This is a genomic window from Arthrobacter sp. NPDC058127 (assembly GCF_042884555.1).
Lineage (GTDB): Bacteria > Actinomycetota > Actinomycetes > Actinomycetales > Micrococcaceae > Arthrobacter.
In genome coordinates this window covers 166,709-224,379 of record NZ_JBHVTT010000001.1, presented here as the reverse complement: position 1 = coordinate 224,379, position 57,671 = coordinate 166,709, and the positions used below count along the sequence as shown (strand labels likewise).

The window sequence follows — 57,671 nt, the reverse complement described above, 5'->3', positions numbered from 1 at the left end:
CCCGGGATCGTCAGGGTGCCCGCCGGTGCGCGGGTATTCGATGCGATCGCTGCAGCTGGTGGTGCGGATCCAACAGCCGAGTTGGACAGCCTCAACCTTGCCGCCGTCGTCGAGGACTCGGCGAAGATTCATGTTCCGAGGATAGGGGAGGCGGCTCCGTCGCAGCTTGCGGGACCAGTCGGCGGTGCCCCAACGGCCGGTGGCACCGGGGCCGGGACTTCTGCCGGTGGCAAAGTCAATCTCAACACCGCGACCGCTGAGGAACTGGATACCTTGCCGAAGGTCGGCCCCGTCCTGGCAAAACGGATCGTCGAATGGCGGCAGCAACACGGTCCGTTCGCTTCCGTGGAGGACCTCGATGCAGTGGATGGTGTTGGTCCCAAGATGATGGAATCCCTTCTGCCCTTGGTGACGGTCTAGGGTGAGCGGAACCAAGGCGGGCCCGGGGCGCGTGGACCTTCGACTGGCCCCCTCTGCCATTCTCACGTGGGCTGTTTCCCTTGCCTCCGCCTATCTACCTCCGCTGTGGACGGGAGTTGTGTGCGTGGCTTTGGCCGTCGCCGCGTGTCTTCTTCTCAGCGCTCGGGCCGTGGCCCCTCAAAGCCTGAGGACCTTTCCTGCCACGTTGGCTGTTGCGTGCTTGTTTGCCGCAGCCGTGGCCGCCCACGCCGCGACGCAGGCCGGACCGCGCCAGGACGGTCCGGTTGCCGACGCTGCGGCGGCGCGCGACTCGGTTGTCATTCATGTGTTAATCGTGGGTGATCCCCGCGAATTTGGCACGGACTCACGTGGATCGGGACGGTGGGCCGTACCCGCCGAAGTGATTGATATGGCGGCCGACGGCATGTTGATCCGCACCCGCACAAGAATTCTGCTGACCGGAGGCGAAGGTTGGGACCAGGTCGTCAAGGGACAGGAGGTACGAACCGCCGGCAAGCTGAAGCCGGCAAAGCCAGGACAGGTCGAGGCCGGTGTCCTTGCCGCCGCCACCCCACCCATGCGGCCGGACTCGCGGCGCAAGACGGAAGCAAGGCACCAGACGGGGGGATCTGCCAACATTCCCCAAGGTCCAGCGCAATTGAAAAAGCAATTCAGTTCCGCCGCCGAGTGGTTGCAGGGCGACGCCGCCGGACTCCTACCAGGAATGGTCACGGGCGACACCACCGGCCTGGACGAAGGCCTGGAGGCCGCGATGAAAACCACCAGCACCACCCACCTCACCGCCGTGAGTGGTGCAAACTGCAGCCTCATTCTTGGCGGCCTGGTGCTCCTCGCGAGGAGCTTTCGGCTTGCCAGGGGAGTCGCGGCAATCGTGGCCCTTGCTTGCTTGGCGGCCTTTGTCATGATGGTCGGACCGGACGCGAGCGTCCTGAGGGCGGCAGTCATGGGTGCTATCGGCCTCACCGCGCTGAGTAGTGGCCGGCGGGGCCGGAGCCTGGGCTTTCTCTGCCTCGCGGTCACTGGCCTGCTCATCCTGGACCCCTCACTTGGTACGAGTGTGGGGTTTCTCTTGTCTGTCCTCGCTACCCTGGGAATTGTCCTGTTGGCACGGCCCATCGCCTCCTGGGCTCCGACGTGGGTGCCTTCCTGGCTAGCCTCCGCCGTCGCGGTCCCCTTGGCCGCACAACTTCTGTGCAGCCCGGTCATCGTGGCCTTGCAACCCCAATTCTCCGGCTACTCATTGCTGACCAATATCGCAGTCGCCCCGTTTGTCGCACCCGTGACGATCCTGGGAACCATTGCGGTTCCCCTCGTTCCGCTGATTCCCTGGCTTTCGGTCATTCCCATGGCCATCGCCGGGGCCAGCGCGGAAATCGTGGCGGCAATCGCCAGGTTCTTCGCAGGACTTCCGGGAGCGGCCCTGCCGTGGCCTGAAGGTCCAACGGGAATCGCCACCATGCTTCTCTGGTCTGTTGTGACCATCCTGATTGTGTGGCTGGTCCTGCATCCGACGTTGGCGGGCTCAGCTGTACTGTCGTTGCACCGCCGCTTGGTGTTGCTCATGGCCGCGGGGGAGTCGGTCGTCCGGCGTCGACGGGCCAAGGCCCATTCCGGGTCTCGCCGCCGCCCCGTAGGCGGGCCGCGCGTATGAGGATCACCGCCCTGGACGCTGAACGTGGGAGACTGGGATTCTGCAAAAACCCTTCTGGAAGGAAGCAACGTTGGCTGCTGCCCAGGTCTCCAAGGCTAAAACTTCCGCGGCAAACACCGCCAGCTGGCGGGACGTTACCCCGTCCGCGGTAGTGCTTATCACCGGCCCTGAGGAATACCTCGGAATCCGTGCCATGGATCGGATCCGCTCTCAGGTGCGGGCCGCAGCACCGGAAGTGGAAATCAGCAAGCTCAATGCCGGAAGCTACGAGTCCGGTTCCCTCGCAATGGCGGTCACGCCGTCGCTGTTCGACGAGGCCAAACTTATCGAGATCGAGGGCCTCGAGTCGATGACCGATGCCTTCCTTGCCGATGCCTTGAAATACGTAGCCCAACCGGAGAGCGACGTCGTGTTGGTCCTTCGCCACGGTGGCGGAGTGCGCGGAAAGAAACTCCTGGACGCCATCAAGTCCTCTGGATGGCCGGTGGTGGACTGCCAACCCTTGAAAAAGGACGCCGAGAAAACAGCATTCGTCGTCTCGGAATTCAAGGCAGGCGGCCGCCGCATCGAGGCGGAAGCCGTCCAGGCCCTCGTCAATGCGGTCGGCGCCAGCCTCTCCGAGCTCGCTGCCGCATGCAACCAGCTCATCGCGGACGCTACCACCGCGGTCGACGCAGCCACAGTGGAGCGCTACTACGGCGGCCGCGTGGAAGCCACGGCATTCAAGGTTGCGGACGCCGCCATGGCCGGCAACGGGCCGCAGGCCCTGTCCAGCCTCCGGCATGCCCTTGCCACTGGGGTTGACCCGGTGCCGCTGGTGGCCGCCCTTGCCGCGAAGCTCCGCACCTTGGCCAAGGTTGCAGGAGCCCAGGGGTCGTCGGCACAGATCGCCAAGCAGCTTGGCATGCAGCCATGGCTGGTGGAACAAGCCCAGCGGGACGTCCGGCGTTGGACCCCTGAAGGCCTGATCCGTTCCATCCAAGTCACGGCAGAAGCGGATGCCCAAGTAAAGGGCCTCTCCCGGGATCCCGTGTACGCGGTAGAGCACGCCGTCACGGTCATTTCGAACGCGGCCCGAGGCCGCTAAGCCCACGCGTGACACCCATATTGTTGGGCGACACGCACATTTCCTGGCGACGCCCGAATCCCCTGCGTCGCTAGTCCATTTGCGCGTCGTGAGTCGAACCCCGAAGTCCTAAATACCCTGATGCCGGAACCCGGCGCGTCGCACGCATAACACTCACAGGCGGCACACTCATAGGCGGCCTGGCTACCCACTCAATTCCGCGGCAATCACTACTCAATTTCGGGCAATGACCACTCAAATTCAGGCAAACGGCTACCTCGGCGGTCTTTTTGACCGTAGATTTCGCCGTGGGGAAGTCCTTCCTCCGGATGACGAGCCCGCTGTGTCAGCCCTCTGAGATGCCGGACGGGTGACTACGAAAATCACTGTATGAAAGGAACATTCATGTCAACTCCCGTTGAGAGCCGGAGCCGCACCAACGGCTCACTCACATGGAAGATGGCGAAAATTTGGTCTGGCCAAGAAGTGGGCGCTGAAGCAGTTCGTTGCATGGTAAACCGCTAACACTTACGTACCAGCCCATGAGAAGGCCACAATGAACTCGCCTGACGTCACCCAAAGGCGTACTCGTGTATACGCTGTGGTCCTCTCCGGGTGCAAGGCCACCTTCACAAACGATTTTCGGCGCAGGTCCCATCGGTTCCAGGACCTTCTGTCGAGTTTAGGCTTTCCAGCTCACGCTACGACCATCAACAACGCACTGATCTTTGGGCATTTGTTGACATTACTCATCATCGGCGTGGGTATGGTGTGGACGCCCCAGCCAGCTGGGTTAGCCACATTGGGAATTCCGCTAAGCACTCCTGACCTGGTGAGCATCGCGGCGGTGCTGTTGGCAGTAGCGCTCATACAAGCGAGGCGTCGCTACAGCCAATCCCACCGTTGCTGGAACACCGTGTCAGCACCCCTGGGGGTTGGGATGCGCGCGGGTTTGGTCCTTACGGATCTGGGTCTTGCTGGCATGCTCATCCTTCAGAACCTGCGGTGGCACGAGGTTAGTAATCTATTAGCCGTCGGGGCGCTCGTTATCTCATCATTTCTTGTCGTGGCACCCCTGAAGAGAACGGCGAACCGGGTGCTCGTTATTTTGATTGTTGCCTTATCTGCGAGCAGCCTGATTCTTCTGTTTGCGAATGCATGGTGGTTGGAGGTCGATGACACCCTAGGCTCTGGATTGGGTTACAAATTGTTGTTGATCATGGCAGGCACTGTTCTTACGGCAGCTTCCACGCCTGTTCTATACTGGGTCGCAGCCCATCCCCGTGCGCTGCGTGGCTGTGAGTTGCTGACTGATTTATCAATTAAAGCAGCATGCATTTTTCTCTTGTCAAGCTTGGCCTTGTCGGTCATGGAAATGACACCGTGGCCGTGGACGGCGCCGTTTATTGCTCTCGTTGTCTTCTTCTCGGGGGTAGTTCTGTATCGATCGTCTTTCGTAAGGATCTCGTCACCCGAAACCTTGGGCTTTGCCCTATTCCTAGTAAGGCTTAAACCGTCCTGGGTAAAGCCCCTCATCATCCGCAGCCTGGTAACTGCGATCGTAGTAACCGCACCCTTGACCTTTATGTTGTGTGTATTCCTCCTTTTGGGAAAGTACACCCAGGCGGCGGTCTTGCTCGCTGCCCTTGTCGCTCTCGAGATAAGCATCGACGCCTTGATCGTCCAGCGTCGGACGGCCGTTATGCCGGCCTCGCACGTCGCGAAGTTGGCGCAGAAATCCAAGGCCGGCTTAGGCGCAGCACTTTGCGCTGGCCTCGCAGTTGTGTTCTCAGGCATTCTGAGCACCGCTGCACCGCAAGCAACAAACGGTCCTTGGCTTGGCATCGCGTCTGGCGGACTGACTCTCGTGGCTGTGCTCTTGGCCGCCCTTGTTCTCAACGACGCGCCTGCATGGCTGCGTGAACTATCTGCCACCGAAACGGAGGACACCTGAAATCTCTCGCGCGTGTCGATCATGCCTTTGGATCCCACGTCATTTTTGACGGAGCTGCCGTAGATCTTCCGGACCGCGGCGTTGTTGCGCTTCGAGGGCCGAATGGATGCGGCAAAACGACGCTACTCAAGCTCCTCGGCGGTATGATCTCGACGTCGTGCACTGAAATCGAGCGGTGGAGAAAGGACTTCACGGCGGTCTATCTAGACACGGACTTTCTTACCCTCGACTACCTCACGGTAGAAGAACACTTGGATATGGTCAGGCCGCTGATTGGCACGTCGGAGATGCCGGAAGATGAAGGGCATCATCTTCTGACGGAACAGATGATGCCAGCCAAGGTCGCAGACCTATCCCTCGGACAGCGCCAGCGACTGGTTCTGACAGTAGCTTTGGCACTCAGGAACGTCGATGTCCTACTTCTCGACGAGACCCTTAACGGATTGGACCAGCAAGCCTCTTTAGTCGCACGCCAGTCAATCCTCGCCGTAGGAAGAGGCCGACTGGTCCTCGTGGCTACACACGAGGATGACCACTGGACCGACTACGATCTCGCGATCCGCCAAAAGGATACAGTCGAACTGCGCCCAACAGGAGCGCGAAAATGAGCAGTCGTCTCACCAATAGCGTTCGCGCTCCTTTCAAGGCCGTGCGTTCCCACTTCCCATATCTGGGCACCGATTCCTTGAAAATTCTGATCGCCATGGCCTGCGGGATAGGTTTTGCTTCTCTCTTCACGTGGGGCAGCAGCAGTGACGTGACTTCGATTAGCGTGCCAGGAATACTTCTGCACAACGCTTCCTTGGCTGTTCTCGCTCTTTTCCTGACCCACTACGGTGCGATCGTCATGATGATCCTCAACGGCTTTTGGCTCGGGATGGGCCTGGTTGCCAGTACCGCGGCTGTTGGCCTTCACCAGACCGTTGCGCTCACCGCGATCCACGTTCCCCTCGAGATCGTAGCGTGGACGCTCACAATCCACGGGGCACGCCTATTTTGGCCAACACTTCTCGGAACGGTCAGAGGAGAACACGGTTGGCGTCACGTGGCTCACAAGATGTGCGAAGTCCTCATCGCCGCAGCTACCTTCTACTTCCTGGCTGCCCTGGCCGAGTGGGCCGAACACGCACTGCTCGAAAGGTAAGTCATGACCTCCACGAGCCCAAAGACGTCCGATCAGCCCACACCGCAGAGCCCGAAGAAGATCAACCCGGTCTGGATCATCTGCCTCCTGCTCGCATACACTGCTGCTGCCCAATTCGCTGTGGGGCCGAGCATTGGACGGCTGGCCACGGAAAATGCCGAACACAACCAGTTTTCGAGCCAAGAAGTGCTCCTCACCTTCCTCCGCGTAGGCGTCATTGCCTGGAGTATCCTGGCATCGTTTCTGCAAGCCCTCATATTGAGGCTTATATACAAGGGCATCGTCAAAGGACATGGCCCCACCTTTGGAGCCAGCTGGTTTTGGGTTCTTCTAGGTCAAATCCCGTTCATGGCCACTGTCCTCGTCATGGGTCTGTTTTTGCAGCCCGAAGCGCTCGGTCTCCTCGGTCAAGCCTGGGTGCGTATTCTGTTCGGCACCATCGCGGGGGCCATCTACATTGCGGCTGCAAAGAAGGTGTTTGTTGCCCCGAACGGGCGCCTTGCGATGCTCTTCGTCATCGTCGCCATCGTGAACTCCGTCCTGCTCGTCTCAGGTAGCTCAGCCTTAAATACCTGAGGCCGGCACCCAATGGGTGCCGGCCTCACGCGTTCAGCTCAGTCGAACTGGAAAAACCTTAGAGTGCGTTGACCTTTTTGGAGATCGCCGACTTGCGGTTTGCAGCGTTGTTCTTGTGAATAACGCCCTTGCTGACAGCCTTATCCAGCTTACGGCTGGCAGCAACAAGAGCCTTTGCAGCGGCATCCTTGTCCGTGGACTCAACGGCGGTGGCAACGGCGCGGATGGCCGTCTTCAGCTCAGACTTGACAGCGTTGTTACGCAGGCGAGCCTTCTCGTTGGTGAGGATGCGCTTCTTCTGGGACTTGATATTAGCCACGTGTGTGAACTCTCTTTTTAATGCGGAAATGGTCTAGAGGGTTTTCAGGTTGGCCATCGACTGAGCGGCGTGGGGATGCCTATGGCAGCCAACCATGAGTGGCCGTCGACCTGCACGGACACACAGCCATAAATATTATCAGACTCGGCGCTTTTCCGGGGATTTCGGGTCTATGCCGGATCGTGTCGCCCGTTGAGCCGACGCGCCACTAGTTGGAAAGTGCGTTTGTCGAGGACGGCACCCTCGCGCCGGACGTCCGCCGGACTGACGCGAACTACCCGGTCTACCTTGACCTCACTGGGCCGGCCTTGGGGGTCCCAGGCGCCGGTCCCGATGTCGATGTAGTCGTCTGAATGGAGCCCGTTGTCGTGGTCTTTGCTGGTCAGCATCAGCCCCAGCAGCCACCCGCCGTCGTGCCCAATCAACAGGACCGGCCGGTCCTTACCTTGGGAATAATCCTCTTCGTAAGGGACCCAGGACCACACGATTTCTCCGGGGTCCGGTTTGCCGTCGGGGTTGGGGGCGTACCGCGGAGACACGGCGCCCCTGAAGTCGCCCGGATAGGGGCGTGAAAGCTGCCCGACGCCGGTGCTTGCGCTTCGTGTCCGGCTCGCTGTCGCCGCGGCCCCGGCTTTCGGGGATGGGCGAGCGGGTGCGCCAGCCGGGGCTCCGATGATCCGTCGAAGGTAGCCCAAGGAGCCTTTGAGGAGTCTGCCAAGCAAATGTGTGTCCGATGCCATGGCTCCACCGTACTTTCCATTGCCATGCCGCGTCGCGCATCAAGTTGCTCACCATGCGTCTCCCACATTGCGACGGCGCCCGATCACAGTGCACAAGCGGCGTCGTGTTCATGGGAGACTATTAGTTCAGATATGCGGCATCGGCCGGAATGGTCCAGGCCAGTCCGGAGTCCGGCCGTGTGAGTATCGACAGTAAGGACCCTGCGTGTCTCCCATGGCCCGCACCGCACCGGTGCCCGCCGCGACAGATCCGGCCATCATCCGGAACTTCTGCATCATCGCCCACATCGACCACGGTAAATCCACCTTGGCCGACCGCATGTTGCAGTACACCGGCGTCGTTAAGTCCCGCGACATGAAGGCCCAGTATCTGGACCGCATGGATATCGAACGCGAACGTGGCATCACCATCAAGTCCCAGGCTGTCCGCATGCCTTGGGAACTTGACGGCACCAGCTACGCCCTGAACATGATCGATACCCCTGGCCACGTTGACTTCACCTATGAGGTTTCCCGTTCCCTCGCGGCCTGTGAAGGTGCGGTCCTGTTGGTGGACGCGGCGCAAGGCATCGAGGCCCAGACCCTCGCCAACCTCTACCTGGCGATGGAAAACAACCTGACAATCATTCCGGTGCTCAACAAGATCGACCTCCCGGCCGCCCAGCCCGAAAAGTATGCGGCGGAACTCGCCAACCTGATCGGCGGCGATCCCGAGGACGTGCTGCGCGTGTCCGGCAAGACCGGCGTCGGCGTGGAGGCCCTCCTGGACAAGATCGTCCGCGATCTTCCAGCCCCTGTCGGCGACCCGGACGCTCCGGCCCGCGCCATGATCTTCGACTCCGTGTATGACACCTACCGCGGCGTGGTCACCTATGTCCGTGTCGTGGACGGCATGCTGCACCCACGCGAGCGGATCCAGATGATGTCCACCCGCGCCACCCACGAGCTCCTGGAAATCGGTGTCAGCTCTCCGGAACCCACTCCCTCCAAGGGGCTCGGCGTCGGCGAGGTAGGCTACCTGATCACCGGCGTGAAGGACGTCCGCCAGTCGAAGGTCGGCGACACTGTTACCAACCTGGCCAAGCCCGCGGCGGAGTCCCTCGCCGGTTACGCCGATGCCAAGCCCATGGTCTTCTCCGGCCTGTATCCCTTGGATGGCACCGACTATCCCGTGCTCCGCGATGCCCTCGAGAAGCTGATGCTCAACGACGCAGCGCTCGTCTACGAACCCGAGACGTCTGCCGCCCTGGGCTTCGGTTTCCGTGTGGGCTTCCTCGGCCTGTTGCACCTGGAAATCACCCGTGAGCGCCTCGAACGCGAGTACAACCTCGACCTCATTTCCACCGCTCCCAACGTTGAGTACGAGGTCACGCTGGAGGACAAGCGGGTTATCCACGTCACCAACCCCAGCGAGTACCCCACGGGCAAGATCGCCGAGGTCCGCGAGCCGATGGTGTCGGCCACCATCCTGGCGCCCAATGAGTTTGTGGGTGCCATCATGGAGCTCTGCCAGAGCCGCCGCGGCGTCATGGGCGGCATGGACTACCTCTCCGAAGACCGGGTGGAAATCCGCTACCGCTTGCCGCTGGCCGAAATCGTCTTCGACTTCTTCGACATCCTCAAGTCCAAGACCCGAGGCTACGGTTCGCTGGACTGGAAGGCCGACGGCGAGCAGGTCGCCGACCTGGTCAAGGTGGACATCATGCTCCAGGGTGAGCAGGTTGACGCTTTCAGCGCCATCACCCACCGTGACAAGGCCTACGCCTACGGGGTCATGATGACTGGCAAGCTGCGCGAGCTCATTCCCCGCCAGCAGTTCGAGGTGCCCATCCAGGCCGCTATCGGCTCGCGGATCATTGCCCGCGAGAGCATCCGCGCCATCCGCAAGGACGTCCTTGCCAAGTGCTACGGCGGTGACATCACCCGTAAGCGCAAACTTCTGGAAAAGCAGAAGGAAGGCAAGAAGCGCATGAAGATGGTGGGCCGCGTGGAAGTTCCACAGGAAGCGTTCATCGCCGCCCTGACCACCGACGAATCCAAGGACAAGGCCAAGAAGTAATGCGGCTTTTCGCCCGGAACGCTGCGGGACAGGCTCACCCTGGAGCGACGCGCACAGGACGGGCCCGGAGGGAATTCCGTGCCTAGCGTTCTTCCCCTCGGGGATCCGGCACCTGCGGACGGCCTCTTGCCTCCGCAGGTGCTCGACGGCGTCGATTCACGCAAGTTCGGACTGTACGTCCACATACCCTTCTGCGCCGTGCGTTGCGGATACTGCGATTTCAACACCTACACTGCCACCGAGCTTGGTGGCGGCGCCTCCCAGGACGCCTACGCGTCCACTGCCATTTCGGAAGTGGAGTTCGCCGTCCGGGCCATGGAAGCCTCAGGGCTGCCTCAGCGGCCCCTGAGCACAGTGTTCTTCGGCGGCGGCACACCGACCCTGCTGCCTGCTGAAGATCTCGCACGCATCCTGACGGCCGCCGTCGGGCACTGGGGACTGGAAGCGGGAGCCGAAGTCACCACTGAAGCGAATCCGGACTCCGTGACGCCGGAATCCCTCCAACTGCTCGCCGACGCCGGCTTCACCCGGATTTCCTTCGGCATGCAGTCGGCGGTCCCGCACGTGCTCAAAGTCCTGGACCGTACGCACACACCCAGCCGGGTTCCCTTGGTTGTCCAGTGGGCGCGCGACGCCGGCCTTGCCGTGAGCCTCGACCTCATCTACGGCACTCCGGGCGAGTCCATGGCTGATTGGCAAACGTCCTTGGAGACTGCTTTGTCCTACGGTCCGGACCACATCAGTGCCTACGCGCTGATCGTGGAAGAAGGCACCAAGCTCGCGGCACAGATCCGGCGCGGAGAAGTGCCCGGGATCGACGACGACGACCACGCCGCCAAGTACGAACTCGCCGATCAGCTGATCAGCGCCGCCGGGCTGGACTGGTATGAAGTCAGCAATTGGTCCCGCACACCGGAACAGGCGTGCAAACACAACCTTGCCTACTGGCGGGGGGACGATTGGTGGGGGATCGGACCCGGCGCGCATTCCCACATGGGCGGCGTCCGCTGGTGGAACGTCAAACACCCCACCGCCTATGCCAACAGGCTCGGTAGCGGGGTCTCGCCGGCCGCTGGACGCGAAACGCTCGACGCCGGAACCCGGGAAGTGGAACGCATCATGCTGGAGGCGCGCCTCGGCACCGGGCTGCAGGTCGATGCCCTCGACAAGGTGGGTCGCCACGCCGTCGCGGGCCTCATCGCGGACGGCCTGGTTGAGCCTGGAGCAGCCTTCCAAGGACGGCTGGTCCTGACACTCAAGGGCCGGCTACTCGCGGATGCCGTGGTCCGCCGGATCCTTCCGGACTAACGTCCGGCGCGGGAACCGGCACAGGGATCGCGAAGACCCGCTACTTGATCCAGCGCAGGTTGAAGCGGTAGCGGTGCGGCTGTCCGTGGTTCACGCGGATTCCGGCCGACACCGAGAAGCAGGTCACTGCGACCCAGATTCCCGTGGCAAGGACAGCGAACAGGTTTCCCACCACCGGGAGCAAGACCAGGATGTTGGCGAGCACTGCGGCAATCGTCGGGGGCAACGTGAAGTTCAGCGCCTCCTTGGATTCCTGGGCCGTGAACGGGCCACGTTCGCGGAAGATCAAGTAGATCAGGAGCGACGGCACGCAGCCGAGGATCCCTCCGAAGTGCGCCAGGGTTGCCCACTGCCGGTCTTCCGAGGCGGTCAAGGGCAGCGCGTTGGCAGGAACGCCGTGGTACTGGGACTGGCCCGAGGCGCCGTCCCGATCGTCAGGAGCGTTGTCTGCCACAGTTTCTTCCTTCGAGTATCTATCGGTGCAGTGTTGCTGTCCCAGAATACTTGCTCGGCACGCGATCAGCCGACCAACCACCGTGCCCGAGGCAGGTAATCATCAGGGAACGGTCAGGAAATCGATGACTTCCTCCACGCGACCCAGCAAAGAGGCTTCCAAATCGGCGTAGCTGTGGACGGCGCCCAGAAGCTTTTGCCACCCCAGTCCGATGTCTTCGGCCGTCTCATGCGGCCAGCCGAACGACTTCAGGATGCCGGTCTTCCAATCAGTGCCCCGCGCGACGGTCGGCCATTGCTCGATCCCCAATACTTTGGGCCGGATTGCCTGCCAGACGTCCACATAGGGGTGACCGACGATCAGGACGTTTCCCGTGGCGCCCGGCAGCGTCATGGCGTCGGCAGCAATCCGCGACTCCTTCGAATCCGGGACCAAGTGGTCCACGAGGATCCCGAGCCGTCGGCCCGGCCCGGGGGAGAACGCGGCAATGGCCGCCTTGAGATCGTCCACGCCGTGCAAGGGCTCGACGACGATGCCCTCCACCCGGAGATCGTCTCCCCACACCTTTTCCACGAGTTCGGCGTCGTGCTTGCCTTCCACCCAGATCCGGCTTGCCTTGGCGACCTGGGCCCGCTGCCCGGCGACGCGGACGGAACCTGATGCCGTCCTACCTGCTTGCGGCGCGCCCTTGGCGGCCGGGCGTGGCGCTGGCGGCAGGAGTTTCACTGCTTGGCCCTCCAGCAGGAATCCGAAGCCGAGCCGGAACGATTTGGTCTTACCCCGACGGTCCTCAAGCACCACAATGTGCATGCCTCCGGACTTCTCCACCCTGGTCACGGCCCCGACCCAACCGGACTGAACGTCCTCGAGAACCATCCCGCGTTCAACGGGCACTTCAGGCAGTTGCCGTTTGGCCGGCGAGGAGAGGTCTTGCGGGCCCCAATTGTCGTAAGACACGGTCTTCACACCACTTTGCGCTAGGGGATCGGTCACGGTCCGTGGCATGCCGCAGGACCGCGCGGGAATCATGTTCGCCGCGAGCGGTACCAATGCTAACAACGAGGTGGCTCATACTAGACTTGTTAGCACTTGGGCATGTTGAGTGCTAACTGTTGAAATGTTGATCGGAGGTGGGCAGTGAGCGAACCACGCAAGCTTGAAGTGTTGCGCGCCATCGTGGAGGACTACGTTCACTCCCGCGAGCCCGTCGGCTCCAAAGCCTTGGTCGAACGGCACCATTTGGGAGTGTCGAGCGCCACCATCCGCAATGACATGGCCCTCCTGGAAGAAGAAGGCCTCATTGCGGCGCCCCACACGAGTGCGGGCCGCATCCCTACGGACAAGGGTTACCGCTTGTTCGTCGACCGTATTTCCGAGGTCAAGCCGCTTTCGGCTGCCGAGCGCCGGGCCATCCACTCGTTGCTTGAGGGACCCGACGACGTCGAGGACATCCTTGAGCGCACCGTCCGGCTCCTCTCCCAACTGACCAACCAGGTCGCCGTCGTACAGTATCCGCACCTGAGCCGCGCGCGCGTCCGGCACATCGAGTTTGTCCTTTTGGCGCCGCGCCAGATCCTGGTGGTGTTGATCGCCGATTCGGGCAAAGTGGAACAGGGCGTTGTGCACGCAGCGGCGGACGCCACCGACGAAGAGCTCATGGCCCTGCGCGGGCGATTCCTTGGGAGTATTTCCGGCTCCCAGCTCGACCTCATGCCGCAGGTCCTGCCCTCGGTGGTTGCCTTGTGCCCGCCGGCGCTCCGGAACCTTGCCGGCGCCCTTGCCCTCGGCCTGGAAAGGCTTGCCGAGCGGAGCCGCGACGAACGCATGGTCATGGCAGGCACGGCAAACCTGGCCCGCTCCAATGTGGACTTCCCGCTGAGCATCGGTCCGGTCCTCGAAGCGCTCGAGGAGCAGGTGGTCATGTTGCGGCTGTTGTCGGACATGGCGGAGGACCCCCGGGGCGTCACGGTGAGCATCGGGCGCGAAAACCCCTATGACGGGCTCTCCGAAGCTTCCGTCGTTGCCACGGGCTACGGTCCGGGCAGCAGCGCCAAGATCGGGATTCTTGGACCCACCCGCATGGACTATCCGAACACCATGGCGGCCGTCCGTGCCGTCGCACGCTACCTTTCCCGCATTCTGGGCGGCTGACGGCTTCGGCTGGAAACCGCCGCACAAGAAACGCAGTGTAACCGTAAAACAAGGAAGAGATACCGACTTTGAGCAGCCACTATGACGTTCTGGGCGTCTCGCCGGAAGCAACCGGCGAGGAGATCAAGAAGGCCTACCGCAAGCTCGCACGAAAGCTGCACCCCGATGTGAACCCAGGTGCCGGCGCTGCCGAGGAATTCAAGGCCGTAACTCATGCTTACGAGGTCCTCTCCGACCCCCAGAAGCGCCGCGTCTACGACGCCACCGGCAACGAGAACGGGACCGACAACGGTTTCGGCGGAGGCTACGCGGGCCAGGGATTCGCCTTCCAGGACATCTTCGACACCTTCTTCGGTGGCGGAGGTGGCGGAATGCAAGGCCCCGCATCACGCATGCGCCGGGGGCAGGACGCCCTGATCAGTGTCCGCATCGACCTGCGCGAGGCCGTCTTCGGTGTCAACAAGAAGCTTGAGGTGGACACCGCTGTCATCTGTCCCACGTGCGAGGGCTCATGCTGCCGTCCGGGCACCCACCCCGAGCGCTGCGACATCTGTGGCGGCTCGGGCCAGGTCCAGCGCGCTGTGCGCTCGATTCTCGGCCAGGTCATGACGGCCGCACCGTGTGGATCGTGCGAAGGTTTCGGTTCGATCATCAAGGATCCTTGTAATGAGTGCAGCGGCCAAGGCCGTATCCGCAGCCGCCGTTCACTGACCGTCAAGGTGCCAGGCGGCGTTGCTACCGGAACCCGCATCCAGCTATCGTCGCAAGGCGAAGCAGGTCCCGCCGGCGGACCTCCCGGTGACCTCTACGTGGAGATCCGGGTCAACAGCGATTCCACCTACATACGGGAAGGCGACGACCTTCACGCAACGCTGAGCGTTCCCATGACCGCCGCGGCATTGGGTACCGAGCTTCAGCTTGATACTTTCGATGGCCCCCAGGAGATCGACGTCAAGTCCGGCACGCAATCCGGCGAAGTCATCACCCTGCGCGGGCTCGGCGTCACCCACCTCCGCGGCTACGGCAGGGGAGACCTCAAGGTGCACCTGCACGTCGAGACGCCCGGCAAGCTCGACGCCGCACAGGAAGACTTGCTACGCCAACTGGCGAAGTTGCGCGGAGAGCAGTTCACCGAAGGCAAGCTTGTGGCCAGTGGCGGTATGTTCGCGAAGCTGCGGGATAAGCTCGGTAACCTGTAGCGGTGAGCAACCCCGTATTCTTCACAGCAGCCGGAACGCTTGACGGGCTCGGCCCTGGTGACGCTTTCGTGCTCGACGGCGCCGAAGCAAGGCACGCTGTCACCGTCAAGCGCCTTGAAATCGGCGAATCGGTCGATATCGCCGACGGTGCCGGTAAACGGCTCACGGGCACCGTGACGGAATCCGGGCAGGGAACCTTGACAGTCCTTGCCTCCACCGTCCAGGAGGAGCACCAGCCGACAGTGCGGCTCGTGTTGGTCCAGGCCCTCGCGAAAGGCGACCGGGACGAGCTTGCCGTCGAAACGGCAACGGAACTCGGGATCGACGCCGTCGTGCCCTGGCAAGCGGAACGTTCCATCGTCCGTTGGAAGGGTGACCGGGCTGCCAAAGCCCACGCCAAATGGCAATCCGTCGCCACAGCAGCCGCCAAGCAGGCGCGGCGCGCGTGGATTCCCGAGGTGCGTGCCGCCGTCGACGGCTCGGGCTTGGCCGCGGCCGTTGCCGCGGCCGATCTGGCGATCATCCTGCACGAGGACGCGAAACGCCCGTTGCGTGAGGTTCTGGAGAAGTGGCAGGGCGAGGCTTCTAACGCGGATGCCGGAGATGGACTGGAAGTCCTGCTCATCGTCGGCCCCGAGGGTGGCATTTCACCGCGCGAAGTGACCAAGCTCAGCGACGTCGGTGCCGTCACCGCACTCTTGGGCCACCACGTGCTTCGCTCGTCGACGGCGGGCCCCGCCGCCGTCGTGCTGGCCAGCGACATTCTGGGGCGCTGGTAGGAAGCCTGCCGGATCAGCGAACGTTGAACGAACGGGTATCCGTCGCGACGTCGGCGCCATCGGGGCCAACCAAGGAAACCCGCAATTCATAGCGGCCCGCTCCGAGCCCCACGGTGAGGCTGAATACCCCGCCTTGTCCCGGGACGGTCGACGCGGTTGTCTGCCCGGCAAGGTAGGACGACTTGTCGCCATTTGAGTTCTCGCGGAGGATCTGCCAATGCAGTTTCTTCGAGGGGTCCGTGCTTCGCCCGTTGAACTTGACCGGACCGGCAGGCAAGGTCAAATCCTCCTGCGGGTCAATGATCCACACAGGTGCCACCATGGTTGCGTCGCGGACCATGGGATCGCCCAGTTTGACTTGTCCGAATGCCATGTAGTCCGTGTGCCCGTCCACCAAGATGGTCACTTTGATCTGCTGTCCGGCATCGATCAGGCCGGAGCTCGCGGCCGCAGCGGTCGCGGTGTAGACGAGTTGCTGGACGGCCCGCTGAGCCATCCCGGCATCGAGATTGGAATTGAACGCGTCGCGGGATACGTCCACCGTGACCACGTTCTTACCGGAAATCGAGGTCGCCAGGCTGCCCGGATTCTGCCACGGCGTGAAGAAATCGTGATCCAACGGCTTCTGGGACATCATGATCCGCAAGGCCGTGGTGATGGGGTTCTCGTTGCCCGGGTTGTCACGGAATTCGCGGTACAGGAAGGTGTCAGTGTCGCTTCGACCGATCCAATACACGGGGATCTTGTTTGAGGCCTGGGTTGTTTCGAGCGGAGCATTGCTGTCCGGGGCCACCTGCAGGGCGGCTGTCGGGGTGGGAACCGGCGTCGTGGATCCCTGTCCCGTGCGATCGGCAATGCAACCCGACAGGAACAAGGCAGCCGTCAAGGCGGTCGCAAGCATGGCGGAACTTTTCCGGATGCGTGTGCCGTGTGAAATGCCGGCTGGCCTGGTGATGGTGGATTCCTGCTCGTGTTCGGCCGCTGTGGTGCGGGTGGAGTCGTGCGCCCGGGTGGCCGGGTACAAGGGCATTTTTGCCCATGAATCAGCTTGTCATAGTCCCGCGGGCGTCGGCTGGCGTTTCGATACTCAGGCGGCGAACTGCAATGCGATTGATACGAGGTCGATGCCGAGTTGATACCAAAGCGTTCGAATCGGCCGTCTGCAGCCCCGCCAGGCACAGGCCTGGAACGACTGCGGAGACTGGCTGGCGTAGGATTGAAAGCAATCCGAGGCCCGCGATCCTGCGCCCATCCAGCAAACGGACATCGGAGGAAATCGATGGACATCACCAAGCCGGAGGAGCACAGGCCGCGAGGCCAGCACTATGACAGAATCATTGAACGGGCGGCCCAAGGCCGGCAGCGTTGAGACAGGTCCGGCCGAGTTCCCACACTCTGTCCCGGGCGCCCGGACGGAAGTTGTCATCTTCGACAACTCGGATCAGATGGTTCAGACCCTTGGTAGCCATGACGAGGCGCTGCGCTACATCGAAGCCCAGTTCCCCGGCGTCGACTTTCATGTGCGCGGCAACGAGCTCTCCTTCAGCGGACCGTCAAGCGATGTCCCGCGGATCATGCGGCTTCTGGAGGAAGTCCGCGGCCTGGTCGGCAAGGGGACGGTCATCACCCCGGACGTGCTCCAGCAGCTAGTTTCCTTGTTGCGCAGCCAATCGCTCCAAAACCCCGTGGAAGTCCTGACTCACAACATTCTTTCCAGCCGCGGGCGCACCATACGCCCCAAGACGCTGAACCAGAAAAACTATGTCGACGCCATTGACGACAACACTGTGATCTTCGGGATCGGCCCTGCGGGCACGGGCAAAACTTATCTGGCCGTCGCCAAGGCTGTTCAGGCCCTGCAGCTCAAGGAAGTCAGCCGTATCATCCTCACGAGGCCGGCCGTCGAAGCCGGAGAGCGCCTCGGCTTCCTGCCGGGGACGCTGAGCGACAAGATCGATCCGTATCTGCGCCCTTTGTACGACGCATTGCACGACATGATGGACCCGGAATCGATCCCGCGGCTCATGGCCGCCGGGACCATTGAGGTAGCACCGCTCGCTTACATGCGCGGCCGCACGCTCAACGACGCGTTCATCATTCTTGACGAGGCGCAGAACACCACCGCGGAACAGATGAAGATGTTCCTGACGCGGCTCGGCTTCGGTTCCAAGATGGTTGTCACGGGGGATATCACCCAAGTGGATCTGCCCTTCGGTGCCACCTCCGGGCTGCGTATCGTCCAGGAAATCCTCAGCGGGATCGACGACGTGAACTTTACGATGCTGGACGCGTCCGACGTCGTCAGGCACCGGTTGGTCGCCGACATCGTGATCGCGTACAGCAAATGGGATGAAAAGCACCGGGCGCGTGTCCAGCACACGCCCATCCATGACAAACGGGGAGAACACCGATGAGCATAGAGGTCAACAACGAGTCCGGCGTCCAGGTGGACGAGGCACAATTGGTGACGCTCTCACGCTTCATCTTCGAGCGGCTCTACATTCACCCCCAAGCCGAACTTTCCATCCTCCTGGTGGATGAAGCTGCGATGGAAAAGCTCCACATCGAGCTCATGGACGAACCCGGCGCCACCGATGTCCTGTCTGTTCCTATGGATGAGTTGACGCCGGGAACGCCGGGGAAGCCGACTCCGCAGGGCATGCTGGGCGACATCGCCATCTGCCCGCAAGTGGCCGAGGTGCAAGCGCGCAACGCCGGTCATTCGACACAGGATGAAATGCTCCTGCTCTGCACGCACGGAATCCTTCACCTGCTCGGTTTCGACCATGCCGAGCCGGAGGAAAAAGAAGAAATGTTCGGCCTGCAGCGTGAGCTGCTGTCCGCGTTCCTTGGCAAGGACGCCCCCATGGAGACAATGCTGTGACCTCGCTCATCCTGGTCGGGATGGCGTTGGTGTTCCTCAGTTTCGTCGCCCTGCTGACCGCGGCTGAGGCTGCCTTCACCTTCCTGCCGCGGCACGACGCGGAGCAAGCCATCGTCAGGAGCCGGGGGAATTCGCTTCGCAGTATCCTCGCCCAGCCTGTTGCGCACATTCGCGCGCTGCGGTTCTGGCGGGTCTGGTTCGAGATGGCGGCAGCAGTTGCAGTCGCAGTCGTCATGCATAGTCTCCTCGAGAACGTCTGGCTTGCCGGTTTGGCGGCGACCGGCATCATGGCCGTCATTGGTTTCGTCTTGGTGGGTGTCTCGCCCCGCCAACTCGGACGCGCCCACTCAGGCGGGGTGGTTCGCTACTCGGCCCCGCTCATCAGGTTCCTGTGCTGGATCCTCGGTCCTATTCCCGGCTGGCTCGTGGCGATCGGCAGCACGGTGGCTCCCGGTGCGCCCAGCGGCGACGAAGCGTTCTTCAGTGAGGAAGAATTCCGTGAACTCGTCGACAGGGCTACGGAATCAGACATGATCGAGGACAGCGAGGCCGAACTTATCCAGTCTGTCTTTGACTTCGGCGACACCCTGGTCCGCTCGGTGATGGTCCCTCGAACGGACATTGTGAGCATCGAGTCCGGATCCAGCCTGGAGCAGGCCATGGCCCTGTTCCTGCGCTCCGGGTACTCAAGGATCCCCGTCATCGGCGAGAACGCCGACCAGATCCGCGGCATTCTCTATTTGAAGGACGTTGCTGCAGCACTGCACCGCCCGGAACAGCCATCGGCGCGCCAGGACGTCGATGCCATAGCCCGCGAGGCACGATTCGTTCCCGAATCGAAGCCTGTCAGCGACCTCCTGAGTGAGCTCCAGCAAGAGTCCACTCACGTGGCCATCGTCATTGACGAATACGGCGGCACGGCAGGACTCGTGACGCTGGAGGACCTCATTGAGGAAATCGTGGGGGAGATCGTGGATGAGTACGACTCCAATGATGCCGAGGTCACTGACCTGGGTGACGGCACGTACCGCGTCAGTTCACGGATGAGCATCGACGACCTCGGCGAGCTTTTCGACATTGACCTCGACGACGACGAAGTGGACACCGTGGGCGGCCTCCTGGCCAAGACCCTGGGCAAGGTGCCGATCGTAGGCAGCGCGGTGCAGGTGGATGGGATCTCCTTGAAAGCCGATAGGCTGGAAGGCCGGCGAAACCGGGTCAGCCATATCATTGCGGCAGCCATTCCAAAAGAAGACACTGACCTTGAAGACCTTCTCGACGAGGCCGACACAACGCAACAGGGAGTTCCACGTGAGCAAGCACAATAAGAAGTTCGACGCCGATCAGGACTTCGGCGGCTTCCACGCGGGATTCTCGGTTCTTGTGGGCCGTCCCAACGCCGGCAAGTCCACCCTCACCAACGCTTTGGTCGGCCAGAAGGTGGCCATTACCTCGGCAAAGCCGCAGACCACGAGGCACACGATCCGCGGCATTGTCCATCGGGAGGACGCCCAGCTGATCCTCGTGGACACCCCCGGCCTGCACCGCCCCCGCACCCTCCTTGGTAAGAGGCTCAACGATCTCGTCGCGGACACCCTCTCGGAAGTGGACGCGATTGGCTTTTGCCTGCCCGCCAACGAGAAGATCGGGCCGGGCGACAAGTACATTGCGGCCCAGCTCGCCGCCGTCGGACGCAAGCCCATCATCGCCCTGGTCACCAAGACCGACCTGGTGGACCGGCAGGCCCTGACCGAGCAGCTCCTGGCGGTAGCCGCCTTGGGCCGCGAAGTACTCGGCGAACAAGGCTGGGCCGATATCGTTCCGGTTTCGGCGACCGATGGCTTCCAGGTCAATACCGTCGCCGACGTCCTCATCGGCCACATGCCGCCCTCTCCTCCTCTGTACCCGGACGGTGAACTCACCGATGAACCGGAGGCCGTCATGGTCGCCGAACTTATCCGGGAAGCAGCCCTGGAAGGGGTTCGCGACGAGCTTCCGCACTCCCTGGCCGTGGTGGTGGAGGAAATCCTGCCCCGCGAAGGACGCTCCGAAGACAACCCGCTCCTCGACGTGCGCGTCAACCTGTACGTCGAGCGCCCATCCCAGAAGGCCATCATCATCGGCAAGGCCGGAAGCCGGCTGCGCGAGGTCGGAACGAACGCCCGCAAGGGGATCGAGGCCCTCTTGGGAACCAAGATCTACCTCGACCTGCACGTGAAAGTGGCCAAGGATTGGCAGCGCGATCCGAAGCAACTCGTGAAGCTGGGATTCTAGCCGCTGGGGAATTTCCCAGATTGGGCCCGTAAAATGGTCCGAATCCCATTTTCCGAGGAAAGGTTGAGCGCGCAGTGCGACGTCGCGATGCACGCGTTCAGGAGCCCGGCACCGTTGGTGCGCGCGGCACTGCACGCCACGGGGAAGCCCCCGGCACCCCCCGCCACATGAATGCTCCGAAGGGCCTCCCGCTCTGGCTCAAGGTCACTGCCGTGACGGTGTCGGTGCTGTTGGTCGGCGGTATCGCCTTCGCTGCTTACTGGGTCATCCGCTTGCAGTCGAACATCAGCAAAGCACCTTTGTCGGCAGGCGCTTCCAGGACCGAGGCGGCAGCAAACGATGCGACGGACCGCCTGCAGATCCTGATCCTCGGGTCCGACACCAGGGACGGGAAGAACTCGCAATACGGTTCAACGCAGGACTCTACTGGCTATGGCCAGTCGGATGTCATGATGCTGCTGGACATTTCGGCGGACAACAAGAGGGTGAGCCTCACCAGCTTTCCCCGCGACCTCCTGGTGGATGTCCCGTCATGCACTGATCCCAAAACCAACACTGTGTATCAGCCCCATTCCAACGTCATGATCAACTCGGCCATGGCAGAAGCCGGAATCGGTTGCGCCGTAGACACAGTGAACAAGCTAACGGGACTGCAAATCGACCACTTCATGATGGCCGACTTCAACGCCGTCAAGGAGCTGTCCAACGCCGTAGGCGGAGTGGACGTGTGTGTAAGCGACGCTGTCTACGACCCCGACTCCGGGCTCCGGCTGCCCCAGGGAACCTCGAAGGTCCAGGGGGAGCAGGCCTTGGCCTTCCTCCGGACGCGCCACGGTTTTGGCGATGGAAGCGACCTCGGCCGCATCCAGGCGCAGCAGGGTTTCCTCTCCTCGCTGACCCGGAAGATCAAGTCCGACGGCACGTTGGGCAATCCGCAGAGCCTCCTGTCCATCGCGGATGCCGTGACAAAGAACCTGACCGTGGATGAAGGCCTGGCGTCCGTCCAGTCGCTCCTGACCATCGGGAGCCGCCTCAAGGACGTTGACTTGTCCAAGGTCGCTTTCGTCTCGGCTCCCACCCAGCCCGCCGCCGTCGACCCCAACCGGCTCGAATTGGTTCAACCGCAAGCCTCCCAGCTGTTCGCCGCCATGCGCGCGAACCTGGACCTGACCACTCCGGGCGCTACGGCCGCTCCCTCGCCTGCGGCGTCGGGCGCCCCGAGCAACAGCGCGGCGCCAACGCCGAGCGCTCCCGCCGCTCCTGCCTATGACAAGGCCCTTCAGCCAGTGACCGTTGCCGACGGAACAGGCATCGCATCCCGCGGCCAGGAGATCGCCGCCGCCCTGGTTGGCGGCGGATTCACGAAAGCCGCACACTTCCTTGCGGCCGCTGTGCCCAAGACCGTTGTCTATTACGGCCCCGGCTACGCTGACGTCGCGCCGGATGTCGCAAGTCTCCTAGGGATCCCGGCCTCGCAAATAGAAGCATCCAACGGCGTGGTCGGAGTCCAGGTCTACATAGGCAGCGACTTCGATTCCGGGACCAAATACGGAGTGGCCTCCGTACCGTCCAACGTCGTCAAGCAGACCGCGGGCGACGTGAAATGCCAGGCGGTCAACCCGGCACTCGTCGCTAGGTAGTTGCCGCTGCCTACCAGATACTGACTCGGTCCTCGGGCGACAGCCACATCCCATCCCCGGCTTCCACCGTGAACGCCTCGTGGAACGAGTCCAGGTTCTTGGCGATGGCATTGGTCCGGAACTCGTTGGGGGAATGCGGGTCCGTGGCGACGCGACGGATGGCTTCCTCGGGACGGATGACCTGGCGCCAACCGGCAGCCCAGGACATGAAGAAGCGCTGCTGGCCGCTAAGGCCTTCGAGAACAGGGGGTTCAGCACCGTCAAGGCTCAGGAGGTAGGCCTTGTAGGCGATGGTCAGGCCGCCCAGATCGCCGATGTTTTCGCCGAGCGTGAGCTTCCCGTTGACCTTGTGCTCCGGAGCGGCATACGGGGCGAGGGCGTCGAATTGGGCAACGAGCTTCGCCGCAAGTCCTTCGAAGGCCTTGCGGTCTTCCTCGCTCCACCAATTCCGCAGCGCACCGCTTCCGTCGAACTGGGAGCCTTGGTCGTCGAAGCCGTGGCCGATTTCATGGCCGATGATGGCGCCGATACCTCCGTAGTTGACTGCGTCGTCGGCCTCCGCCGTGAAAAAGGGTGGTTGCAGGATCGCAGCAGGGAAGACAATCTCGTTCAACATCGGGTGGTAATACGCGTTGACGGTCTGCGGGGTCATGAGCCACTTGTCGAGATCGACAGGCTTGCCGACCTCATCGAGGTGGCGGTCGACGTCGGCGTTGTGGGCCCGTTCGACGTTCCCCAGAAGATCGGCCGGGTCGATGTCGACGGCGGAATAGTCTATCCACTTGTCCGGGAAACCAATCTTGGGCCGGAAGGCCTCAAGCTTTTTCAACGCCTCGGCCTTGGTGTCCTCGCCCATCCAGTCAAGCGCCGTGATGCTCTCGCGATAAGCCTCGATCAGTTTGGCGACGAGCGTCTGCATCCTGGCCTTGTACCCCTCGGGGAAGTGGCGCTCCACGTAGATCTGGCCTACCGCCTCGCCAAGGGCGGCTTCGACGACGGCGACGCCGCGCTTCCAGCGGTCCTTGTTCTGTGGAGTGCCACTCAGGGTGGTCCCATAGAAGTCGAAGTTTGCGTCCACGAACGCCGAGGAAAGATAGGGGGCGGCGGCATTGAGGACACGCAGGGCCAGCCACTCCTGCCACGTGCCAAGGGACTCGGACTCGACAAGGGCGGAGGCGCCGGTGAAGAAATCAGGAGTGCTCACCACCAGCTCGGTGAATTTGTCTTCCTCAACCCGGGCGGAATCGAACCATGCGTCAAGGTACGGGAACAGCTCACGGCCCTCCTCCGCGGTCTTGAGGTTGTAGGTCTTCTGCGGATCGCGCAGGGTGACGTTGTCCCAGTGGTGCGAGGCAAGCGCCTTTTCAAGGGCGACAACACGATCGGCGGCACCGTCGGCGTCGGGAATGCCTGCCAGGCCGAAGAGCTTGGCGACGTATTTCGCGTAGGCGCTGACAATTCCTTCGAACTTCTCGTCCCGGTAGTAGGACTCGTCGGGCAGGCCGAGGCCGCCCTGACCGATGTACAACAGGATCCGGTCCGGGTTCCCGGCGTCGGGCGCAGGATAGATGGAGAAGAGGCCGGAAACATCCGAGCGGAACAGCCGCCCGGTCAGGGCAACCACTTCGGCCGGCGAAGCTGTGGCAAAGACCTCGGCGAGCCGGGCCCGGATGGGCTCCATGCCCTTGGCCTCGGTGGCTTCCTCGTCCATGAAGCTGTTGTAGAGATCGCCTACTTTGCGTTCGATGCCGCTGGCATCCTCGCCCTTTGCGGCAGCCTCCTCGATGATCGCTTTGACCGCGAGTTCAGCGCCGTCCCGTAGCGCGGTGAACGTTCCCTCAAGCGGGCGGTCGTCAGGGATGACCGTCGACTTCAGCCACGCCCCGTTGACGTGCTGGTAGAGGTCGTCCTGCGGCCTAACGCTTTCATCGATGTTGGACAGTGTGATCCCCGACTGTGGCACAAGAACTCCTTCGGACGACGAGCGGAACCGGCTCACCACCGTTCCCGCGTCTGCATAGTGGACGTTGCTTCTGGTATTGCATTGTCATCATACGCACCCGTGTTACTGTGAAATGGTGCGTGCAGGAATGCTTCTCCTTAGCTGCCGCGGCGGGGCCTCGAAGGCGATCATTCGCTAGGCCAACCCTCGCTGCGGAGTTAGCTATGCCCGGCCAATCTTCCATCAAGATTAAGAGAAAAGGCCCAAAGTCATGCGCAACGCACAAAAGCCCTCCGGAATGCCCATTCACCGGTACCTGCCTTTCCAGGACCAGATCAATGTCGAGCTCCCGGACCGCACCTGGCCGGACAAGGTCATCACCAAGGCTCCGCGCTGGTGCGCCGTGGACCTCCGTGACGGCAACCAGGCCCTGATCGACCCTATGAGTCCGGCACGCAAGCTGAAAATGTTCCAGCTGCTGGTCAAGATGGGCTACAAGGAAATCGAAGTCGGCTTCCCCTCCGCTTCGCAAACAGATTTCGACTTCGTGCGGCAGCTCATCGAAGGCGGCCACATTCCGGATGACGTTTCCATCCAGGTCCTGACCCAGGCGCGTGAGCACCTGATTGAGCGCACCTACGAATCCCTCGTGGGCGCCAAGCAGGCCATCGTCCACCTGTACAACTCCACCTCGGTTCTGCAGCGCCGCGTCGTGTTCAACCAGGACGAGGACGGGATCCTGGACATCGCCCTCCAGGGTGCCCGTTTGTGCAAGAAGTACGAGGAAACCCTCACGGACACCCACATCACGTACGAGTACTCGCCGGAGTCCTTCACCGGAACCGAGCTCGAGTACGCAGCGCGTGTCTGCAACGCGATCGCAGACGTATTCGAAGCATCCGCGGACAAGCAGGTCATCATCAACCTGCCCGCCACCGTGGAAATGGCCACACCCAATGTCTACGCCGACTCCATCGAATGGATGCACCGTAACCTGCATCCGCGCGACGGCATCATCATTTCCCTCCACCCGCACAACGATCGCGGTACGGGCGTTGCCGCTGCGGAGTTGGGCTACCTGGCCGGCGCCGACCGAATCGAAGGCTGCTTGTTCGGCAACGGCGAGCGTACCGGCAACGTGGACCTTGTCACCTTGGGACTGAACATGTTCGTCCAAGGCGTGGATCCGATGATCGACTTCTCGGACATCGACGAAGTCCGCCGGACCGTGGAGTACTGCAACCAGCTGCCCGTTCCCGAACGTTCCCCCTACGGCGGCGATCTGGTGTTCACAGCGTTCTCCGGTTCGCACCAGGACGCCATCAAGAAGGGTTTCGAAGCCCTCGAAAAGGACGCTGCCGCCGCCGGCAAGGCCGTGGACGACTTCACGTGGCAGGTTCCGTACCTGCCGATCGATCCCAAGGACCTCGGCCGCAGCTACGAGGCCGTCATCCGCGTCAATTCACAGTCCGGCAAGGGCGGTGTGGCGTACCTGCTCAAGAACGAGCACAGCCTGGACCTGCCGCGCCGGGCACAAATCGAATTCTCCGGCGTCATCCAGCACCGCACCGACACCGTGGGCGGCGAGGTCAGCGGCGCCCAGCTGTGGGCCATGTTCCAGGACGAGTACCTGCCGGCCAGCACGGCGGATGGACAGTGGGGTCGCTACTCTCTGGGTTCCATCCGCACCGAAACCGATGAGTCCGGCGAGCTCACCCTGCATGCGGCCCTGCGTGTTGACGGCACGGTAGTCCAGCGAACCGGCACGGGCAACGGACCGATCGCGGCCATGCTGGACATCTTGCGCCAAGACGGCGTGGACGTCCGCGTCCTGGACTACACGGAACATGCATTGTCCGAAGGTGGCAGCGCCACCGCCGCGGCTTATGTGGAATGCGCCGTTGGCGAGCGGGTCCTCTGGGGAGTCGGTATCGACCCCAACACGAGCACCGCGGCACTCAAGGCAGTCATCTCCGCCGTCAACCGTGCCATCAGGGCCGTCCGGGCGTAGCCATTTGCCGTGCGGCGCCGTCAACACGGCGCCGCACGGCTTCGCTGGACCCGAGAAGGCCCGGCGTGGTGCGAAGATTAACTGTGGCCAATCCTTCGTCGTTTGCAGCGCGCTCCTATCGGGACGATGCCGTGGTGCTGCGCACCCACAAGCTGGGCGAAGCGGACCGCATCATCACTTTGCTGACAAAGCACCACGGACAAGTAAGGGCAGTTGCCAAGGGCGTACGGCGTACCAGTAGCCGGTTCGGGGCCAGGCTGGAGCCGTTCATGGTGGCCGACCTGCAACTCGTTTCCGGCCGCACCCTGGACATCGTCACCCAGGCCGTCGCTAAAGGAGCCTACGGGAGCTCGATTGCTGCCGATTACTCCCGCTACACGGTCGCTGCCGCCATGACGGAAACGGCAGAAAAACTGACAGACGCCGACGCCGATTCGGGAACCGCCCAATACAACCTGCTTGTCGGGGCTCTTGCCGCGTTGAGCCGTTCCGACCATCCTCCGGAACTCATCCTCGATTCCTACCTGCTCCGTGCGTTGGCAACCGGCGGTTGGGCGCCCAGTTTCACGGATTGCGCCCGCTGCGGGGCGAGCGGTCCGCACTCAGCCTTCTCCGCTCCCTTGGGTGGAATGATCTGCAACGACTGCCGTCCGCCCGGTTCGCCGGCACCCGCACCCGAGACCGTCGTCTTACTGGGTGCGCTGCTGACGGGGGACTGGGCTGTTGCCGACATGTCCGAGTCCTTGCACCGCCGCGAGGCCGCCGGATTGGTGGCGAGTTACCTGCAATGGCATCTTGAACGAGCATTGAAGTCCCTCAAACATGTGGAGCGAAGCTGAAAGTGGCACTGGGAAAAAAGAAGACGGCAACGGCGCGGACCACCCCGGTGAGGGCCCCCTACCACCATCCCTCGGGCGCCAGGCCGCCGGCCATCCCTGCAGAACTGATACCGCGGCACGTGGCCATCGTCATGGACGGCAACGGCCGCTGGGCGAACCAACGAGGCCTCCCGCGCATCGAAGGTCACAAGGCGGGGGAGCCGGCCCTGCTGGATGTGATGGCGGGCGCGATCGAACTGGGCATCAAGTACGTCAGTGTCTACGCTTTCTCCACCGAAAACTGGCGCCGTTCTCCTGAGGAAGTGCGCTTCCTCATGGGATTTAACAAGGATGTGCTGCGTCGGCAGCGCAACCAGCTTGATGAATGGGGAGTGCGGATCCGCTGGGCAGGACGGAGGCCCAAGCTGTGGGGCTCCGTCATCAAGGAGCTGGAAGACGCCGAGGAGTACACGCGCGGCAACGACACCTGCACCTTGACCATGTGTGTCAACTACGGCGGCCGCGCCGAAATCGCCGATGCCGTCGCCGCGATTGCCCAGGATGTTGCTGACGGCCGCCTGAAACCCGGCTCCGTCACCGAGAAGACCATCCAGAGGTACCTCGATGAACCGGACCTTCCGGATGTGGACCTGTTCCTGCGAAGCTCCGGCGAGCAGCGGCTCTCGAACTTCCTCTTGTGGCAATCCGCCTACGCGGAATTCGTCTTCATGGACACGCTGTGGCCCGACGTCGACCGCCGGACTTTGTGGGACGCCGTCGAGATCTATGCCAAACGGGACCGCCGCTACGGGGGCGCGGTAGACGCTGCGGCACCCCGCTGACCGCGGTACCGAATTAGCACAAGCGTGCTGCGAACCGCTCAGTCCGGGTAGGAAGCCAACCAGATAGCTACGTCCCGGTAGGCCTGCTGTCGGATGGTACGCCTTGACAGGAATACATCGTGAAGGGCGCCCGGATAGCGGAATACCGCTGTCCGGCGGCCAAGGCCCAGCGCCCGGCGGGCCGTCTGCTCTACGTCAATCACGGCGTCGACGCGCATGAGCTCCGCGGTCCATTCGGCCTGGATCCGGGTCCGGCCGGAAAGCAGCACGAGCACCGGGGCGTCGATATTGAGTTTGCGTTCGACGGCGGCGTGCCCCGCGAGGACTGCCTTTGTCCACCCTGCACGGATCGGGAAGGAAGCCCGGGGCCTCCATTCCGGATCGAGGGTCCATTCGCCGTGGGCCAGGTTGCTCACGCTTTCCCAGTAGGCCGGCATCTCAGGGAAACGAAAGGGTCGTTTGGGGTCGGTACGCGCAAATGGTTCCACCAGACGCATCGCCATGCTGCGGATCAGGCTGCTGCCCTGGAGCTCCAGCCACGGCGAATTCAACGTCAGCGTGGCAATGCGGCCGGGGTTCCGGTCAGCCCACAACGCCGCGATCAGGCCGCCGAGCGAGTGGGCCAGGAGGTGGACGGTGGGTGCCTCCGCGCTACCCGTCAGCTCGGCAACATCCTGCTGGATGGCACGCAGGGCGGCGTCAAGGTCTTCGTCATAGACCGTGAGGTCGGTGGTGTAGCCGGGAGTCTGGCCGGGCCGCAGGCTCCGCCCGAACTTGCGCAGGTCAAGGGCATAGAAATGGAATCCTGAGGCGCCGAGAAACTCGGCCAGCTCCGTCTGCATGAAGTAGTCCGCCCAGCCGTGGATGTACAGCACCACCCTCGGCGGCCCCTGGGTGACGGGAACGTCGTGCCGGCGTCGCCGTCGAGTGAATGCGGTCAAGGCATCCAGGAGCCCGTGCGGCACTGACGGTGCGGCCACCTGGCGGATGTGTCGGACGAGGGTGGCGCAGACGGGACCCTCCTCGTCCGGTGGAAGTTCCAGCTCCAAGGCCTCGAATCCACCGCCCAGGAAGTCGTGTTGCCAGACCGGCACCCCGAGTTCAGTCGTCATGGCGTTTCCCCCGCTTGTCCCAGCTCACGGTCCGCCGGAGGTTCAGGCCGTGGCCCGTTGGTGATGTATCCGTGAATCCAACGCGCAAGCCTGTCATAGGCATCGGCGCGCACCGGGCCGGCCGACAGGAAGACATCGTGGAGGCCGCCGTCCACCCTTTCCAGGGTGACGGTCCGGCCAAGGGTCATGGCCCGGACTGCCATGGTGTTGACGTCCAGGACGGCGTCCGAGTGCCGCATGGACTCTTGCCAGACCATGCCGTTGGCGCTCGCTCCGGAAATCAAAACCAGGATCGGGATATCTATTCTCAGCCCCCGGGCTACCCTCGTGTGGCCGCTGAGGACCGCACTGAGCCAACCGGCCCGCATGGGAAAGGCCAAAGGCGGGCGGTATTTTTCGTCGACGAGCCATTCGCCTTCGGCCGAGCTGCTGATGCTGCGGAAATAGAAGCCGCGTTCGGGCAAGCGCAGGATGGTGGTGGGCCGGAACCGTGCGAGGGGCTTCACCATGGTCTGCGCGGCACGGCGGACCATGGAACTTCCATGCATTTCAAGCCACGGGCTATTCAGGACGAGGTACTGGACCGAGCCGGGGTGGCCACTGACCCACAACGCGGCCACGAGGCCCCCGGTGGAATGCCCCATGAGGGTCAACGAGCCGGGCTCCTGACTACGCTGGTCCGCGGAACGGATCATATCGATGGCTTTGCTGATTTCGGCGTCGTAGTCGTTCAGGTGCTCGACGTAACCGCCAGGCCTATCCGCTTGCAGGCTGCGGCCGTGGTTGTGCATGTCCAACGCGTAGAAATGGAAGCCTTGACCCGTCCAAAACTCCGCCAGGGCGACGTTGAAAAAGTAGTCGCTCCATCCGTGCAGGAACAGGACCGAACGGTTGGCCGGCGCGGGAAAACCACCGGGGCTGTCCGCGCCTTGGCGCGGGACATGGCGGACCAGCGTTGCGCGCCGGACAACTCCATCAGGTCCGGCCGCCTCGAATGCGCAACTTTCGAAGTCCGCACCGAGGATATCGGTCTGCCACTCCATGGGAACAGCTTAGACACTCGCCGCGGCATCGCGCCCGGCTGCGCGTCCGGAGAACAGGCACCCGCCAAGGAAGGTTCCTTCCAACGCCCGGTAGCCGTGGATGCCTCCTCCGCCGAAGCCGGCGGCCTCGCCCGCCGCGTACAGTCCGGGGACGGGAGCTCCGGAATCGTCAAGCACGCGTGAACGAAGGTCCGTTTGAAGTCCGCCCAGGCTCTTGCGCGTCAGGACGGAGAGGCGAACGGCCAGGAGCGGACCGTGTTCCGGGTCGGTGAGCCGGTGCGGAGGGGCCACCCGCATGATCTTGTCGGTGGCGAAACGCCGCGCCGCCCGGATCGCGGCGAGCTGCGGATCCTTGCCCAGTCCGCTCGCCACCTGCAGGTCCCGATCGTGGATGAGTGAATCGAGCCGGGCAGGATCTATCAGGGCCGAGCCTGTCAGCGAGTTCATTTTCGCAGCGAGCTCCGCGGCCGTTTCGGCTTGCAGGAAATCCACGCCGCGGTCCAGGAAGAGACGCAATGGAGAATCGCTGCCGGGATTGAGCCTGGAAACAAGGAGCCTGATGTCCTTGCCGGTGAGGTCCGGGTTCTGTTCCGACCCCGACAGGGCGAATTCCTTCAGAGCGATGGTGCGGTTGCACACGAACCACGAATGTCCGTGTCCGCTCGCCAGGATATGCCGGAGGGCGCCCAACGAATCGAAGCCCGGAAAGAGTGGGGCGGGCAACTGCCGGCCTGTCGCGTCAATCCACAGCGACGACGGACCGGGCAGTATGCGGATGCCGTGCGAAGGCCACACGGGGGAGTGGTTGTGGATGCCTTCGGGGTAGTGCCACATGCGGTCGCCATTGATGAGCCTTCCACCAGCGGCAGCAGCGGCGGCGAGGAACTCGCCGTCGACGGATGCCGGTACACCGCTCAGCATGTGTTCCGGCGCACGGCCGTCCGGCCATTGCCTCCGCACCATGGTGTGGTTCCCGCCGATTCCGCCGGTGGTCACGATGGTCGCTCCTGCGGTCGCCTCAAAGCGCCCGACGACGGTCCTTGGCGATGCTTCGCCGCGTCCGGCTCCGGACGCCTCGAGGATCTCGCCGACGACCCCGGTGACGCGGCCCGCCGTCGTCGTAATTTCCGTGGCGCGATGCCGGAAATGGAGGGATATCCTTCCGCGGGCCACACCCTCGTTCACTTTTGCCAGGAACGGTTGCACGACGCCGGGTCCCGTGCCCCACGTGACGTGGAACCGCGGGACCGTGTTGCCGTGGCCTTGGGGACCATAGCCGCCGCGTTCGGCCCACTGCACGAGTGGAAAGATCCGCACGCCAAGGGAGTTGAGCCAGCGGCGCTTCTCGCCGGCGGCAAAATCCACGTAGGCTTCCGCCCACCGCCGGGCCCAGTAGTCTTCCGGCCGGTCAAAAGCCGCGGACGCCAGCCAGTCGCTCAAGGCGAGCTCGGGGCTGTCCCTGACGCCCAGCCTCCGCTGCTCGGGAGAGTCGACCAGGAACAAGCCGCCGAAAGACCAATGTGCCTGGCCGCCCACGGAGGCGGAGGGTTCCTGGTCCAGGACAGCAACCCGTTTGCCGTCGGCGTAGGCTTGGGCCGCGGCGACCAGTCCCGACAGTCCCGCCCCAATGACGACGACATCGGCTTCAATAGTTGCCTTGGAGTGAACTCCATCACGCGGATTGCTCGGCATTGGTACATGCTACCGTCCGGTAACCGCCCTGGTTTGGTGCGCGACCCGTAAACCGGAAAACTAGGACCATGCGCGTTTACCCCACATTCTTCAAGTTGGCCTTCTCCTGGATGGATGCCGAAAAGGCCCACAAGATCGGCTTCCAGGCGATCCGCTTTGCACACAGCTCAGGAGCAGGACGCGTTCTGGCCAAAATGACGGCCCCGCACCCCTCCCTGCGCACGGAGGCTTTCGGGCTGACGTTTCCGTCGCCCTTCGGTCTTGCGGCCGGTTTCGATAAAGAGGGCCACGGAATCGAAGCCCTCGCTGAGTTGGGCTTCGGCCACGTGGAGGTAGGTACGATCACCGGCCAGGCACAGCCCGGAAATGAGAAGCCACGGCTTTTCCGCCTGATCGAGGACAAGGCCGTGATCAACCGCATGGGCTTCAACAACGACGGCGCGGCGGCCGTGGCCCCGCGGCTCAAGGCCGCCCGGGCGGCGTTGCAGCGGGCGCACTCAGGCGTTCGTCCCGTGATCGGAGTCAACATCGGCAAGACCAAGGTTGTCGAGCTCGACGACGCAGTTGAGGACTACTTGGTCAGCGCCCGCAGCCTGGCACCCGCCGCCGACTACCTGGTAGTCAACGTCAGCTCGCCCAACACTCCGGGATTGCGCCTGCTCCAGAACGTCGAAACACTTCGCCCGCTCTTGCGCGCCGTAGGCGACGCCGCGGACGAATCCGCCGGCCGCCATGTGCCGCTGCTCGTCAAGATCGCACCGGATCTGAGTGACGAAGACATTGACGACGTCGCCCGCCTCGCCTTGGACCTCAAGCTCGACGGGATCATTGCCACAAACACCACCATCGGCCGGGAAGGCCTGGTTTCCGATCCGGGCAAAGTGGACGCGTGCGGCGCCGGCGGACTCTCCGGTGCACCGCTCAAGGAGCGTTCGCTCGAGGTATTGCGCCGCCTGAAGGCCGCTGTGGGGGAGGGGCTCGTGCTCATCGCCGTCGGCGGTGTGCAGTCTGCCGCGGACGTCCAGGAGCGGCTCGACGCCGGAGCAACCCTCGTGCAGGGCTATACGGCGTTCCTGTACGAAGGTCCGTTCTGGGCCGCCGGCATCAACAGAGCCCTCGCGAAGCGTCGCCGCTAAACAGGGAGCCGACGGCCGGGCACCTGAACCGCCACGTGCGGACAATCAAAAAGACCCTGGAACAGCTGTTCCAGGGTCTTTTTGATTCGTCGGACTCGTGTTCTTGGCGATGGGGGGACTTAAGCGGGGTACTGGCCTCGCTGCACCTGCGGCTTCGGCAGGCGCAGGCGGCGGAATTGCAGGGAACGCATGCTGCCGTACCAGACGGTGCCACGCTCGACGTCGCCGAACTTCTGCGTCAAGCCCTTGCGCAACTTGCGGGAGAGTACGAACACATCCGCGAAGACCGCGAGGAACATGACCCAGAACCCGATCAGGATGTAGCTGAGGACGTCGCTTCCCGCAGGAATGATGAAGGAGATGACCACGAACAGCAGGGCACCGAACATCAGGTACTCACCCAGGCTGAAACGGGCATCTACATAGTCGCGCGCAAAACGCTTCTGGGGTCCCTTGTCCCGCAGCGGCAAGTATTTTTCATCGCCGGTGTCCAGGGCCTGGCGCATTTTCTGGCGCTGGTCCTGCATGGCGATGCGCTCGGCTTCTTTCGAGGCCTTGCGGTCCGTCGGCACCAGGGGGCGCTTGCGGGCTGCTTCCTGCTCCTTGCGCTTGGGCGTGGGAGCGCCCTTGCCGGCGCCTTTCACGAGGGCTTCGGCGGCAAGCTGGTCTATTGAGTCCTGAGCGCTCGGCTCATCCTTTTTACGTCCAAACACCACTACAGAATACCCCGCACGAACCGCGCCAAAGTCGACGTGACGTGCCGCCCTCCGATAGCGCCCGCCACGCCGCCCGGTCCGGTTCCCCAGCACCACTCCCGGCGGTAGTCTTTTCGCCATGACTTCAATGAATGCGGAGATCCCGCAGACCCTTTCCGGCGGCTCCAGCACAATCAATGTTGATGCGCTCAAGTCCTCGATCGATGCTTCTTTTGACGAGACCATGGCTCGTTTGAAAGACCTGGTCGCTATCCCGGGGATCGCCTGGCCAAGCTTTGACCCGGCGGAACTGGAGCGGAGCGCCGAGGCTGTTGCGGCGCTGGTCCGTGAGTCGGGCTTCCGCGACGTACAGATCCTGCGCTGTGACAAGGCCGACGGGACTCCCGGGGGCCCCGCTATCGTTGCTCGCCGCGTTGCCGCGCCAGGCAAAGCAACGATCCTCCTCTACGCGCACCACGATGTGCAACCGCCGGGCGACGTGACCTTGTGGGACACCGAGCCTTTCGTCGCCGAGGAACGCGACGGCCGCCTTTATGGCCGTGGCGCAGCCGACGACAAAGCGGGAATCATGGCCCATCTGGCTTCCTACGCCGCGGTAACACAGGTACTGGGAGACGATTTCGGCCTCGGGGTCACCTTGTTCTTCGAGGGCGAAGAAGAGGCCGGCTCGCCGACGTTCCGCACGTTCCTCGAAACACACCGCGAGCTCCTCGAAGCGAACGTCATCGTTGTGGCGGATTCAAGCAACTGGAAGGTCGGCGTTCCCGCGCTGACAACAAGCCTCCGCGGCTTGGTGGACGGCACCTTCGAAGTGCGGGTCCTTGATCACGCCGTGCACTCCGGCATGTTCGGTGGTCCGGTACTGGATGCGCCGACCCTGCTGTCCCGCCTCATCGCTACCCTTCACGACGACGACGGCAACGTGGCCATCGAGGGCCTGGTGGCCAGGGACGACGTCGTTGAGGACGTGGACGAGGAACAGTACCGCGCCGACGCCTCCGTGCTCGACGGCGTGCGGCTCGCCGGCAGCGGCAGCATCGCTTCGAGGCTCTGGACCAAGCCCGCCTTGTCCATCATCGGCATCGACGCACCCGCCGTCGACGTCGCATCCAACACCCTGCTCCCCTCCGCGCGGGCCAAGTTCAGCCTGCGCTTGGCTCCCGGGCAAGATCCCGATGCCGCCATGGACGCAGTGGGGAGGCACCTGGAGGCGAACGCGCCCTTCGGGGCGAAGGTGACGTTTGTGCCGGGGGAGCGCGGCAATGCCTTCTCCACCGACACTGGATCGGCGGCGGCCCGGATCGCGATGTGGGCCCTGGGCGAAGCCTGGGGTGTGCCCGCCGTTGAGATGGGGATCGGCGGATCCATACCGTTCATCGCGGACCTGACGGAAACCTATCCCGATGTCCAGATCCTGGTGACTGGTGTCGAGGACCCGGATTCACGGGCCCACAGCGCCAACGAATCGCTTCACATCGGAGATTTCCGCAACGCCGTTCTGGCAGAAGCACTGATGCTGGCCCGGCTGAACTCGGAAGGCGCCTGAGCCCACACCCGCATTGACCGGGAACAACGTAAGGGTCCGGCCGGTTACGTTAGGAGTTATAGCTATGCGCTGGCTGGACGTAGCATGTAGCTATAACCCGCACGTATTTGGGTAAGGGCAGGCAGCGCGAAGGCGCAGCCGCCAAGAGCGTCATAAGAAGGTAGGCCAATGAGCACTGCAACCAACGAAAACAGCACCGGAGCGCAGCTCGCAGGCGGCGAGCTTCCTGAGCACGAGGTCAAGTTGACCGATGTCGCCGCAGGTAAAGTCCGGAGCCTTCTCGAACAAGAAGGCCGCACGGACTTGCGGCTCCGCGTCGCTGTTCAGCCGGGCGGCTGCTCGGGCCTGATCTACCAGCTCTACTTCGACGAGCGCCTGCTCGACGGCGACGCCGTCCGCGACTACGACGGCGTCGAAGTGGTTGTCGACAAGATGAGCGTGCCTTACCTGAGCGGTGCCAGCATCGACTTCGAGGACACCATCTCGAAGCAGGGCTTCACCATCGACAACCCTAACGCCGGCGGGTCTTGCGCCTGCGGCGATTCGTTCCACTAAACCCGGGCATTCGCAGACTGTTGGCCCAGTTCAGGAACGGGTTGAACCCGTGCCGACGCACTGGGCCAGCATGTCAGCGAAAACCGCTCGGTAGCGGTAAGCTCTACATCGGGTAGTAAAACTTTAGTGTGCCCGGTGGGCTTTCGGCCTGCCGGGCTGCAGCAACAAGAGGAAGGGCCGTCTGTGAGTTCGCAGAACCGAACCGGCAGCCGACGCATAAAGATCACCTCGATCACTGGCTTGGCACTAGCCGGCGCGTTGGTTTTGACCGGATGTTCACCAGAGGTAGAAAAAGGCTGGTTGCCCACGGAACGTGGAACCACCAGCAACACCGATCGGATCATGGACCTCTGGGTCAACTCATGGATCGCCGCCCTCGCCGTGGGCATTATTACTTGGGGCCTGCTGGTCTGGTGCATCATCGCCTACCGCCGCCGCAAGGGCACCACGGGTTTCCCGAAGCAGCTTAGCTACAACCTCCCTCTGGAGGTCTTTTATTTGACCATTCCGCTGTTCATGGTGCTGGTGTTCTTCTACTTCACCGACCAGGACCAGCGAGCAATCGATGATCGTTCCCAGCCAGCCGACGTCACCATTGACGTCCGCGGCAAGCAGTGGGCTTGGGACTTCAACTATGTGAAGGGCTCGGTCATCTCCGAAGACCTTCACGAGGCCGGCGTCCAGGCGCACCTCACGGGCAACAACGTGGACAAGGACAAGCTCCCCACCTTGTACCTGCCGGTCAACAAGTCGGTTGACCTGGAATTGAACTCCCGTGACGTCATTCACTCTTTCTGGGTACCCGCCTTCCTTCAGAAGCGCGACATGATCCCCGGCAAGACCAACTACATCAGGTTGACCCCCACCAAGGAGGGAACCTATGACGGCAAGTGCGCCGAACTTTGCGGTGAATACCACTCAGAGATGCTGTTCCGAGTGAAGGTCGTTTCCGAGGCTGAGTTCCAGGCTCACATGGACCAGCTTCGCCAGAGCGGCAACACCGGTCTTCTCGATTCGAAGTACGACCGCAACCCGAACCTGAACGCAAAGAATTAAGGGAAGCGACGTGGCTACTTACACTCAATCCGCCGGGGTCCTCGACGCTCCGGTAGTACCGAAATCCAAGGGACGCATCGTCGTCAACTGGATCACCTCCACTGACCACAAGACCATCGGGTACATGTACCTGATCGCGTCCTTCGTGTTCTTCTGCCTGGGCGGTGTCATGGCGCTGCTGATCCGTGCCGAGCTCTTCGAGCCCGGCATGCAGATCCTGCAGACCAAGGAACAGTACAACCAGCTGTTTACGATGCACGGCACCGTGATGCTGCTGATGTTTGCGACGCCCCTCTTCGCAGGGTTCGCGAACGTCATCATGCCGCTTCAGATCGGTGCCCCCGACGTTGCCTTCCCGCGACTGAACGCACTGGCTTTCTGGTTCTTCCTCTTCGGTTCCACCATCGCGGTGTCCGGCTTCATCACCCCGCAGGGTGCCGCCTCCTTCGGCTGGTTCGCCTATGCCCCCTTGTCGGACACGACATTCACCCCGGGCGTGGGTGGAGACCTTTGGGTCTTCGGCCTGGCATTGTCCGGTTTCGGAACCATCCTCGGTGCCGTGAACTTCATTACCACCATCATCTGCATGCGCGCTCCCGGCATGACGATGTGGCGCATGCCGATCTTCACCTGGAACACCCTCGTGACGGCAATCCTGGTTCTCATGGCCTTCCCGCCGCTCGCCGCCGCGCTCTTCGCCCTCGGCGCAGACCGCCGCTTCGGAGCCCACATCTTCGATCCGGAGAACGGCGGAGCTGTCTTGTGGCAGCACCTGTTCTGGTTCTTCGGCCACCCCGAGGTCTACATCATTGCGCTGCCGTTCTTTGGCATCGTCTCTGAGATCTTCCCGGTATTCAGCCGCAAGCCGATCTTCGGCTACAAGGGCCTGGTCTACGCGACCATTGCCATCGCTGCCCTGTCTGTTACTGTCTGGGCCCACCACATGTACGTCACTGGATCGGTACTGCTGCCGTTCTTCTCCTTCATGACGATGCTGATCGCGGTACCCACCGGCGTGAAGTTCTTCAACTGGATCGGTACGTTGTGGCAGGGCTCGATTACCTTCGAGACGCCTATGCTCTGGAGCATCGGCTTCCTGGTCACCTTCCTCTTCGGCGGCCTGACCGGCATCATCCTGGCCTCCCCGCCGCTTGACTTCCACGTTTCAGACTCCTACTTCGTCGTAGCGCACTTCCACTATGTGGTCTTCGGAACTGTCGTGTTCGCCATGTTCGCGGGCTTCTACTTCTGGTGGCCCAAGTGGACCGGCAAGATGCTCAACGAACGCCTCGGCAAGATCCACTTCTGGCTCCTGTTCCTGGGCTTCCACGGCACCTTCCTGATCCAGCACTGGCTCGGCGTCGAGGGCATGCCCCGCCGCTACGCGGACTACATGCCGCAGGACGGCTTCACCTGGATGAACCAGTTCTCCACCATTTCATCCTTCGTGCTGGGCGCTTCACTCCTGCCGTTCTTCTGGAACGTCTACATCACGTGGCGCAGCAACAAGAAGGTGGAAGTGGACGATCCCTGGGGCTTCGGCGCTTCGCTCGAGTGGGCCACATCCTGCCCGCCGCCGCGGCACAACTTCACCTCGCTGCCGCGCATCCGTTCCGAACGTCCTGCCTTGGACCTCCACCACCCGGAACTCGCTCAGCACCACACTGCGCTGAGCCCTGAGCCGGCAGCAAAGGTGCTCGGCAACGCTGATCAGAAGGACGCCAAGTGAAAATCGAATCATGGATCTTTGGAGCCGGGACCTTCTTCTTCGTCCCCGTCGCACTGGCCTACGGTTTCCTGACCCACTGGTCTGAGTGGGTTGGAACCCTGGGCATTCTCCTGGTCGGTGGCCTGGCAGGCATGATCGGCGGCTACCTCGGGTTCACTGGCAAGCGAGTCGGCATGCGCCCGGAAGACCGTGCGGATGCTGAGATCCACGAAGGCGCCGGCGAGCAGGGACACTTCAGCCCCTGGAGCTGGTGGCCGCTGGTCCTCGGTCTGGCTTGCGCCGGTGGCTTCCTTGGCCTCGCCGTGGGTTTCTGGATCACCTTTGTCGCCGCGGGCCTGGCCCTCGTTGCCTTGGTCGGTTGGGTCTTCGAATACAGCCGTGGAGACCACGCGCACTAGAAGTACCTGAATACGACGTCGGGCCCCACCAAATTGGTGGGGCCCGACGTCGTTGTTGTTAAGGATGATGACCGAAAGCTACCCCCGGGGGAGGCCCGGCTCGTCGGCATTGCCCGCTCACTGACCTTCTACGGCCTCCAGGACGGCCGAAAGCGCGGCCAAGGCATCGTTGACCTCATCAAGCGTGAGACCAGCTTGTAGCGCTTCTCCGGAGACCGAGAGGACCACCTCGCAACCGTGGCCGAAATCTTCGGTCATGACCTCGAGCAAAGAACGCGCATCCACTGCTTGCTGGCCGGGCTTGCGGATCGTCACCGGAAGGCCTGTGGCTGTCACAGCCCGCACGAACACGGCGGCAGCACGTGCGTGGAGGCCGATCTCTGCGGCGACGATGGCTTTGTGCTCGGGCAAACCGGCTCCTTTGACTCGGACGGCCGAAATGCCGACTGCGATTTTGATCCCTACAAGCCTAGCGCCGCCACGCGACGGCAACGTTCGCAGCGCTCAGCTGGTCTAGACCTGCCGGTGGATTCGCCTACGCTTAATCCATGAATGATTTTGTGGCCGGAGTCCGTCGTGCCAGCTGAGGCAGCACGTATCGCGGGGGAGATCGACCGCAAGAGCGGCACTCCCATCTACGTTCAGCTGCGCGAGATCCTGCGCAGCTATATCTCCGAGTCCTGCAAGCCCGGTGCGGCATTGCCTTCGGAGCGGGACTTGTCCGAACGCTTCGGACTTGCCAGGATGACGGTGCGGCAGGCCATTGATGCCCTCGTCGGCGAGGAAGTCATTGAACGGGTGGTTGGACTGGGAACTTTCGTCCGCAAACCGAAGCTGGACCTCCAAGTGAAGCTCACGTCGTACAGCGAGGAAATGCAACGGCGCGGCATGGTTCCGGCAGCCAAGGTCCTGAGCTTTGAACAAATCGCGGCGAGTGCCTTCCTGGCGAGGGAACTCCAGCTGGAGGAAGGGACGCCGTTGGTCCGCTTCAGACGGCTCCTGCTCGCCGACAACGAACCCATGAGCGTGGACGAGAACTTCATCCCCGCCCATCGCGTGCCAGGTCTTTTGGACGAGGCGCCTCCCACCTCCTTGTACAACGTGCTGAGTGAGAAGTACGGACTGGTGATGGAGTGGGGAGAGGACATGATCGAAGCGACGGCAGCATCGCCATCGACAGCGCGGCTGTTGAACGTGGATGTCGGTACGCCGTTGCTCAAGATTCAGCGCCACGCTTTCGTTGCCCGCGCCATGGTGGACTACTCCGTGTCCTACTATCGGGCCGATCGGTACAAGTTGTGGGTCCCGTTGCAGCGCCCGGGCGTTCGCTCCACCCGAAGCCAATCCACGGGGTACCGCACCCACTAACTCAAAGCGTCCAGGGCCGCCCGCCTGAAAGCCCGAACAACGAGAGAAGGCCCCGTCCGCGTGGACGGGGCCTTCTCTGTGCTCTCTGCGGGAGCTAGTGGCTCAGGCTCTTGTGCTCTTCGCCGGACTCGATGGCCTCATGGTGGCCGTGTCCGTGAGCCGCTTCAAGCTCGGCCGGTGTTGCCGGAGCAACACGGTCTTCGAAGAACCACTTGGACAATGCCGCGCGGCGCTTCTCCTTCGGGGTGACCACACCGTGCTCGTTCGGCTCGGCCGGCAACGGGGAAGGCGACTCGAAGCCTACAAGCTTGTAGTGCTTGTAGTCGTCGAGGGGTGCGTGTACCTCGATGAACTCACCGTGCGGCAGGCGCACGATGCGGCCGGTTTCGCGGCCGTGCAAGGCAATTTCGCGGTCCTTGCGCTGGAGCGCAAGGGCCACGCGCTTGGTCACCATGAACGCAATGATCGGGCCGATGAAGAACAGCGTACGCAGCCAGTACGTGACGTCGTTCAGGGCAACGTGGAAGTGCGTCGCGATGAGGTCCGAGCCGGCAGCGGCCCACATGACGCAGTACCAGGTAAAGCCTGCGACGCCAATGGCGGTACGTGTGGGAGCGTTACGCGGACGGTCGAGCACGTGGTGCTCGCGGTTGTCCTTGGTGATCCAGCGTTCGATCCACGGGTACATGAACAGCACCGTGAAAATGATGCCTGCGGGAACCAATGCGGGCAGCAGCACATTCAGCGTCAGCACATGGCCGAAGATGATGTATTCGAAGTGGAAGTCGTTGACAACACCAGGCATGAGTCGCAGGGCGCCGTCGACGAAGCCGATGTACCAGTCGGGCTGGGTACCGGCCGACACTGGGGAGGGGTCGTACGGTCCGTAGTTCCAGATCGGGTTGATAGTGAACATCGCGGCCATGAGCGCGACGACACCGAACACGATGAAGAAGAAGCCACCGGCCTTTGCGGCGTAAACCGGTCCCAAGGGGTAACCGACGACGTTGCCGTCGTTGCGACCCGGGCCGGGGTACTGCGTGTGCTTGTGCACAACCACCATGAAGAGGTGGATGACGATCATCAGCAGAATCATGGCCGGGACCAGCAGGATGTGCAGCACGTACAGGCGGCCGATGATGGCCGTACCCGGGAACTCGCCACCGAAGAGGAAGAACGAGATATACGTACCGATCACCGGGATGGACTTGATAACACCATCGATGATTCGCAGGCCGTTACCGGAGAGAAGGTCATCGGGAAGCGAGTATCCCGTGAAGCCTTCAGCCATGGCCAGGATGAGCAGGACGCCGCCCACCACCCAGTTCATTTCACGAGGCTTGCGGAAAGCACCCGTGAAGAACACACGCAGCATGTGGACGCCAAGCGATGCCACGAAGAGCAAAGCCGCCCAGTGGTGGACCTGGCGGAAGAACAAGCCACCGCGAATGTCGAAGGAAATGTTCAGCGACGAGTTGTACGCGACCGACATTTCGACGTTGGTCAGCGGCGTGTAAGAACCCGTGTAGTGGGTCTCGGCCATCGACGGGTCAAAGAAGAACGTCAGGAAGGTACCCGACATGAGGAGAATGACGAAGGAATACAGCGCCACCTCACCGAACATGAAGGACCAGTGGTCGGGGAAGACCTTGCGGCCGAATTCACGCAGGATTCCGGATCCGCCGACGCGCTCGTCAACGAAGTCCGTGATCCGGCCAACCTTGGTTTTGGGTACGAAGGGGACTTCAGCTGTTGATGAGGCGCTCATGCTCGTCACGCTCCCAGTAACTCGGTCCTACAGGTTCTTTGAAATCGCTCGTGGCTACGAGGTAGCCCTCAGCGTCTACCGCGATGGGCAGCTGGGGGAGCGGACGGCTGGCGGGGCCGAAGATAACCTTGCATTCCTTGGTGAGGTCGAAGGTTGACTGGTGGCACGGGCACAGCAGGTGGTGCGTTTGCTGCTCATAAAGGGCAACGGGGCAGCCGACGTGGGTGCAGATCTTGGAGTAGGCAACGATTCCGTTGTAGCTCCAGGTTTCGCGGCCCTTGGAAATCGTCAGGTCATCCGGGTTGAGGCGCATGAGCAAAACGACGGCCTTGGCCTTCGCGTTGAGCTTGCCCTCCTGGAGTTCGTTGAGGCCTTCCGGGATCACGTGGAACGCAGAACCAATGGTAACGTCCGATGCCTTGATCGGAGTTCCGTCGGGGTCGCGGGTGAGGCGCTTGAGCTTGCCGTCCTGGGGAGCCCACATGGTGTGAGCGAGGGTGTTGTCCGGGCGGGGACCAAGGTCACCGAATACTGCCAAGGCCGGGAGGGGCGCCAGCGCCACGGCACCCAGAAGGGTGTTGCGGATCAGCGGGCGACGCTTGATGCCGGTTTCCTCGACGATGTCCTCGACGATTCGCACGGCTGCCTGGCGGTCTTCCTCGGTACGGATGGCGTGGCGCTCTTCCGATACCTCGTGGTCCGGCATGAGGGCCTTGGCCCAGTGCACGATGCCCGTGCCGATGCCAAGCATCGCGAATGCGGTGCCAAGGCCGAGCAACAGGTTCTGGGTGCGGATCGTTGCGATCGTGGAGTCTTGCCCAAGATCGATGGCAAAGTACGACACCAGGAAGATCACCGTGCCGATGACGGAGATGCCAAACAGTATGGCTACCTGTCGCTCGGCTCGCTTAGCGGCTCGCGGGTCCGTGTCAGCCAGGCGCAAACGGTGCGGAGGAAGCCCAGGATCCTGGAACTTCTCCACAACATTCTGACCAGCCGTAGCTACGGTGCCCGAGTGGTTCGGACTGCCGTCACTATGGTTGCCCATAATTCGCCTCATCCTTCTCTCGTTGTCCCGGCCGTAACCGGGTTAATGTTCAATTCAAAACTGCTGTGGGGACAGCAGAAGTTCTTGTAGTGCGCTGGCCTAGGACGTACGGGACGTCAGCCAGATGGTGAAGGCGATGATGACGCCGAGGCCTGCAACCCAGACGAAGAGACCTTCGGATACCGGACCCAGGCCTCCGAGGTCGTTTCCACCCGGCGAGCCGTTGGTTTCGATCTTCTTCAGGAAGGTGATGATGTCGCGCTTGCCTTCAGGAGAGATGTTGGCGTCGTTGAAGACGGGCATGTTCTGCGGACCAGTGGCCATGGCTTCATAGATGTGCTGGCCTGAGACTCCAGCCAGGGCCGGAGCGAACTTTCCACGGGTCAAGGCACCGCCGGCGGCTGCGGCGTTGTGGCACATCGCGCAGTTGACGCGGAAGAGTTCGCCACCCTTGGCGGCATCTCCGTTTTCGTCGAGCAGCGATGCATCGGGAATTGACGGGCCAGCGCCGAGCGAGGCGACGTAGGCTGCCAGCTGCTGGGTTTGCTGGTCGTTGAACTGCCTCGGCTTTTCCTGGGCCTGGGGTCCGTTCATCTGCATGGGCATACGGCCGGTGCCAACCTGGAAGTCAACTGCAGCAGCACCCACACCGACCAGCGAGGGGCCGTCCTTGGTTCCGCTGGCGCCCATGCCGTGGCAGGTGGCGCAGTTGGCGGCGAAGAGCTTGCCGCCTTCCTGGGCGTCGCTTGCGCTGAAGGTAGTGGTGTCTGCCTTCGCCTGGTTGACCGTTGTGGCAACGGCGTAGAGCCCACCAGTGACGAGGAGTCCCATCAGCAGCAGCGCAATGGCTGCCAGTGGATGACGTCGCTTCTGCGAGAGTGCCTTCACGTGGTGGTTCCTTTTTTCGATCCTGCGTCGGCTCCGCGAGCCGCTTCTTTAAAATTCATCCTCTTGTGGAACAAGAGTCGGTGCCGGGCTACTTCAGTACGTAGATGACCAGGAAGAGGCCGATCCACACAACATCCACGAAGTGCCAGTAGTACGAGGTGACGATTGCCGAGGTCGCTTCAAAGTGCCCGAACTTCTTGGCGGCGTATGCGCGCCCAATGATGAACAGGAAGGCGATGAGGCCGCCAATGACGTGGAGGCCGTGGAAGCCGGTTGTCATGTAGAACGCGGAACCGTAGGCATTGGCCGAGAGCGTAACGTGCTCGGACACAAGCATTGCGTATTCGGTGGTCTGGCCGGCAACGAAGAAGGAGCCCATGATGAACGTCAGGATGAACCATTCGTTCATGCCCCAGCGGGTGAACTGCAGAACACCACCTCGACGGCGCGGCTCAAGTCGCTCGGCGGCGAAGACGCCCATCTGGCAAGTGAAGGAACTTGACACAAGAACGATCGTGTTTACAAGCGCAAACGGGAAGTTGAGCTTGCCGGTTTCTTCCGCCCACAGCGCGCCCGACGTGGAGCGCAGCGTGAAGTACATGGCGAAGAGACCGGCGAAGAACATCAACTCACTGGAAAGCCACACAACGGTTCCAACGGAAACCAAATTGGGGCGATTCAGCGTCGGGTGCGCCGGGGTACTGGGGGCATGGGTCGCAGATGTCACAAGGACATTATGTCTGTAAAAGTCCGGACTTCCCAATGCGAACCGCCATTTGGGGAGACTTTTTCTACAAACACGCGAATTCGCGCGGAAAAGTTCCCGACGTCCTTAGCATTGGTCACGGAGCAGGGTGGATCGCTAGCATCAAGTGGTGACTTCACAGGCATCTGCAGAGCAGGCAAGCAACTCGTGGCCCGGACTCATCTCCGCATTGATCGACGGGCATGACCTCTCGGTCGGGAACACGGCATGGGCCATGAACACGATCATGTCCGGGGAGGCCGCCCCTTCCCAGATTGCCGGTTTCCTGGTGGCCCTGCGCGCCAAAGGGGAGACGGTGGATGAAGTCACCGGACTGGTCGAGGCGATGCTCTCCAACGCCAAACCTGTGAGCATTCCGGGCGAAAAGCTTGACATTGTGGGAACCGGCGGCGATCGCCTCAACACGGTCAACATCTCGACGATGGCTGCCCTTGTGGCGGCGGGGGCGGGTGCGCGCGTCGTAAAGCACGGCAACCGGGCGGCATCGTCGTCGTCGGGCTCGGCCGACGTCCTGGAAGCCTTGGGCGTGAGGCTCGACTTGCCGATCGAGCGCGTAGCCCGCAACGCCGAGGAGGCGGGGATCACTTTTTGCTTCGCCCAGGTATTCCACCCGTCATTCCGGCATACCGGCGTGGTGCGGGCGGAACTTGGCATTGCCACGGCGTTCAATTTCCTGGGACCGATGACCAACCCGGCCCATGTCCAGGCTTCAGCCGTGGGTGTTGCCAACGCCACCATGGCTCCGTTGATCGCCGGGGTCCTGGCTCGGCGAGGGAGCCGCGGACTGGTGTTCCGCGGGGAAGACGGCCTTGATGAACTCACCACCACAGGTCCATCCACGGTGTGGGAAATCAGGAACGGGCACGTCACGGAGCAGCGGTTCTCGCCGGTGGATCTTGGGATCGCTGCGGCGACCGTCGCCGATCTTCGAGGCGGCAACGCCGAGGCGAATGCCGCCGTCGTGCGCGAAGTACTTGAGGGGAAGCCGGGCCCGGTCCGCGATGCCGTGTTGCTCAACGCCGCCGCAGGCTTGGTGGCCTTCGACACTGCCGCAGACGGATCGTTCCTGGAACGAATGAAGTCAGCTTGGCTGCGGGCTGCGGAATCGATCGATTCCGGAGCGGCTACCCGGGTCCTTGACACGTGGGTCGGACTCACCCAAAGGTAGGCAAAGCGCCAGGATGCCGGCGGTTACTGCTCGAAGCCGAGCGAAAACGCGGCATCCAGATCATGCTGTGAGTACGCGCGGAAGGCGATGTGCGTGGTGGTGTGAACCACTGCGGGAACCTTGGAGAGTTTGTCGGCAATGACGTCCGCCAATTCCTCATGCTTCGCCACTCGCGCCACGGCAATAAGGTCCCATTCCCCTGTGACGGAGTAGACCTCGCTGATCCCTTGGATGGCGGAGATCTCCTCGGCCGTCTCCGGGATGCGTGAAGCGTCAGTCTTGATCAGGACAAAAGCGGTGATCACTGGGGGCGGCCTTTCCGAAGTGCAGCAGTGGACGTAGCAAGCCTAGTGCATCGGCGGGTGCTTAGGACCGGCGGGTCCGGCGGCGGACCCGCACCACGAGGGCGATCACAGAACGGTAGCCAAGCAGCAGTATCGCCAAGCTGATGAGAGCGACAATGATGAACGCTAGTACTACTGTCTGTCCGGTAGCCGCACGCAAAAGCATGCCCCCGGCCACGGTTGCAAGCCACACGGCGACGCCTGCCGGCCACGTCTGGAAGGGTGCCCGCCAGACCTTCACGGTGAGCCATCCGATCGCGGCGCCGGCAAGAAACGGCCAGGCCGTGGCAAAGACCCCTGTCAGAATGTCAGCACGCTGGTGTGCGTCGCGGCCGATGGCAGCGAAAACAAGAATGAGAATGGCGTCGGCCAATCCGGCGATGAGGGCAGTGCGGACCAGGGCGGGTTTTGCAGCAGGCATGGACACGACACTATCCCGCACTGATGCCGAACTCGAACCGGCACATCTTGAACCAGCAACGTGGACCGCGGAAGATATGGCTACCGAAGTTGAGGTGACGCCAATCCCCGGAGGTACAACATGAGGTTAATCCAGGTTGCCCAGCGGGCAGTGGACCTCGACCGTGCAGCGGCGTTCTACTCCCGGCTGCTGGGCAGCGGGCCAAGCGGAAGATTCGATCCGCCCGGCCTGCTCTTCTTCGATCTCGACGGCGTCCGGCTTCTCCTCGATCGCGGCGCTCCGGCGTCGCTGATCTACCTTGACGTAGTCAATCTCCAGGTCGCTGTTGACGAACTCCGCGCCTCAGGGACAAAGATCATCCAGGAACCACAATTGGTCTACAGTCACGTCGACGGGAGCCTCGGACCAGCTGGAACCGATGAATGGATGGCCTTCGTCGAAGACAGCGAGGGCAACACCGTAGGCCTCGTCGGACGGGAGACGAGCGGCAGCTAGGAAGCGGGCGGCCGCCGTCGGGCAGGACACACGACAGCGGCTGAGAGCGCCCTCCGGGCGCCGGACAAATTGCCTGTGGATGGTCCCGTCCGGCGCTGTTAGCATGACGAAAAGGTAGCCGATCGCGCTGCCCCAAACACTGAGGAGCCACGTAATGACCACGAACCTCAACCCGTACATCAGCTTTCGGGACAACGCCAAGGAGGCGATGGCCTTCTACCAGTCGGTCTTCGGAGGCGAGCTGACTCAAAGCACTTTCGCGGAGTTCCACGCGAGCGAAGACCCCGCCGAAAGCGACAAGATCATGCACTCGGCACTCAAAACAGACAACGGACTGCTGCTCATGGCCGCAGACACCCCCAACAGCATGGACTACAACCCGGGAAACAACATCTCGGTGTCACTCAGCGGCGAGGACGAAGCGGAACTCCGCGGCTACTGGGACGGACTGGCCGACGGCGGGACTGTCACCGTGCCGATGGAGAAGGCACCCTGGGGAGACATCTTCGGGATGCTGACTGATAAGTTCGGCATTGCCTGGCTAGTCAACGTTTCGGGGGAGCAGCCTCAGTAGTACAAACAGAAAGCGCCCTCCGCCCCGCAATGGGGGACGGAGGGCGCTCTGTCTTCCGGCTATCCGACCGGGTTGGTCGTCTGGCAGGTCTGGTCTTGGGCGGTCTGGGCAACTACATCGTTGGGCTTGGGGGCCGGAAGCGTCGGCTTGTTGCCACTGGCGAAGTCTTGCCCGGCGTAGAGCTGGACCCCCTGGACGCTGGCGACCTGCTGCACGCTCGTCGCAGGCAAACCGAACATTGCGGCGACGTCCGCGGCAACGTCGGCAAAGCCTGCACCGTAGTAGACCATGGTTTGTGCCCTGGCGTCGGCTTGGATCCTGGACAGCTTCGTGAATCCGCCGGCGGAGAGAATCGATCCGATCTCCTGGCTTCTGCCGGTCACGCCCGTTCCATTCGCGACGGTGATCGGTTGAAGCGACTTGTCGTATCCGGCTTTCGGGGCTTCCGTGGATGGAGCAGGGGACGCCGCGGCGCTTGGTGCGGGCTGGCTGAGGTCGGGGCTCTTGGTCAGGGCAGCAAAGAAGTTGCTTGCAGCAGGCTGGTCGAGGTCGAGCCGGTTGGGATCGGACGCCGCCGGGACGTTGGGCACAGTGATGAAGTTGACCTTGGCCGGGTCAATGTTCTTGAGCCTGCCCGCGATGGTCAACAGGGCCGGAACCGAGGCAAGACCGTTGTCGACGGTGAGGTTCTTCGTAACTGTATCGGCGATGCTCAGCATCTTCTGGGGGTTTCCGAGCGTTCCGTCGGCCTTGAGCTTCCGTACGAGGGAACCGAGGAACGATTGCTGCGCCTTGATTCGTCCGAGGTCTCCGCCGTCGGAAAATGCATGGCGGGTGCGCAGGAAAGCCAGGGCCTGGTCGCCTTCCACCTGCGAGGTGCCCTTGGGCAAATGCAGTCCGGAATCGGGGTCGTTGACTGCAGTGCTCACGCAGACATCGACGCCGCCGACGGCCTTGGATAGTTCGGTCACGGCGTTGAAGTCGGCCATCATGAAGTGGTCAACCTCCAAACCCGTGAGCTTGTTGACGGTGTCAACTGCGCAGCCGATGCCAGCCTCGGCCATCGCACTGTTGATCATGGCATTTTGCCGTTCGGGGTATTGCTTGCCGGTTTTGTTGTCGGTACAAGCCGGTACGTCGACCAACAAGTCCCGGGGGAAACTGATGACGTTGACATGGTTGTTGTCCGCGGAAATATCCAGCAACATCATGACGTCCGATTGGCCGTAGCCCGAAGATTGGTCGGTCGTGCCGAACTGCCCGTTCTTCCCGCTCCTGGTATCGGTACCCAGAACGAGGATTTGAAGCCGGTCCTTGCTGTCGTCCACCGGTCCTTCCGTCCTGACGCCTCCGGCGCCGAGTGCGGATGATGAGATGTTGGACTGAAGGCGCCACACCCAATACCCTCCAAACGCGATGACTGCGATCAGCAAGACAGCCACTGCGGCGCTGGTGATTTTGAACCAGCGGGGCGAACGGCGGAAGCTGAACCGCCGGCTGCGGGCAGCCAGCTTTCCCTGGCCCGGGTAGGCAACAGGGGGTGACTGACCCGGCTCCGGGCTGGGTGCATCGTGGCGAGTGACCAAAAGGGAACTACCTCTCCAGGGGAAATACGGACCGCCCTATTGTAGCTGTGGGCTCTGGGAAGGTTCCGTGAGGCCCGCGGCGCCCAGTGCAGATACCGCGCAATGATTCAATGGGAGCATGACTCTGAGTTCACTTGCGGCGTTTGTTGGGTTGTGCGTGATTTTGGCCCTCACTCCGGGTCCTGACTCGTTCCTCGTCTTGAGGTACAGCCTGTCAAACGTCAAGGCCGGCCTCTCAGCGGGTCTCGGCTCCTCGCTCGGCAGCATCTTTTGGGCAGGGCTTGTCGGCATTGGATTGGCGGCGCTTCTGGAACAGTCGGCCGAGGCCTACCGGGTAGTGAAGATCATTGGTGGCTTGTACCTGATCTACCTGGGGATCAGCGCCTTTATCCACAGCCGGCGCGGCCAGTCCACCCACCAGGAAGAAGACGTCCCGGGGACGGGCCCCAAACTGCGCTCGAGCTTCTTCGCGGGACTTGTATCGTGCATGCTCAACCCCAAAGTCGGCCTGTTTTTCCTCGCGGTTGTGCCCCAGTTCCTACCTCCGGGGGAAGCGTCGCTTGGACTGACGATGATGCTCGGAGTCATCGACTTCGCAATTTCGATGCTCTACCTCGGAGTCCTGTCCTTGGTGGCGACCAAGGCCGTTCTCTGGCTGAAGAGACCATCTGTCACGAAAGCGCTCGAACGGACGTCTGCCGCGATCCTCACGGCACTTGGCTTGGGGACTGCGGTTTCGGCAAACAGCTGAAGGGGATGACGCAGGTCTCGCCCTGAGCCAGTTCGAGTGCCGTACCTTCCTTGGCCTGTGGGGAGCGGCCGTTCCCCAGCGTTAAGCCGTGGTCAGTTCACGCTGTTTCATACCTACTGTCGCCAGAATGGCGACCACCACCGCGATGCATAGCATCCATATGCCTCCGCTCCAGTCCGTGGAGGTGCCGATCGGCACAGGGGAGTGGGTGAACGGCGACATGTCGCGCATCCATTCCGGCATGCCCACGAGTCCGCCGAACAGCCCGAATACCGTGCCGAGGCCCAGCAGGGTCCAACCCAGGCCCACGGTCAACCCGGGCAACACGACGAACACGAGTGCCAGCACGCTGAGGTACAGCAATGCTGCCGGCAGTTGGGCGGCTGCCGCCGCGAAGGAGTCGCCGACGCGGGCAGAATCATCGCCTACTGCCACGGCACTAAGCCCCGACGCAGCCGCGCCACTAAGAAGCACCAGCACGATTGAAGCGGTGCCCACCGTGAGGTAGCCAACCAGCCACCGGCTTCGCGATACCCGCGTGGCGAGCACTTGTTCTGCTGTTCCCGAGACCTCTTCCTGGCGCATCCTGATGATGACTTGTGTTGCACAGGCGGCCGCAAGCACGCCGACCATCACGAAAATCGCTGAGATAAAGAGCTGGACGAGCGAGCCTTTGCCTCCGGGAATGAGGCTCTCCATGACTTTCTCCACATTTGGGTCGGCTGTTGCCGCGCCGGAGACTGCATGTGCAAGCGTGCCCGTGAGGAGACCAGCGACGGCGCTTCCAACGCACCAACCCACAACTGTCGGCCATTGCAGTCGCCACGCGAGACCCAGTGAAGTGGAGAGGGAATTGCGGGCATCCACGCGGCCGAGGCGGCCAGGGAGCAAGCTGGCACCGCTATCGCGTCGTGCCTGAAGTACGAAGACCAGCGAGAGGAATGCGGCGGTAAGCGCCAGGTTAAGCAGCAGGGGAGTGAGGGTGTTCGCGTCGTAGGCCAGGGTTTGCTGGCCCCAACCGATGGGTGAGATCCAGCTCCACCATGCCACCGTCATGTGGAGGTGGTCGACGGATGGCGTGCCGAGCGCGTCACCGATGCCACGGATGACATATGCGGCTGTAACGGTCGCAGCGGCCACGCCGTTCGCGCCCCGGGAGGTGCGCATGAGTTGAGCGGCGAATAGTCCGACGGCGAGGAAGGTGAGCCCGACGGCGGCGGTCGCGCAGCCGGCGACGAACGATCCCTTGGCATCCAGTCCACCGGCAATGAAGGCGAGCGCCACGAAGAGCCCGTTGACAACGTTGACGAGCGCACCGTAAATGATCGTGGCCACGGTGGGCAAAGTGCGCCCGGCCGGAGTCGCGGCGAGGAGTTCGGCCCTCCCGGACTCCTCCTCGGCCCGCGAGTGCCGCACCGACAGGAAAGTGTTCATGAGGCTGGCGAGCACGGCGATGAACGTGAAGATTTCAAAGAAGACGAATTGATCAAGCCCGCCTCCTTCGGGTGTTCCCCGAAGCATCAGAATGCTTGGGTTGGCGACGGCGAGCTGCAGGATATTCTCGCGTCCCGCGGGGTCGCCGTACGTCTTTTCAACCGCGGAGACGGAGAAGAGAGCCAGTAGCGCGATGCCGACAACCCAGATCAGCAGCTGTAAGCGGTCGCGCCGTAGTCGCTGAAGGAGCAACGTGAGCAAAGTGCTCATCGCAAGCTCGCCTCCTTGGCCGCTTCCCGACGTCGGGCCTTGCGTGACGGGTGCAGCGCGAGCGACGCTTCAGCCGGGTTGAGCTCGTCACCGTAGTGCCGCAGGAACAGTTCCTCGAGCGACGGCGGAGCGACCCTCAGGCCTTTGACGTCAAGTTCCGTAAGCACGGGCAACAGGGACGAAATCTTGTCGCTGTCCACTGTGAAGCGGGCACGACCGTTGACCAGGGCGACGTCGTGGACTGATGGAATGCGGGCAATGTCGGCGTCCGTCAGCCCGTTGCGCGCGAATGACACCTCGGTCCGGGTCAGGTGGCGCAGCTCGGCAAGGGTTCCGGACTCGACCGTCTTGCCGGCGCGGATGATGGTCACCCGGTCGCAGAGTTGCTCTACCTCGGACAGGATATGGCTGGAGAGAAGCACGGTGGTGCCTAGCGACGCCGCCCGCCTGATCTCCTGGTTGAAGACGCCTTCCATGAGCGGATCCAGCCCGCTGGTGGGTTCGTCGAGGATGTACACGTCGGCTGGCGACGCAAATGCGGCTATCAGGGCTACTTTCTGGCGATTGCCTTTCGAATAGGACCGCCCCTTCTTGGACGGGTCCAGCTGGAAGACTTCGATGAGCCGGGCCTTGCGCTCAGCGTATGCCGCCTTGTCGGCTGTGCCGCCGCGCAGGCGGCTGAGTAGGTCGATCGCCTCGCCACCCGAGAGGTTGGGCCACAGGCTAACGTCGCCCGGCACGTATGCAATGCGCTTGTGCAGTTCCACCGCGTCCGTCCACGGATCCTGACCGAAGACCGTCGCGCTTCCGCCGCTGGCCCGGGCAAGACCAAGCAAAACCCGGATGGTGGTGGACTTCCCCGCGCCGTTTGGGCCGAGGAAGCCATGCACCTCCCCGGCGTCGACAGATAGCTCGAGTCCGTCGAGTGCGCGAACGCGTCCGTAGCGTTTCTCAAGGCTGTGGGCCTCAATCACTGTGTTCATGTTTCGCACGCTACGCCCGATTCACAAATTTGTGAATGTTCTTAACGGAACCTTAATGCGGTGGCGGAAATGGCCGCACCGCCACACGGCGCGCAAGTGGCCGGTGGCGGTGCGTGGCTGGCTCAGTTCCTGGTCCAGCTCATCCGACGGAGGCAGCAGCCTTCCTGATCACGTCGGCGACCACCTTCGGCCGCGACACATAGACGGCGTGGCTTCCCGGCGTCTCGCTGACCGTTGCGCCTATCCGCTCTGCCATGCTCGCCTGGGCCACCGGCGGGATCATATTGTCCTCGGTGACATGCAGATACCAACTTGGCTTCACCCGCCAGGCGGCTGAGGAAACGACTGCACCGAGCGCTTCGAGGCCCCACGGAACTTGTGCGTCGGCCAGGAATGCAGCTTCCTCGGGGGTGACGTCGCCGGCGAAGGACTCATGGAACTTGTCGCGGTCGAGGAAGAGGTACCCGTCGACGGGCGGCAGGATGGGTGGCTGCGGGCCGTCGGCGGGGAACGTCCCCAGCAATGAGTTAACGGACTCGCCCTGGTCCGGGGCGAACGCGGTGATGTAGACAAGGGCCGCTACTTTTTCGTGATTGCCCGCTTCGGTGACGACTGCCCCTCCGTACGAATGACCCACGAGAACGACAGGCCCATTGGCTTTGTCAATCACTTGCAGGGTGGTTGACGTGTCGTCGGCGAGCGACTTTGTGGGGTTCTGCACGACGCGCACCTCGAAGCCATCGGCTGTCAGCTCGTCGTACACGCCCCGCCAGCCTGATCCGTCGACGAATCCGCCGTGAACGAGAACGATCGTTGGTTTCATGCTTTGCTCCTCACAGTGTTGGACAGGAGCAACGCTAGGCTTCCGGCCGCGCGTGGTAATCCGTCAATTGACGTACATTCAGGGACGTAGATTGTTTGGCCCGGACGAGAGGGCGTCACGCAAACCGGCCCGCGTCGAGATCCCGAGCTTTGAGAAAGTACGCGAGAGATGAGTGGAAACAGTTCGCGGCGACAAGAAGAGCGATTCTGCGATCTGTTTGTTCGAGAGCCCCGTTGCAGCGAGGTCGGCCACCGCGGATTCTTGCGGGGTCAGTGCGGCGGAGCGCGCCTCAGGTGCGCCAAGGGCGCGAAGTTCCCTGTCCGCGCGCGAGGCCCACGCCTTGGCACCCAATTGGTGAAACACGGTCTTCGCTTCGCCGAGTTGGATCTTGGCGGCCGAGCGTTCCCGCCGACGTCGGAGTTCCTCTCCGAACAGCAGCTGGATCCGAGCGTGATCGAACCGCCAATGCTCGCCGTCTGGCGCGGCAAGTGCAGACTCGAACTTTTCCTTCCACGCCGGGCCCTCGTCCAACAATCCATGGGCGGCCAAGACAAGGGCGCCGAGCCGCGAGGAGTGGCTGGCGACTTCAATACTTTCGAACGCCCGTAGGTGCAATAGCGCCTGGGGCCTGCGGCCCGATCGCGCGCCTGCTTCAATGAGATCGAAAGACGACCAAATGGCGTGCGGGATGTACTCCGGAAGAATGCCTGGCGGGCTGATCGTCGCCGCGTGAGTGAAGGCCTCTTCGAACCGGCCGGCCGGCAAAGCCGTGAGGCACCGGATGTGTGACGAATAATTGGCGAGGGCGACAAGCCTGCGGGGCGCCGCCCAAATGAGTAGCTCCTCGGCGATGCTATGGGCTAGGGCTTCCTCTCCACGGGCCGCCTGAACCAGCGCTATCAGGAACCTGGCCGGTGCAGTGGTCAGTGCGTAGCCGTGTTCTATCGAGAGTTCCATACCCTCTTTGACTAACAATTCGAGCTCGTCCCAGCTGCCACTGAAGTAGTCGTCATTGGCGAGCAGAAAGAGGGCCTGAATGGCGGGGGTGATGGCTTCCCCTCTACGACCGTCTTCGACGACGTGCCAGAGGGCATCGCGCATGCCTCGGAGAGAATCGATGTAGGCTCCAGCGGTGGCGAAACGAACTATGTGAAGCGGGTCGGTAACGAATCGAAGACCATCTATCGCGCGATGAAAGCGCTCGATGGCTGCTCCCTCAGCGCGAGCCGTATCAACGAAGAGTTCGAGCTGAAACTGGAGTACTTCGGGCAGCCGGCCTTCAGGTGACGACTGGGCCAAGAGAGATTGCCAGAAGTCGCCATTGCCCCCGAAAAAGCCGACCAGGACGAGCGTGTAGAGAGCTTCGGCATAATCGCGGCCTTCCGCTTCTTGCTGCGAAGTCCCTGCTGCGAGGGCGGCAAGCAGGAGTCTGCGTGCGGTTGCAACGTCCCCCTCGCTGTTGAGCAGGTTGTACGTGACAGCGATGACGGTCGCCAGCTGTGGTGAACGGGACTGGTTTCGAAGCGACTCCGCGAGCAGAGCCGGACTCTCTCCGATTGCCCCGGCAATCGATGATCCAAGGTATGCCGCGCGTGCCACTCGGCGCTCACGGCCGCTGAGGGAAGGAGTCAGTTCCGCAGCCCTGAGCATTGCAGCGGTTGCCCGGGTGCCGTCGCCGATTTCAATGAACCGCTGGGACACGTTTTCGAGAAGCGCCGCAACATCTTCATCGGGGCCTGTTGCCGCTTGGCCGAGGTGCCAGGCCCGCCTTTCAGGTTCGTCGGCGAAGGCGTCGGCGAGGGTTGCGTGCACGCGCCTGCGCTCTTCGTCCGTTGAGCGCTCGAACACCGCCGAGCGGATCAGCGGGTGACGAAATTCCCAACGCCCGGAACGGGAGTTGAAACGCACTACGCCGGCGCGCTCAGCGGGTGAGAAATCATTGTGGCCCGTGCTCGTTGGAATGCATCTTTCGATGGTCATCCTGTTCTCGGCCCCGGCAAGGACCACGAAGAGCAACATTTCACGGGTGTGCGGAGGCAGCGCCGAAAGCCGGTCTTCGTAAAGCAGTTTCAGCCGGTTCGTGAGCGGCAGCATGCTGGGCAACGGCTGCGCACGGGGGTATTTGAGAGCTGCGGGGAGCTCCAGCAATCCGAGTGGATTGCCGAGCGCCTCACTTTGGATCCGCCGTCGAACGCTAGCGGGCAGAGCCGGAAAGCGGTCGACGAGCAGAGCGTCCGCGGCGTCGTCGCTGAGCGGAGGAACAAGAAGGGACGGAAAGCCGCTGCGGACGAAGACTGTGTCCTCATCCAGTCGTGCTGCCACAAGGATCTTGGCCGATGCGCCGCGAAGACGGCGGCCAAGGTAGGTCAGCGTCATGGCGGAAAGAAGGTCCATCCATGGAGAGTCATCCACCATCAGGAGCACGGATTCCGATTTTGCGGCGGTCAGTTGCAGGAGGGAAAGCGCCGCGGCGCCGGCAGCGAGGAGGCCGGGCATCGCCCCGGTCCGAAATCCGCAGATGATGCCGATTGCCCTCTGGTGATCCGGCGCGAGCTCGGGGAGCGAGTCGATCAACGGGAGCAGCAGTTGGTTGACTGTGCTGTACGGAAGTTCCGCTTCGAACTCAAGGGCCCGCGCGCGAAGCACTTGAGTGCCGTTCAGTGCTGCCCGATCGCCGAGGAATTCAAGCAGGGCCGATTTTCCGACTCCGGGTTCTCCGCTGACCACGAGGAGGGAGTCTCTTCCGGATTCGTTCAGGAAAGCATCGATCCACTCGACCTGGACATCCCGACCATGCAACTTTGCTTCAATCAACTTGAGTCTCCGACGCGCGGTCTTCACCTATGAGGAAAGGTTAGGAGACGAGTTGAAGCGTGACAAGGATTTGCTCGTGACAGCCATGACCCGGCGGGCGGCCCCGGTGACCACCCGCCGTCGGGCTCAATGCTCCGCGGCGACGGCCGGAACGCTGCGGTCAAACGCCGTCAGGAGAACCATGGATGCACCGATGGCGACCAGGATCCACGCCAAAGTGTGGAAACCCGCATCGGTGGCGGACGGCCCGAAGGCGATACCGATGAGGCTGGAGGACCCGATCGCGCCCAAGTACATCGACGTCCGCAGCAACCCGGAGGCCACCGCGATCTCCGCGGCAGTCGTCTGCAGGTACAGCGCCGCCTGATTGGCGAAACTGCTGAAGCCGTTGGTCAGGCCCAGCAGGAGGGTCATACCAATGAGCAGCGCGACGCCGGATCCGTGGTTCACCAGCAGCATCACTCCTGCGGAGAGCGCCAACGCGACGCCCGCAAGGATCAGGGGCCAACGGATCCACGCCCGAGCGGAGACGACCCGCGCCACGACGATGCTCAGCAGGCTTAGCGGAATCAGAATCAGCCCCACTGTCGCCGCGTTGAGCCCCATGCTTTGTTCCATCCACTGGCTGGCCCCGTACATCGAGGCATATGTGGCCAGTGCGGCCAGGATCGAACGCAGGTAGGTGCGCTGCAGCGGTCGGTTCCTGCCCAGCATCCGGACATCGATCAGCGGACTGCGGGCGTGCCGTTCCCGCAACAGCAGCACCCCCGCCAGCACCACCGCGAGCACGGCCAGCCACCAGGCCGGCGTCGTAAGGGCCGAAAGGAACACGAGCAGCGAGACGATCGCACCAGCGAAGAGGGCGATCCCCGGCAGGTCCAGCATGGTGAGCAGGCTGCGCAGGCCCTGTGTGCGGACCGGCGCATCCTTCGCCA

Annotated in this window: 54 protein-coding genes (2 of these 54 running past the window's edge); 31 read left to right on the top strand and 23 right to left on the bottom strand. The window is 62.7% G+C overall.

Features of this window, described 5'->3' with window-relative positions; all coding sequences use genetic code 11:
• The 7 genes from ACFVTG_RS01115 to ACFVTG_RS01085 all read left to right on the top strand — a co-directional run.
• Window positions 1–420, top strand: the final stretch of a protein-coding gene (locus ACFVTG_RS01115) for a helix-hairpin-helix domain-containing protein (protein ID WP_390277350.1). It extends 486 nt beyond the left edge of the window; the window shows 420 of its 906 coding nt (coding positions 487–906); its start codon lies beyond the left edge, outside the window; the stop codon is at window positions 418–420.
• Between the two features lies 1 nt (window position 421).
• Window positions 422–2,092 (top strand): ComEC/Rec2 family competence protein, encoded by a 1,671-nt coding sequence (locus ACFVTG_RS01110; protein ID WP_390277348.1) that lies wholly within the window; start codon window positions 422–424, stop codon window positions 2,090–2,092.
• A gap of 70 nt (window positions 2,093–2,162) precedes the next feature.
• Complete coding sequence (gene holA, locus ACFVTG_RS01105; RefSeq protein ID WP_390277346.1) at window positions 2,163–3,179, top strand: DNA polymerase III subunit delta; 1,017 nt, start codon at window positions 2,163–2,165, stop codon at window positions 3,177–3,179.
• A 535-nt stretch (window positions 3,180–3,714) separates the two neighbouring features.
• The gene (locus ACFVTG_RS01100; RefSeq protein ID WP_390277344.1) at window positions 3,715–5,112 is read left to right on the top strand and encodes a hypothetical protein; all 1,398 of its coding nucleotides are present in this window, start codon (window positions 3,715–3,717) and stop codon (window positions 5,110–5,112) included.
• Window positions 5,085–5,720 (top strand): ATP-binding cassette domain-containing protein, encoded by a 636-nt coding sequence (locus ACFVTG_RS01095; RefSeq protein WP_390277916.1) that lies wholly within the window; start codon window positions 5,085–5,087, stop codon window positions 5,718–5,720. The genes ACFVTG_RS01100 and ACFVTG_RS01095 overlap by 28 nt, the downstream gene beginning before the upstream one ends.
• Window positions 5,717–6,256 (top strand): hypothetical protein, encoded by a 540-nt coding sequence (locus ACFVTG_RS01090; protein WP_390277342.1) that lies wholly within the window; start codon window positions 5,717–5,719, stop codon window positions 6,254–6,256. The genes ACFVTG_RS01095 and ACFVTG_RS01090 overlap by 4 nt, the downstream gene beginning before the upstream one ends.
• 3 nt (window positions 6,257–6,259) lie before the next feature.
• A complete protein-coding gene (locus ACFVTG_RS01085) occupies window positions 6,260–6,832 on the top strand; it encodes a hypothetical protein (RefSeq protein WP_390277340.1) in 573 nt (190 codons plus the stop codon).
• A gap of 58 nt (window positions 6,833–6,890) precedes the next feature.
• Here ACFVTG_RS01085 and rpsT read toward each other — a convergent pair whose 3' ends face one another.
• Window positions 6,891–7,151, bottom strand: a complete 261-nt coding sequence (gene rpsT, locus ACFVTG_RS01080) for a 30S ribosomal protein S20 (RefSeq protein ID WP_028267110.1) — start codon at window positions 7,149–7,151, stop codon at window positions 6,891–6,893.
• Between the two features lie 170 nt (window positions 7,152–7,321).
• The gene (locus ACFVTG_RS01075; protein WP_390277337.1) at window positions 7,322–7,891 is read right to left on the bottom strand and encodes a type II toxin-antitoxin system PemK/MazF family toxin; all 570 of its coding nucleotides are present in this window, start codon (window positions 7,889–7,891) and stop codon (window positions 7,322–7,324) included.
• 205 nt (window positions 7,892–8,096) lie between these two features.
• Between ACFVTG_RS01075 and lepA the strand changes: the two genes are divergently transcribed.
• Window positions 8,097–9,950 carry a translation elongation factor 4 gene (lepA, locus tag ACFVTG_RS01070; protein ID WP_390277334.1) on the top strand — a complete coding sequence of 618 codons (1,854 nt, stop codon included), beginning with the start codon at window positions 8,097–8,099 and terminating at the stop codon, window positions 9,948–9,950.
• 78 nt (window positions 9,951–10,028) lie between these two features.
• Window positions 10,029–11,258 (top strand): radical SAM family heme chaperone HemW, encoded by a 1,230-nt coding sequence (hemW, locus tag ACFVTG_RS01065; protein WP_390277332.1) that lies wholly within the window; start codon window positions 10,029–10,031, stop codon window positions 11,256–11,258.
• A gap of 40 nt (window positions 11,259–11,298) precedes the next feature.
• On the opposite strand, the gene ACFVTG_RS01060 is transcribed toward hemW, so the two are convergent.
• Window positions 11,299–11,712: a DUF4870 domain-containing protein gene (locus ACFVTG_RS01060; RefSeq protein WP_284752243.1), complete on the bottom strand. Its 414-nt coding sequence runs from the start codon at window positions 11,710–11,712 to the stop codon at window positions 11,299–11,301.
• 102 nt (window positions 11,713–11,814) lie between these two features.
• Window positions 11,815–12,669, bottom strand: coding sequence for a DUF3097 domain-containing protein (locus ACFVTG_RS01055; RefSeq protein ID WP_284752242.1), 855 nt, complete (start codon window positions 12,667–12,669; stop codon window positions 11,815–11,817).
• 180 nt (window positions 12,670–12,849) lie between these two features.
• Between ACFVTG_RS01055 and hrcA the strand changes: the two genes are divergently transcribed.
• The 3 genes from hrcA to ACFVTG_RS01040 all read left to right on the top strand — a co-directional run bounded on the left by hrcA (window position 12,850) and on the right by ACFVTG_RS01040 (window position 15,841).
• Window positions 12,850–13,863 (top strand): heat-inducible transcriptional repressor HrcA, encoded by a 1,014-nt coding sequence (hrcA, locus tag ACFVTG_RS01050; protein ID WP_284752241.1) that lies wholly within the window; start codon window positions 12,850–12,852, stop codon window positions 13,861–13,863.
• Between the two features lie 68 nt (window positions 13,864–13,931).
• Window positions 13,932–15,062 carry a molecular chaperone DnaJ gene (gene dnaJ, locus ACFVTG_RS01045; protein ID WP_284752240.1) on the top strand — a complete coding sequence of 377 codons (1,131 nt, stop codon included), beginning with the start codon at window positions 13,932–13,934 and terminating at the stop codon, window positions 15,060–15,062.
• 2 nt (window positions 15,063–15,064) lie between these two features.
• Window positions 15,065–15,841 (top strand): 16S rRNA (uracil(1498)-N(3))-methyltransferase, encoded by a 777-nt coding sequence (locus ACFVTG_RS01040; protein WP_284752239.1) that lies wholly within the window; start codon window positions 15,065–15,067, stop codon window positions 15,839–15,841.
• Between the two features lie 13 nt (window positions 15,842–15,854).
• On the opposite strand, the gene ACFVTG_RS01035 is transcribed toward ACFVTG_RS01040, so the two are convergent.
• Window positions 15,855–16,871, bottom strand: coding sequence for a GerMN domain-containing protein (locus ACFVTG_RS01035; protein WP_350225137.1), 1,017 nt, complete (start codon window positions 16,869–16,871; stop codon window positions 15,855–15,857).
• A 295-nt stretch (window positions 16,872–17,166) separates the two neighbouring features.
• Between ACFVTG_RS01035 and ACFVTG_RS01030 the strand changes: the two genes are divergently transcribed.
• The 5 genes from ACFVTG_RS01030 (at window position 17,167) to ACFVTG_RS01010 (ending at window position 22,639) form a co-directional block, all read left to right on the top strand.
• Window positions 17,167–18,255 (top strand): PhoH family protein, encoded by a 1,089-nt coding sequence (locus tag ACFVTG_RS01030; protein WP_284752238.1) that lies wholly within the window; start codon window positions 17,167–17,169, stop codon window positions 18,253–18,255.
• Entirely contained in the window at window positions 18,252–18,725 is a 474-nt protein-coding gene (gene ybeY, locus ACFVTG_RS01025; protein WP_390277328.1) for an rRNA maturation RNase YbeY, read from the top strand. The genes ACFVTG_RS01030 and ybeY overlap by 4 nt, the downstream gene beginning before the upstream one ends.
• Window positions 18,722–20,053 (top strand): hemolysin family protein, encoded by a 1,332-nt coding sequence (locus tag ACFVTG_RS01020; RefSeq protein ID WP_284752236.1) that lies wholly within the window; start codon window positions 18,722–18,724, stop codon window positions 20,051–20,053. The genes ybeY and ACFVTG_RS01020 overlap by 4 nt, the downstream gene beginning before the upstream one ends.
• A complete protein-coding gene (gene era / locus ACFVTG_RS01015) occupies window positions 20,037–20,999 on the top strand; it encodes a GTPase Era (RefSeq protein ID WP_284752235.1) in 963 nt (320 codons plus the stop codon). Before ACFVTG_RS01020 ends, era begins: the two co-directional genes overlap by 17 nt.
• 74 nt (window positions 21,000–21,073) lie before the next feature.
• Window positions 21,074–22,639, top strand: coding sequence for an LCP family protein (locus ACFVTG_RS01010; RefSeq protein WP_390277325.1), 1,566 nt, complete (start codon window positions 21,074–21,076; stop codon window positions 22,637–22,639).
• A gap of 10 nt (window positions 22,640–22,649) precedes the next feature.
• Here ACFVTG_RS01010 and ACFVTG_RS01005 read toward each other — a convergent pair whose 3' ends face one another.
• Window positions 22,650–24,602: a M13-type metalloendopeptidase gene (locus ACFVTG_RS01005; RefSeq protein WP_284752233.1), complete on the bottom strand. Its 1,953-nt coding sequence runs from the start codon at window positions 24,600–24,602 to the stop codon at window positions 22,650–22,652.
• A gap of 250 nt (window positions 24,603–24,852) precedes the next feature.
• On the opposite strand from ACFVTG_RS01005, the gene leuA reads away from it, so the two are divergent.
• The 3 genes from leuA to ACFVTG_RS00990 all read left to right on the top strand — a co-directional run bounded on the left by leuA (window position 24,853) and on the right by ACFVTG_RS00990 (window position 28,252).
• A complete protein-coding gene (gene leuA, locus ACFVTG_RS01000) occupies window positions 24,853–26,592 on the top strand; it encodes a 2-isopropylmalate synthase (protein WP_390277323.1) in 1,740 nt (579 codons plus the stop codon).
• A 68-nt stretch (window positions 26,593–26,660) separates the two neighbouring features.
• A complete protein-coding gene (gene recO / locus ACFVTG_RS00995; protein ID WP_284752254.1) occupies window positions 26,661–27,431 on the top strand; it encodes a DNA repair protein RecO in 771 nt (256 codons plus the stop codon).
• 2 nt (window positions 27,432–27,433) lie between these two features.
• Window positions 27,434–28,252 carry an isoprenyl transferase gene (locus ACFVTG_RS00990; protein ID WP_390277321.1) on the top strand — a complete coding sequence of 273 codons (819 nt, stop codon included), beginning with the start codon at window positions 27,434–27,436 and terminating at the stop codon, window positions 28,250–28,252.
• Between the two features lie 38 nt (window positions 28,253–28,290).
• On the opposite strand, the gene ACFVTG_RS00985 is transcribed toward ACFVTG_RS00990, so the two are convergent.
• From ACFVTG_RS00985 to ACFVTG_RS00975, 3 genes are read right to left on the bottom strand one after another with little or no spacing between them, the layout of a single operon-like run.
• Complete coding sequence (locus tag ACFVTG_RS00985) at window positions 28,291–29,364, bottom strand: alpha/beta hydrolase (RefSeq protein ID WP_390277319.1); 1,074 nt, start codon at window positions 29,362–29,364, stop codon at window positions 28,291–28,293.
• Window positions 29,361–30,407: an alpha/beta hydrolase gene (locus ACFVTG_RS00980; RefSeq protein ID WP_390277317.1), complete on the bottom strand. Its 1,047-nt coding sequence runs from the start codon at window positions 30,405–30,407 to the stop codon at window positions 29,361–29,363. The genes ACFVTG_RS00985 and ACFVTG_RS00980 overlap by 4 nt, the downstream gene beginning before the upstream one ends.
• A gap of 9 nt (window positions 30,408–30,416) precedes the next feature.
• Window positions 30,417–32,099: an FAD-binding dehydrogenase gene (locus ACFVTG_RS00975; RefSeq protein ID WP_390277315.1), complete on the bottom strand. Its 1,683-nt coding sequence runs from the start codon at window positions 32,097–32,099 to the stop codon at window positions 30,417–30,419.
• A 68-nt stretch (window positions 32,100–32,167) separates the two neighbouring features.
• Between ACFVTG_RS00975 and ACFVTG_RS00970 the strand changes: the two genes are divergently transcribed.
• Window positions 32,168–33,235, top strand: a complete 1,068-nt coding sequence (locus ACFVTG_RS00970) for a quinone-dependent dihydroorotate dehydrogenase (protein ID WP_390277313.1) — start codon at window positions 32,168–32,170, stop codon at window positions 33,233–33,235.
• Window positions 33,236–33,354: 119 nt separating this feature from the next.
• On the opposite strand, the gene ACFVTG_RS00965 is transcribed toward ACFVTG_RS00970, so the two are convergent.
• On the bottom strand, window positions 33,355–33,948 hold the full coding sequence (locus tag ACFVTG_RS00965) for a DUF3043 domain-containing protein (RefSeq protein WP_284752226.1): 594 nt from the start codon (window positions 33,946–33,948) through the stop codon (window positions 33,355–33,357).
• A gap of 121 nt (window positions 33,949–34,069) precedes the next feature.
• On the opposite strand from ACFVTG_RS00965, the gene ACFVTG_RS00960 reads away from it, so the two are divergent.
• From ACFVTG_RS00960 to ACFVTG_RS00940, 5 genes are all read left to right on the top strand, one after another.
• Window positions 34,070–35,497 carry a dipeptidase gene (locus ACFVTG_RS00960; RefSeq protein ID WP_390277310.1) on the top strand — a complete coding sequence of 476 codons (1,428 nt, stop codon included), beginning with the start codon at window positions 34,070–34,072 and terminating at the stop codon, window positions 35,495–35,497.
• Window positions 35,498–35,665: 168 nt separating this feature from the next.
• Entirely contained in the window at window positions 35,666–36,052 is a 387-nt protein-coding gene (locus ACFVTG_RS00955) for an iron-sulfur cluster assembly accessory protein (RefSeq protein ID WP_059390004.1), read from the top strand.
• A 183-nt stretch (window positions 36,053–36,235) separates the two neighbouring features.
• Complete coding sequence (coxB, locus tag ACFVTG_RS00950; RefSeq protein WP_284752224.1) at window positions 36,236–37,108, top strand: cytochrome c oxidase subunit II; 873 nt, start codon at window positions 36,236–36,238, stop codon at window positions 37,106–37,108.
• A 10-nt stretch (window positions 37,109–37,118) separates the two neighbouring features.
• A complete protein-coding gene (gene ctaD, locus ACFVTG_RS00945; RefSeq protein WP_284752223.1) occupies window positions 37,119–38,837 on the top strand; it encodes a cytochrome c oxidase subunit I in 1,719 nt (572 codons plus the stop codon).
• On the top strand, window positions 38,834–39,235 hold the full coding sequence (locus ACFVTG_RS00940) for a cytochrome c oxidase subunit 4 (protein WP_284752222.1): 402 nt from the start codon (window positions 38,834–38,836) through the stop codon (window positions 39,233–39,235). Before ctaD ends, ACFVTG_RS00940 begins: the two co-directional genes overlap by 4 nt.
• Before the next feature lie 117 nt (window positions 39,236–39,352).
• Here ACFVTG_RS00940 and ACFVTG_RS00935 read toward each other — a convergent pair whose 3' ends face one another.
• The gene (locus ACFVTG_RS00935; protein ID WP_284752221.1) at window positions 39,353–39,646 is read right to left on the bottom strand and encodes an HPr family phosphocarrier protein; all 294 of its coding nucleotides are present in this window, start codon (window positions 39,644–39,646) and stop codon (window positions 39,353–39,355) included.
• A gap of 141 nt (window positions 39,647–39,787) precedes the next feature.
• Here ACFVTG_RS00935 and ACFVTG_RS00930 point away from each other — a divergent pair, with 141 nt between their 5' ends.
• A complete protein-coding gene (locus ACFVTG_RS00930; protein WP_284752220.1) occupies window positions 39,788–40,603 on the top strand; it encodes a GntR family transcriptional regulator in 816 nt (271 codons plus the stop codon).
• A gap of 94 nt (window positions 40,604–40,697) precedes the next feature.
• Here the strand turns inward: ACFVTG_RS00930 and ACFVTG_RS00925 are convergent, their stop codons facing one another.
• From ACFVTG_RS00925 to ACFVTG_RS00910, 4 genes are all read right to left on the bottom strand, one after another.
• Entirely contained in the window at window positions 40,698–42,371 is a 1,674-nt protein-coding gene (locus ACFVTG_RS00925; RefSeq protein WP_234749250.1) for a cytochrome bc complex cytochrome b subunit, read from the bottom strand.
• Window positions 42,349–43,419 (bottom strand): ubiquinol-cytochrome c reductase iron-sulfur subunit, encoded by a 1,071-nt coding sequence (locus ACFVTG_RS00920; protein WP_284752219.1) that lies wholly within the window; start codon window positions 43,417–43,419, stop codon window positions 42,349–42,351. Before ACFVTG_RS00920 ends, ACFVTG_RS00925 begins: the two co-directional genes overlap by 23 nt.
• Window positions 43,420–43,518: 99 nt before the next feature.
• Window positions 43,519–44,307 carry a cytochrome c gene (locus tag ACFVTG_RS00915; RefSeq protein ID WP_284752218.1) on the bottom strand — a complete coding sequence of 263 codons (789 nt, stop codon included), beginning with the start codon at window positions 44,305–44,307 and terminating at the stop codon, window positions 43,519–43,521.
• Between the two features lie 88 nt (window positions 44,308–44,395).
• On the bottom strand, window positions 44,396–45,034 hold the full coding sequence (locus ACFVTG_RS00910) for a heme-copper oxidase subunit III (RefSeq protein ID WP_236810900.1): 639 nt from the start codon (window positions 45,032–45,034) through the stop codon (window positions 44,396–44,398).
• A gap of 148 nt (window positions 45,035–45,182) precedes the next feature.
• On the opposite strand from ACFVTG_RS00910, the gene trpD reads away from it, so the two are divergent.
• On the top strand, window positions 45,183–46,241 hold the full coding sequence (gene trpD / locus ACFVTG_RS00905) for an anthranilate phosphoribosyltransferase (RefSeq protein ID WP_284752217.1): 1,059 nt from the start codon (window positions 45,183–45,185) through the stop codon (window positions 46,239–46,241).
• A 23-nt stretch (window positions 46,242–46,264) separates the two neighbouring features.
• Here the strand turns inward: trpD and ACFVTG_RS00900 are convergent, their stop codons facing one another.
• Together ACFVTG_RS00900 and ACFVTG_RS00895 are read right to left on the bottom strand one after the other, a co-directional pair.
• Window positions 46,265–46,546 carry an Lrp/AsnC family transcriptional regulator gene (locus ACFVTG_RS00900; protein ID WP_078108932.1) on the bottom strand — a complete coding sequence of 94 codons (282 nt, stop codon included), beginning with the start codon at window positions 46,544–46,546 and terminating at the stop codon, window positions 46,265–46,267.
• 61 nt (window positions 46,547–46,607) lie between these two features.
• On the bottom strand, window positions 46,608–47,006 hold the full coding sequence (locus ACFVTG_RS00895; protein ID WP_390277303.1) for a DUF3054 domain-containing protein: 399 nt from the start codon (window positions 47,004–47,006) through the stop codon (window positions 46,608–46,610).
• Between the two features lie 120 nt (window positions 47,007–47,126).
• On the opposite strand from ACFVTG_RS00895, the gene ACFVTG_RS00890 reads away from it, so the two are divergent.
• Window positions 47,127–47,501, top strand: a complete 375-nt coding sequence (locus tag ACFVTG_RS00890; RefSeq protein ID WP_284752215.1) for a VOC family protein — start codon at window positions 47,127–47,129, stop codon at window positions 47,499–47,501.
• A 154-nt stretch (window positions 47,502–47,655) separates the two neighbouring features.
• Window positions 47,656–48,075: a VOC family protein gene (locus ACFVTG_RS00885; RefSeq protein WP_284752214.1), complete on the top strand. Its 420-nt coding sequence runs from the start codon at window positions 47,656–47,658 to the stop codon at window positions 48,073–48,075.
• A gap of 59 nt (window positions 48,076–48,134) precedes the next feature.
• Here the strand turns inward: ACFVTG_RS00885 and ACFVTG_RS00880 are convergent, their stop codons facing one another.
• On the bottom strand, window positions 48,135–49,661 hold the full coding sequence (locus tag ACFVTG_RS00880) for an LCP family protein (RefSeq protein WP_390277299.1): 1,527 nt from the start codon (window positions 49,659–49,661) through the stop codon (window positions 48,135–48,137).
• A 118-nt stretch (window positions 49,662–49,779) separates the two neighbouring features.
• On the opposite strand from ACFVTG_RS00880, the gene ACFVTG_RS00875 reads away from it, so the two are divergent.
• Window positions 49,780–50,412: a LysE family translocator gene (locus ACFVTG_RS00875; protein WP_284752212.1), complete on the top strand. Its 633-nt coding sequence runs from the start codon at window positions 49,780–49,782 to the stop codon at window positions 50,410–50,412.
• An 81-nt stretch (window positions 50,413–50,493) separates the two neighbouring features.
• Here the strand turns inward: ACFVTG_RS00875 and ACFVTG_RS00870 are convergent, their stop codons facing one another.
• From ACFVTG_RS00870 to ACFVTG_RS00850, 5 genes are all read right to left on the bottom strand, one after another.
• The gene (locus tag ACFVTG_RS00870; protein ID WP_390277297.1) at window positions 50,494–52,116 is read right to left on the bottom strand and encodes an ABC transporter permease; all 1,623 of its coding nucleotides are present in this window, start codon (window positions 52,114–52,116) and stop codon (window positions 50,494–50,496) included.
• On the bottom strand, window positions 52,113–53,099 hold the full coding sequence (locus ACFVTG_RS00865) for an ATP-binding cassette domain-containing protein (RefSeq protein WP_390277294.1): 987 nt from the start codon (window positions 53,097–53,099) through the stop codon (window positions 52,113–52,115). Before ACFVTG_RS00865 ends, ACFVTG_RS00870 begins: the two co-directional genes overlap by 4 nt.
• A 139-nt stretch (window positions 53,100–53,238) precedes the next feature.
• Complete coding sequence (locus ACFVTG_RS00860) at window positions 53,239–53,922, bottom strand: alpha/beta fold hydrolase (protein ID WP_390277291.1); 684 nt, start codon at window positions 53,920–53,922, stop codon at window positions 53,239–53,241.
• A 78-nt stretch (window positions 53,923–54,000) separates the two neighbouring features.
• Complete coding sequence (locus tag ACFVTG_RS00855; protein WP_390277289.1) at window positions 54,001–56,736, bottom strand: LuxR C-terminal-related transcriptional regulator; 2,736 nt, start codon at window positions 56,734–56,736, stop codon at window positions 54,001–54,003.
• Window positions 56,737–56,862: 126 nt separating this feature from the next.
• Window positions 56,863–57,671 carry the 3' portion of an MFS transporter gene (locus tag ACFVTG_RS00850; protein WP_390277287.1) on the bottom strand. The gene runs 670 nt beyond the window's last position, so only the last 809 of its 1,479 coding nucleotides appear in the window; the start codon falls outside the window, past its right edge; it ends in the stop codon at window positions 56,863–56,865.

Excerpts from the sequence above, each read along its gene's own strand:
- ACFVTG_RS00985 (WP_390277319.1), bottom strand. The coding sequence starts at position 29,364 with ATGACGACTGAACTCGGGGTGCCGGTCTGGCAACACGACTTCCTGGGC.
- ACFVTG_RS01100 (WP_390277344.1), top strand. The coding sequence starts at position 3,715 with ATGAACTCGCCTGACGTCACCCAAAGGCGTACTCGTGTATACGCTGTG.
- ACFVTG_RS00955 (WP_059390004.1), top strand. The coding sequence starts at position 35,666 with ATGAGCACTGCAACCAACGAAAACAGCACCGGAGCGCAGCTCGCAGGC.
- ACFVTG_RS00975 (WP_390277315.1), bottom strand. The coding sequence starts at position 32,099 with ATGCCGAGCAATCCGCGTGATGGAGTTCACTCCAAGGCAACTATTGAA.
- ACFVTG_RS01030 (WP_284752238.1), top strand. The coding sequence starts at position 17,167 with ATGACAGAATCATTGAACGGGCGGCCCAAGGCCGGCAGCGTTGAGACA.
- ybeY (WP_390277328.1), top strand. The coding sequence starts at position 18,252 with ATGAGCATAGAGGTCAACAACGAGTCCGGCGTCCAGGTGGACGAGGCA.
- ACFVTG_RS00865 (WP_390277294.1), bottom strand. The coding sequence starts at position 53,099 with ATGAACACAGTGATTGAGGCCCACAGCCTTGAGAAACGCTACGGACGC.
- ACFVTG_RS00895 (WP_390277303.1), bottom strand. The coding sequence starts at position 47,006 with ATGCCTGCTGCAAAACCCGCCCTGGTCCGCACTGCCCTCATCGCCGGA.
- ACFVTG_RS01035 (WP_350225137.1), bottom strand. The coding sequence starts at position 16,871 with ATGCCCTTGTACCCGGCCACCCGGGCGCACGACTCCACCCGCACCACA.
- ACFVTG_RS00970 (WP_390277313.1), top strand. The coding sequence starts at position 32,168 with ATGCGCGTTTACCCCACATTCTTCAAGTTGGCCTTCTCCTGGATGGAT.
- ACFVTG_RS00875 (WP_284752212.1), top strand. The coding sequence starts at position 49,780 with ATGACTCTGAGTTCACTTGCGGCGTTTGTTGGGTTGTGCGTGATTTTG.
- ACFVTG_RS00960 (WP_390277310.1), top strand. The coding sequence starts at position 34,070 with ATGACTTCAATGAATGCGGAGATCCCGCAGACCCTTTCCGGCGGCTCC.
- ACFVTG_RS00980 (WP_390277317.1), bottom strand. The coding sequence starts at position 30,407 with ATGGAGTGGCAGACCGATATCCTCGGTGCGGACTTCGAAAGTTGCGCA.
- ACFVTG_RS00870 (WP_390277297.1), bottom strand. The coding sequence starts at position 52,116 with ATGAGCACTTTGCTCACGTTGCTCCTTCAGCGACTACGGCGCGACCGC.
- ACFVTG_RS00925 (WP_234749250.1), bottom strand. The coding sequence starts at position 42,371 with ATGAGCGCCTCATCAACAGCTGAAGTCCCCTTCGTACCCAAAACCAAG.
- ACFVTG_RS00930 (WP_284752220.1), top strand. The coding sequence starts at position 39,788 with ATGATTTTGTGGCCGGAGTCCGTCGTGCCAGCTGAGGCAGCACGTATC.
- ACFVTG_RS01075 (WP_390277337.1), bottom strand. The coding sequence starts at position 7,891 with ATGGCATCGGACACACATTTGCTTGGCAGACTCCTCAAAGGCTCCTTG.
- ACFVTG_RS00920 (WP_284752219.1), bottom strand. The coding sequence starts at position 43,419 with ATGGGCAACCATAGTGACGGCAGTCCGAACCACTCGGGCACCGTAGCT.
- ACFVTG_RS00885 (WP_284752214.1), top strand. The coding sequence starts at position 47,656 with ATGACCACGAACCTCAACCCGTACATCAGCTTTCGGGACAACGCCAAG.
- ACFVTG_RS00860 (WP_390277291.1), bottom strand. The coding sequence starts at position 53,922 with ATGAAACCAACGATCGTTCTCGTTCACGGCGGATTCGTCGACGGATCA.
- ACFVTG_RS01090 (WP_390277342.1), top strand. The coding sequence starts at position 5,717 with ATGAGCAGTCGTCTCACCAATAGCGTTCGCGCTCCTTTCAAGGCCGTG.
- ACFVTG_RS00890 (WP_284752215.1), top strand. The coding sequence starts at position 47,127 with ATGAGGTTAATCCAGGTTGCCCAGCGGGCAGTGGACCTCGACCGTGCA.
- ACFVTG_RS01085 (WP_390277340.1), top strand. The coding sequence starts at position 6,260 with ATGACCTCCACGAGCCCAAAGACGTCCGATCAGCCCACACCGCAGAGC.
- leuA (WP_390277323.1), top strand. The coding sequence starts at position 24,853 with ATGCGCAACGCACAAAAGCCCTCCGGAATGCCCATTCACCGGTACCTG.